57 protein-coding genes (2 of these 57 running past the window's edge) are annotated in these 55,507 nt (G+C 61.8%); 30 read left to right on the top strand and 27 right to left on the bottom strand.

From position 1 onward, the window contains the following. The 3 genes from BB029_RS04580 to BB029_RS04570 all read left to right on the top strand — a co-directional run. Window positions 1-170 carry the end of an LrgB family protein gene (locus BB029_RS04580; RefSeq protein ID WP_027605228.1) on the top strand. It extends 547 nt beyond the left edge of the window, so only the last 170 of its 717 coding nucleotides appear in the window; its start codon lies off the left edge, out of view; the stop codon is at window positions 168-170. Window positions 171-191: 21 nt separating this feature from the next. Beyond that, the gene (locus tag BB029_RS04575; RefSeq protein ID WP_065938371.1) at window positions 192-782 is read left to right on the top strand and encodes an LON peptidase substrate-binding domain-containing protein; all 591 of its coding nucleotides are present in this window, start codon (window positions 192-194) and stop codon (window positions 780-782) included. Window positions 783-882: 100 nt separating this feature from the next. Continuing rightward, on the top strand, window positions 883-1,098 hold the full coding sequence (locus tag BB029_RS04570) for a hypothetical protein (RefSeq protein ID WP_065938395.1): 216 nt from the start codon (window positions 883-885) through the stop codon (window positions 1,096-1,098). Here the strand turns inward: BB029_RS04570 and BB029_RS04565 are convergent. Then, entirely contained in the window at window positions 1,092-2,408 is a 1,317-nt protein-coding gene (locus BB029_RS04565; protein WP_065938370.1) for a bifunctional DedA family/phosphatase PAP2 family protein, read from the bottom strand. The two genes, BB029_RS04570 and BB029_RS04565, sit on opposite strands and share 7 nt — an antisense overlap. Window positions 2,409-2,433: 25 nt before the next feature. Continuing rightward, entirely contained in the window at window positions 2,434-3,117 is a 684-nt protein-coding gene (locus BB029_RS04560; RefSeq protein WP_065938369.1) for a DNA-3-methyladenine glycosylase, read from the bottom strand. A gap of 175 nt (window positions 3,118-3,292) precedes the next feature. Between BB029_RS04560 and BB029_RS04555 the strand changes: the two genes are divergently transcribed. From BB029_RS04555 to BB029_RS04495, 13 genes are all read left to right on the top strand, one after another. Next, window positions 3,293-4,558 (top strand): glutamate-5-semialdehyde dehydrogenase, encoded by a 1,266-nt coding sequence (locus BB029_RS04555; RefSeq protein ID WP_065938368.1) that lies wholly within the window; start codon window positions 3,293-3,295, stop codon window positions 4,556-4,558. Further along, window positions 4,558-5,202: a nicotinate-nucleotide adenylyltransferase gene (gene nadD, locus BB029_RS04550; RefSeq protein WP_065938367.1), complete on the top strand. Its 645-nt coding sequence runs from the start codon at window positions 4,558-4,560 to the stop codon at window positions 5,200-5,202. Before BB029_RS04555 ends, nadD begins: the two co-directional genes overlap by 1 nt. Before the next feature lie 69 nt (window positions 5,203-5,271). Next, window positions 5,272-5,766, top strand: coding sequence for a ribosome silencing factor (gene rsfS / locus BB029_RS04545; RefSeq protein WP_065924878.1), 495 nt, complete (start codon window positions 5,272-5,274; stop codon window positions 5,764-5,766). A 9-nt stretch (window positions 5,767-5,775) separates the two neighbouring features. Further along, a complete protein-coding gene (rlmH, locus tag BB029_RS04540) occupies window positions 5,776-6,243 on the top strand; it encodes a 23S rRNA (pseudouridine(1915)-N(3))-methyltransferase RlmH (RefSeq protein ID WP_003176297.1) in 468 nt (155 codons plus the stop codon). A 15-nt stretch (window positions 6,244-6,258) separates the two neighbouring features. Beyond that, the gene (mrdA, locus tag BB029_RS04535) at window positions 6,259-8,157 is read left to right on the top strand and encodes a penicillin-binding protein 2 (RefSeq protein ID WP_065938366.1); all 1,899 of its coding nucleotides are present in this window, start codon (window positions 6,259-6,261) and stop codon (window positions 8,155-8,157) included. A gap of 31 nt (window positions 8,158-8,188) precedes the next feature. Next, the gene (gene rodA, locus BB029_RS04530; protein ID WP_065938394.1) at window positions 8,189-9,292 is read left to right on the top strand and encodes a rod shape-determining protein RodA; all 1,104 of its coding nucleotides are present in this window, start codon (window positions 8,189-8,191) and stop codon (window positions 9,290-9,292) included. 17 nt (window positions 9,293-9,309) lie between these two features. After that, on the top strand, window positions 9,310-10,320 hold the full coding sequence (gene mltB / locus BB029_RS04525) for a lytic murein transglycosylase B (protein ID WP_065938365.1): 1,011 nt from the start codon (window positions 9,310-9,312) through the stop codon (window positions 10,318-10,320). Continuing rightward, window positions 10,320-11,318, top strand: coding sequence for a septal ring lytic transglycosylase RlpA family protein (locus tag BB029_RS04520; protein ID WP_027605238.1), 999 nt, complete (start codon window positions 10,320-10,322; stop codon window positions 11,316-11,318). Before mltB ends, BB029_RS04520 begins: the two co-directional genes overlap by 1 nt. A 176-nt stretch (window positions 11,319-11,494) precedes the next feature. Next, window positions 11,495-12,652: a D-alanyl-D-alanine carboxypeptidase family protein gene (locus BB029_RS04515; RefSeq protein ID WP_027605239.1), complete on the top strand. Its 1,158-nt coding sequence runs from the start codon at window positions 11,495-11,497 to the stop codon at window positions 12,650-12,652. An 84-nt stretch (window positions 12,653-12,736) separates the two neighbouring features. Then, entirely contained in the window at window positions 12,737-13,012 is a 276-nt protein-coding gene (locus BB029_RS04510; protein ID WP_027605240.1) for a DUF493 domain-containing protein, read from the top strand. Then, entirely contained in the window at window positions 13,012-13,659 is a 648-nt protein-coding gene (gene lipB, locus BB029_RS04505; protein WP_027605241.1) for a lipoyl(octanoyl) transferase LipB, read from the top strand. The genes BB029_RS04510 and lipB overlap by 1 nt, the downstream gene beginning before the upstream one ends. Before the next feature lie 26 nt (window positions 13,660-13,685). Then, window positions 13,686-14,687 carry a lipoyl synthase gene (gene lipA / locus BB029_RS04500; protein WP_057444888.1) on the top strand — a complete coding sequence of 334 codons (1,002 nt, stop codon included), beginning with the start codon at window positions 13,686-13,688 and terminating at the stop codon, window positions 14,685-14,687. Between the two features lie 155 nt (window positions 14,688-14,842). Further along, the gene (locus tag BB029_RS04495) at window positions 14,843-15,763 is read left to right on the top strand and encodes an LD-carboxypeptidase (protein WP_065938364.1); all 921 of its coding nucleotides are present in this window, start codon (window positions 14,843-14,845) and stop codon (window positions 15,761-15,763) included. Between the two features lie 66 nt (window positions 15,764-15,829). On the opposite strand, the gene BB029_RS04490 is transcribed toward BB029_RS04495, so the two are convergent. The 5 genes from BB029_RS04490 to leuS form a co-directional block, all read right to left on the bottom strand. Then, window positions 15,830-17,155 carry a lytic murein transglycosylase gene (locus tag BB029_RS04490; RefSeq protein ID WP_065938363.1) on the bottom strand — a complete coding sequence of 442 codons (1,326 nt, stop codon included), beginning with the start codon at window positions 17,153-17,155 and terminating at the stop codon, window positions 15,830-15,832. Window positions 17,156-17,216: 61 nt separating this feature from the next. After that, window positions 17,217-17,381: an alternative ribosome rescue factor ArfA gene (arfA, locus tag BB029_RS04485; RefSeq protein WP_003176285.1), complete on the bottom strand. Its 165-nt coding sequence runs from the start codon at window positions 17,379-17,381 to the stop codon at window positions 17,217-17,219. A gap of 209 nt (window positions 17,382-17,590) precedes the next feature. Next, window positions 17,591-18,628 (bottom strand): DNA polymerase III subunit delta, encoded by a 1,038-nt coding sequence (gene holA, locus BB029_RS04480; RefSeq protein ID WP_065938362.1) that lies wholly within the window; start codon window positions 18,626-18,628, stop codon window positions 17,591-17,593. Window positions 18,629-18,667: 39 nt separating this feature from the next. Then, window positions 18,668-19,273 carry an LPS assembly lipoprotein LptE gene (gene lptE / locus BB029_RS04475; RefSeq protein WP_065938361.1) on the bottom strand — a complete coding sequence of 202 codons (606 nt, stop codon included), beginning with the start codon at window positions 19,271-19,273 and terminating at the stop codon, window positions 18,668-18,670. 88 nt (window positions 19,274-19,361) lie between these two features. Continuing rightward, window positions 19,362-21,968, bottom strand: a complete 2,607-nt coding sequence (leuS, locus tag BB029_RS04470; RefSeq protein ID WP_065938360.1) for a leucine--tRNA ligase — start codon at window positions 21,966-21,968, stop codon at window positions 19,362-19,364. Between the two features lie 261 nt (window positions 21,969-22,229). Here leuS and BB029_RS04465 point away from each other — a divergent pair, with 261 nt between their 5' ends. Next, window positions 22,230-22,547, top strand: coding sequence for a hypothetical protein (locus tag BB029_RS04465; RefSeq protein WP_065924874.1), 318 nt, complete (start codon window positions 22,230-22,232; stop codon window positions 22,545-22,547). A gap of 97 nt (window positions 22,548-22,644) precedes the next feature. After that, window positions 22,645-23,406 (top strand): YdcF family protein, encoded by a 762-nt coding sequence (locus BB029_RS04460; RefSeq protein ID WP_065938359.1) that lies wholly within the window; start codon window positions 22,645-22,647, stop codon window positions 23,404-23,406. 74 nt (window positions 23,407-23,480) lie between these two features. On the opposite strand, the gene lnt is transcribed toward BB029_RS04460, so the two are convergent. The 5 genes from lnt to miaB form a co-directional block, all read right to left on the bottom strand. Then, window positions 23,481-25,004, bottom strand: coding sequence for an apolipoprotein N-acyltransferase (gene lnt, locus BB029_RS04455; protein WP_065938358.1), 1,524 nt, complete (start codon window positions 25,002-25,004; stop codon window positions 23,481-23,483). An 8-nt stretch (window positions 25,005-25,012) separates the two neighbouring features. After that, a complete protein-coding gene (locus BB029_RS04450) occupies window positions 25,013-25,852 on the bottom strand; it encodes an HlyC/CorC family transporter (protein ID WP_005791724.1) in 840 nt (279 codons plus the stop codon). A gap of 42 nt (window positions 25,853-25,894) precedes the next feature. Further along, window positions 25,895-26,353 (bottom strand): rRNA maturation RNase YbeY, encoded by a 459-nt coding sequence (ybeY, locus tag BB029_RS04445; RefSeq protein ID WP_065938357.1) that lies wholly within the window; start codon window positions 26,351-26,353, stop codon window positions 25,895-25,897. Further along, window positions 26,346-27,350 carry a PhoH family protein gene (locus BB029_RS04440; protein WP_053138073.1) on the bottom strand — a complete coding sequence of 335 codons (1,005 nt, stop codon included), beginning with the start codon at window positions 27,348-27,350 and terminating at the stop codon, window positions 26,346-26,348. Before BB029_RS04440 ends, ybeY begins: the two co-directional genes overlap by 8 nt. Before the next feature lie 214 nt (window positions 27,351-27,564). Then, window positions 27,565-28,893 (bottom strand): tRNA (N6-isopentenyl adenosine(37)-C2)-methylthiotransferase MiaB, encoded by a 1,329-nt coding sequence (miaB, locus tag BB029_RS04435; RefSeq protein ID WP_065938356.1) that lies wholly within the window; start codon window positions 28,891-28,893, stop codon window positions 27,565-27,567. Window positions 28,894-29,024: 131 nt separating this feature from the next. On the opposite strand from miaB, the gene BB029_RS04430 reads away from it, so the two are divergent. Beyond that, window positions 29,025-29,351 (top strand): DUF1820 family protein, encoded by a 327-nt coding sequence (locus BB029_RS04430; protein ID WP_003215457.1) that lies wholly within the window; start codon window positions 29,025-29,027, stop codon window positions 29,349-29,351. 8 nt (window positions 29,352-29,359) lie between these two features. Here the strand turns inward: BB029_RS04430 and BB029_RS04425 are convergent, their stop codons facing one another. The 4 genes from BB029_RS04425 to BB029_RS04410 form a co-directional block, all read right to left on the bottom strand. Beyond that, window positions 29,360-29,914, bottom strand: coding sequence for a tetratricopeptide repeat protein (locus BB029_RS04425; protein ID WP_065924979.1), 555 nt, complete (start codon window positions 29,912-29,914; stop codon window positions 29,360-29,362). 226 nt (window positions 29,915-30,140) lie between these two features. Next, window positions 30,141-31,424, bottom strand: coding sequence for a glutamate-1-semialdehyde 2,1-aminomutase (gene hemL / locus BB029_RS04420; RefSeq protein ID WP_027605259.1), 1,284 nt, complete (start codon window positions 31,422-31,424; stop codon window positions 30,141-30,143). Between the two features lie 18 nt (window positions 31,425-31,442). Then, window positions 31,443-32,066 carry a thiamine phosphate synthase gene (thiE, locus tag BB029_RS04415; protein ID WP_065938355.1) on the bottom strand — a complete coding sequence of 208 codons (624 nt, stop codon included), beginning with the start codon at window positions 32,064-32,066 and terminating at the stop codon, window positions 31,443-31,445. Between the two features lie 32 nt (window positions 32,067-32,098). After that, window positions 32,099-32,896: a hydroxymethylpyrimidine/phosphomethylpyrimidine kinase gene (locus BB029_RS04410; RefSeq protein ID WP_065938354.1), complete on the bottom strand. Its 798-nt coding sequence runs from the start codon at window positions 32,894-32,896 to the stop codon at window positions 32,099-32,101. 277 nt (window positions 32,897-33,173) lie between these two features. Here BB029_RS04410 and BB029_RS04405 point away from each other — a divergent pair, with 277 nt between their 5' ends. From BB029_RS04405 to BB029_RS04390, 4 genes are all read left to right on the top strand, one after another. Next, entirely contained in the window at window positions 33,174-35,564 is a 2,391-nt protein-coding gene (locus tag BB029_RS04405; RefSeq protein ID WP_065938353.1) for a hybrid sensor histidine kinase/response regulator, read from the top strand. 103 nt (window positions 35,565-35,667) lie between these two features. Next, window positions 35,668-37,323 (top strand): acyl-CoA dehydrogenase family protein, encoded by a 1,656-nt coding sequence (locus BB029_RS04400; protein ID WP_065938352.1) that lies wholly within the window; start codon window positions 35,668-35,670, stop codon window positions 37,321-37,323. Window positions 37,324-37,518: 195 nt separating this feature from the next. Then, complete coding sequence (amn, locus tag BB029_RS04395) at window positions 37,519-38,991, top strand: AMP nucleosidase (RefSeq protein WP_024077553.1); 1,473 nt, start codon at window positions 37,519-37,521, stop codon at window positions 38,989-38,991. A gap of 71 nt (window positions 38,992-39,062) precedes the next feature. After that, complete coding sequence (locus tag BB029_RS04390) at window positions 39,063-39,698, top strand: pseudouridine synthase (RefSeq protein ID WP_027605265.1); 636 nt, start codon at window positions 39,063-39,065, stop codon at window positions 39,696-39,698. Here the strand turns inward: BB029_RS04390 and BB029_RS04385 are convergent. Beyond that, window positions 39,693-39,902: a DUF2788 domain-containing protein gene (locus BB029_RS04385; RefSeq protein ID WP_025999909.1), complete on the bottom strand. Its 210-nt coding sequence runs from the start codon at window positions 39,900-39,902 to the stop codon at window positions 39,693-39,695. The two genes, BB029_RS04390 and BB029_RS04385, sit on opposite strands and share 6 nt — an antisense overlap. A 227-nt stretch (window positions 39,903-40,129) precedes the next feature. Continuing rightward, a complete protein-coding gene (locus BB029_RS04380) occupies window positions 40,130-40,609 on the bottom strand; it encodes an Lrp/AsnC family transcriptional regulator (protein WP_003194418.1) in 480 nt (159 codons plus the stop codon). A 431-nt stretch (window positions 40,610-41,040) separates the two neighbouring features. Between BB029_RS04380 and BB029_RS04375 the strand changes: the two genes are divergently transcribed. Continuing rightward, on the top strand, window positions 41,041-42,102 hold the full coding sequence (locus tag BB029_RS04375; RefSeq protein WP_065938351.1) for a DUF6515 family protein: 1,062 nt from the start codon (window positions 41,041-41,043) through the stop codon (window positions 42,100-42,102). Here BB029_RS04375 and BB029_RS04370 read toward each other — a convergent pair. Together BB029_RS04370 and BB029_RS04365 are read right to left on the bottom strand one after the other, a co-directional pair. Continuing rightward, window positions 42,099-42,992 (bottom strand): cation diffusion facilitator family transporter, encoded by an 894-nt coding sequence (locus BB029_RS04370; RefSeq protein WP_065938350.1) that lies wholly within the window; start codon window positions 42,990-42,992, stop codon window positions 42,099-42,101. The genes BB029_RS04375 and BB029_RS04370 overlap by 4 nt on opposite strands. A 9-nt stretch (window positions 42,993-43,001) precedes the next feature. Beyond that, the gene (locus BB029_RS04365; RefSeq protein WP_065938349.1) at window positions 43,002-43,421 is read right to left on the bottom strand and encodes a polyribonucleotide nucleotidyltransferase; all 420 of its coding nucleotides are present in this window, start codon (window positions 43,419-43,421) and stop codon (window positions 43,002-43,004) included. A 110-nt stretch (window positions 43,422-43,531) separates the two neighbouring features. On the opposite strand from BB029_RS04365, the gene hrpB reads away from it, so the two are divergent. Then, window positions 43,532-46,042, top strand: a complete 2,511-nt coding sequence (gene hrpB, locus BB029_RS04360) for an ATP-dependent helicase HrpB (RefSeq protein ID WP_065938348.1) — start codon at window positions 43,532-43,534, stop codon at window positions 46,040-46,042. 137 nt (window positions 46,043-46,179) lie between these two features. On the opposite strand, the gene BB029_RS04355 is transcribed toward hrpB, so the two are convergent. Continuing rightward, window positions 46,180-47,268: an endonuclease/exonuclease/phosphatase family protein gene (locus BB029_RS04355; protein WP_065938347.1), complete on the bottom strand. Its 1,089-nt coding sequence runs from the start codon at window positions 47,266-47,268 to the stop codon at window positions 46,180-46,182. A 40-nt stretch (window positions 47,269-47,308) separates the two neighbouring features. Then, a complete protein-coding gene (locus BB029_RS04350; protein ID WP_065925008.1) occupies window positions 47,309-47,968 on the bottom strand; it encodes a YciC family protein in 660 nt (219 codons plus the stop codon). A 180-nt stretch (window positions 47,969-48,148) separates the two neighbouring features. Here BB029_RS04350 and BB029_RS04345 point away from each other — a divergent pair, with 180 nt between their 5' ends. From BB029_RS04345 to BB029_RS04335, 3 genes are all read left to right on the top strand, one after another. Then, the gene (locus tag BB029_RS04345) at window positions 48,149-48,892 is read left to right on the top strand and encodes a DUF2076 domain-containing protein (protein ID WP_065938346.1); all 744 of its coding nucleotides are present in this window, start codon (window positions 48,149-48,151) and stop codon (window positions 48,890-48,892) included. 117 nt (window positions 48,893-49,009) lie between these two features. Continuing rightward, window positions 49,010-49,486 (top strand): NYN domain-containing protein, encoded by a 477-nt coding sequence (locus BB029_RS04340; RefSeq protein ID WP_065938345.1) that lies wholly within the window; start codon window positions 49,010-49,012, stop codon window positions 49,484-49,486. A 46-nt stretch (window positions 49,487-49,532) separates the two neighbouring features. After that, a complete protein-coding gene (locus BB029_RS04335; protein ID WP_065924992.1) occupies window positions 49,533-50,144 on the top strand; it encodes a PolC-type DNA polymerase III in 612 nt (203 codons plus the stop codon). A gap of 143 nt (window positions 50,145-50,287) precedes the next feature. On the opposite strand, the gene BB029_RS04330 is transcribed toward BB029_RS04335, so the two are convergent. The 3 genes from BB029_RS04330 to BB029_RS04320 form a co-directional block, all read right to left on the bottom strand. After that, window positions 50,288-50,587 carry a DUF3077 domain-containing protein gene (locus tag BB029_RS04330; protein ID WP_065938344.1) on the bottom strand — a complete coding sequence of 100 codons (300 nt, stop codon included), beginning with the start codon at window positions 50,585-50,587 and terminating at the stop codon, window positions 50,288-50,290. A gap of 427 nt (window positions 50,588-51,014) precedes the next feature. Further along, the gene (gene ptuB, locus BB029_RS04325) at window positions 51,015-51,659 is read right to left on the bottom strand and encodes a retron Ec78 anti-phage system effector HNH endonuclease PtuB (protein ID WP_065938343.1); all 645 of its coding nucleotides are present in this window, start codon (window positions 51,657-51,659) and stop codon (window positions 51,015-51,017) included. A gap of 1 nt (window position 51,660) precedes the next feature. Then, window positions 51,661-53,115 carry an AAA family ATPase gene (locus tag BB029_RS04320; protein WP_065938342.1) on the bottom strand — a complete coding sequence of 485 codons (1,455 nt, stop codon included), beginning with the start codon at window positions 53,113-53,115 and terminating at the stop codon, window positions 51,661-51,663. 476 nt (window positions 53,116-53,591) lie between these two features. Between BB029_RS04320 and BB029_RS04315 the strand changes: the two genes are divergently transcribed. Together BB029_RS04315 and BB029_RS04310 are read left to right on the top strand one after the other, a co-directional pair. Further along, on the top strand, window positions 53,592-54,158 hold the full coding sequence (locus tag BB029_RS04315) for a hypothetical protein (protein ID WP_065938341.1): 567 nt from the start codon (window positions 53,592-53,594) through the stop codon (window positions 54,156-54,158). Then, entirely contained in the window at window positions 54,148-54,411 is a 264-nt protein-coding gene (locus BB029_RS04310) for an acyl carrier protein (RefSeq protein WP_065938340.1), read from the top strand. Before BB029_RS04315 ends, BB029_RS04310 begins: the two co-directional genes overlap by 11 nt. Before the next feature lie 120 nt (window positions 54,412-54,531). Here BB029_RS04310 and BB029_RS04305 read toward each other — a convergent pair whose 3' ends face one another. Together BB029_RS04305 and BB029_RS04300 are read right to left on the bottom strand one after the other, a co-directional pair. Further along, on the bottom strand, window positions 54,532-55,230 hold the full coding sequence (locus tag BB029_RS04305; RefSeq protein ID WP_218188793.1) for a cyclase family protein: 699 nt from the start codon (window positions 55,228-55,230) through the stop codon (window positions 54,532-54,534). Next, window positions 55,220-55,507, bottom strand: partial view of an Lrp/AsnC family transcriptional regulator gene (locus BB029_RS04300; RefSeq protein WP_065938339.1) — the 3' portion only. Its footprint extends 168 nt past the window's final position; the window shows 288 of its 456 coding nt (coding positions 169-456); its start codon lies off the right edge, out of view; it ends in the stop codon at window positions 55,220-55,222. Before BB029_RS04300 ends, BB029_RS04305 begins: the two co-directional genes overlap by 11 nt.

Here is a 55,507-nt window from a genome sequence, read left to right as displayed (position 1 = left end):
ACAGTCCCGAGGCGCGCGGTATGGCGCTGGGCATGACCGCCCACGCCGTCGGCACCTCGGTGGCCCTGCAGGAAAGCGAAGAGTGTGGCGCTTTTGCGGCGCTGGCCATGAGTCTGATGGGCGTAGCCACAGCGGTATTCCTGCCGCTGGCCGTGTCAGTGATTGTTTAAACCGGGTTTAAGGAAGCCTTTATGAGTCTGGCGCTGTTTCCCCTCAATACCGTGCTGTTCCCTGGCTGCATCCTCGACCTGCAACTGTTCGAGGCGCGCTACCTGGACATGATCAGCCGCTGCATGAAAAAGGGCGAAAGCTTCGGCGTGGTGTGCATCCTCGATGGCAAGGAGGTGGGCATGGCCCCGGATGGCTATGCGTTGATCGGCTGCGAAGCGTTGATTCGCGACTTCAAGCAGCAGGACAACGGCCTGCTGGGGATTCGCGTCGAAGGCGGGCGGCGCTTCCGCGTGCGAGACGCCGGCGTGCAGAAGGACCAGCTGCTGGTGGCCGAGGTGCAATGGCTGGAAGAACTGCCGGACCAGGCGCTGGAAGAAGAGGATGCCGACCTGCTGGCCTTGCTCCAGGCCCTGGCCGAACACCCGATGGTCGCGTCGCTGGACATGGACACTCACGCCGATGGCCAGCAAGCCTTGGGCAATCAACTGGCTTATCTCTTGCCGTTCACTGAGGCCGACAAGATCGACCTGCTGCAACTCGACGACCCGCAGCAGCGGCTGGATGCGATCCAGATGCTGCTCGATGAGCTTCAGGGGGAGTTGTTCACCTGAGTTTCGGATCAGTCCTGCACCTCGTTCAGACGTTTCTTCGTTGCTCCCGGTGCGAGGGCTGAAATAGTCGCCGATCACTCAACAATGATCGGGGATGAGCATGATTCGGCTAGCGCAATCGGAGCAGGCAGCCTGGGACGCTTTTTTTGGCAATATTGCCGCGCAATTGCTGCGGTTGGACGCCAAGCGCGGTCCGGAATACATCGCTGAACGCGCCGCGGAAATAGCGGATGAGATGTTGCTGGAACGACGCGAGCGGTGTATTGAACGCCGCGCCGCACCCGTTGACTGGCTCGGTCCGGCCCAGGGTCAATAGGCATACCTGAGCAGCGCGTGGGGGGTGCCGGTAAAGGCAATGAAACCGAGCACCGCCACCACCGCGGGTAATACCAGCCACCAGGCCTTCTGCGGCATCGGCGGCAGTGGGCTGCGGTACTGGCAGACGGTAAGGCTGAATGCGCACACAGTCATTGCCAGCAGCGTGCCAGCCAGGATGTCGGTGGGCCAATGGGCGCCGAGGTAGACCCGTGACAGTGCGATGAAGGCCGCAGGAATACAGCCCAGCAACATCCAGGTCAGACGCAGGCGCGTGGGTTGTCCACGACCGGCCAGCACCGCCAACGCCAGAAAAAACGCAAACGCACCGGAGGCGTGGCCGCTGGGCATGCTGAAGCTGGTCAATGGGTCGGTGAGGATTTCCGGGCGGCCACGGGCGAAAAACAGTTTGGTCCCGGTATTGATCACCGCCGCCCCGGCCAGTGTTGCGCCGACAAACACGGCATGACGCCATTGCCGCGCCAGTAGCAGCAGCGCGGTGAATACGGCGCTGGCGAAGAACATTTTCTTGAACTCACCCAGTTGGGTCACCATCACCATGGTGTGGTCCAGCCAGGGGCTGCGATGTTCCTGTACCAGCGCGCTCAGGCCCTGGTCAAAGTCATCCAGGTGGGTATAGCCGATAAACAGAGCGATCAATAATGTCAGGCTGGCGCACCCTATCCACAAGGTCGCGCGACGATGGCCGCGCACGCTGGTGTGCAGGCTCAGTCCCAGCATGGCTGCCAGGCAGGCTGTAACAACCCCCGCCTCAGGCCAGAACCCTTCCGGCAATGGCAGGCGGAACGCAGCGCCGGTTGCCCAGCCTGGTAGCAGGTAGGCGACCGACCAACCGGCTGCCGCCAGAAGGCTGACCAGGGCGAAACGCGGGAACGGCATGTCGCACATCCCGGCCACCATCGGCAGCATTGGCCGCAATGGTCCGATGAAACGTCCCACCAGCAGGCTGGCGATGCCGTATTTGTGGAAGTAGGTTTCCGCGCCGCTCATCCATTCCGGGTGGTGGCGCAGGCCGGGCAGGCGGCGGATGTTCTGATGGAAGTGTCGGCCCAGGAAGTAGGAAACCCCGTCGCCCAACAAGCCTCCCAGGAACCCCAGCAGCAGGGTTTCACTCAGGGACAAGGCGCCGCTGCCAGCCATCGCCGCAATGGCAAACAGCAGCACCGTGCCCGGCACGATCAGCCCGGCAATGGCCAGGCATTCCACGCACGCGACGATAAACACCGCCGCCGCCAGCCATTGCGGGTTGAGGGTCAGCCAGCCGGTAATGCTATCGAGCCATTGGCCCATAAATCGTTACTCCATCGCCACAGATTCAAATCAGGAAATAGTCGCGGCCTTCGACCTGGCCCCGGCGCAGCGGGTTCCGCGTGCAGTAGGGCGCATAGCCAGCATCGACGAAGCGGTACATCAAGTGCTCGTCACGGCCGCTGGGGATGCCCAGGCGGGTGGTCTGGATGATCTGTATCGGTGTCTGGCCGACGTCTTCGACATAGAGCCCTTCTTGATCAAAGCGCTTGGCATCCCACATCGGCACCTTCAGGCCCAGCGCCTTGCACAGCAACGTCTGGCCGGCACACAGCTTCTGCGACGCGCGCGGGCTGCCATCGGCATTCGGGTTGTTCAGCAGCATCTGCGCCAGGCTGGCGGGCCCGGAGGTCTCATCGACCCAGGGATAGGCCGATTTGATCAGCACGGCATTGCCCGGCCCCTGCGCGCTGAAGTTCAGCGAATCGCCGCCACGGGCGTAGTACATATAGATATGCCCGCCATCCAGAAACAAAGCCTTACGCTTTTCTGTGTAGCCGAGTGAGGCGTGGCTGCCTTTTTCGGCCACGTAATAGGCTTCGGTTTCAATAATTCGCGCCGAAAGCCAGCTATCGCCGACGCGATGGCGGATGACTTTTCCAAGCAAATCTCGCGCGAGTATTTGCGCGTCACGGTCGAAGAAGCTGTCGGGCAGGGCGCTGGCGGGGAGTTGGGGCGAAGAACTGGGCATGGTGGCCTGGGGTTAATACGGCTAAATGTGACGGAATAATAACAACTCCCACCTTAATTACGGCTGAACCCCAGGTTTTTACAGTTCATTTCGACCATCCGCCCCTCACCGCTGTCAGTCGGGCGGCGTCACAGCTATAATCTGCCGCTTTCCTCTTTGCCAAGACTCCCTGACCATGACTGAGTCCGTTCTTGACTACATGACCCGCCTGGGTCGCGCTGCCCGTCAGGCCTCGCGGTTGATCGCCCGTGCGAGCACCGCGCAGAAGAACCGTGCCCTGCTGGCCGCCGCCGATGCTCTGGACGCTTCGCGCTCCGAGCTGACTGCCGCCAACGAACTGGACCTGGCCAACGGCCGCGCCAATGGCCTCGAGCCCGCCTTGCTGGACCGCCTGGCGCTGACGCCGGCACGTATCGACGACATGATCGAAGGGTTGCGTCAGGTGGCCAAGCTGCCTGACCCCATCGGTGAAATTCGCGATATGCGTTACCTGCCGTCCGGCATCCAGGTGGGCAAGATGCGCGTACCCCTGGGCGTGATCGGCATCATCTATGAGTCGCGCCCGAACGTGACCATCGACGCCGCGAGCCTGTGCCTCAAGTCGGGCAACGCCACCATCCTGCGTGGCGGTTCCGAGGCGATCAATTCCAACCGCGCCATCGCCGCCTGCATCCAGCAGGGCCTGGCCGTGGCCGAGTTGCCGGCCGAAGTGGTGCAGGTGGTGGAAACCACCGACCGTGCCGCTGTCGGCGCGCTGATCACCATGCCGGAATTCGTCGACGTGATCGTGCCGCGCGGTGGCAAGAGCCTGATCGAGCGCGTCAGCCGCGATGCCAAGGTGCCAGTGATCAAGCACCTGGACGGCGTGTGCCACGTGTACATCGACATCGCCGCCGACATCGACAAGGCGATCCGCATCGCCGACAACGCCAAGACCCATCGCTACGCGCCGTGCAACACCATGGAAACCCTGCTGGTGCACGTCGGCATTGCCGAGCGCGTGCTGCCGCCGCTGGCTGCCATCTACCGTGACAAGGGCGTGGAGCTGCGCGGTTGCGAACGCACCCGTGCGCTGTTGGGCGCGGACGTGATCGAAGCCACCGAGCAGGACTGGTACACCGAGTACACGGCGCCGATCCTGTCGATCCGCATCGTCGACGACCTGGACCAGGCCATCGAACACATCAACACGTACGGCTCCAAGCACACCGACGCCATTGTCTCCGAGCATTTCAGCGATGCCCGGCGTTTCCTCACCGAAGTGGATTCCGCTTCGGTGATGATCAACGCCTCGACGCGCTTTGCCGACGGCTTCGAGTATGGCCTGGGGGCGGAGATCGGCATCTCCACCGACAAGCTCCACGCACGCGGCCCGGTTGGCCTGGAAGGCCTGACCAGCGAGAAGTACGTGGTGTTCGGCGACGGTCATGTGCGCACTTGATGGCTAAACGCATCGGGCTGCTCGGCGGTACCTTCGACCCCGTGCACATCGGCCATTTGCGCAGTGCCCTGGAAGTCGCGGATGCCTTGGCGCTGGATGAGCTGCGCCTGATCCCTAACTTCCGGCCGCCCCATCGCGATACCCCGCAGGTGTCGCCGCAGCAGCGCCTGAAAATGGTACGCCTGGCCGTAGAGGGCATACCGCCGCTGGTGGTGGACGATCGTGAGCTCAAGCGCGATAAACCGTCCTACACTGTCGACACCCTGGAGCTGATGCGCGCCGAGTTGGCCGCGGATGACCAGTTGTTTCTGCTTTTGGGCTGGGACGCATTTTGCGGCCTGCCCTCTTGGCATCGCTGGGAGGAACTCCTCCAGCACTGCCACATCCTGGTTTTGCAACGCCCGGATGCCGACAGCGAACCGCCGGATGCCTTGCGCAACCTGCTGGCCGCGCGGTCGGTAAGTGACCCCTTGGCCCTGACCGGGCCGAACGGGAATATTGCATTCGTCTGGCAGACCCCGCTTGCGGTGTCCGCCACCCAGATCCGTCAACTGCTGGCCAGCGGGAAGTCGGTACGTTTCCTGGTGCCTGACGCGGTCCTGGCCTACATCGATGCGCACGGGCTTTACCGTGCGTCGAACTGAAAAGGCGCGCTTGAACGCACGAACACTCGTGCAGCGAGCGCCCGAACATATGAGCAAAACGAGTTTTTTATGACGAACAAAGACGTAAGCAAAGTAAAACGCAAAGGCACGTTCAAAAGCGCCCCGCTGCCGGTTGAAGCCCACGTTGGCCCGGAACTGGCTGGCGAAGCGCTGGTGAAAGTCGCCGTTGCCGCCCTGGAAGACGTGAAGGCCCAGGACATCCAGGTCCTGGACGTGCGCGACAAGCAGAGCATCACCGACTTCATGATCATCGCCACCGGTACCTCCAACCGCCAGATCGGCGCGATGCTGGACAAGGTTCGCGAAGCCGTCAAAGCCCAGGGCGTGAAGCCGCTGGGTGAAGAAGGCAAGGGCGACAGCGACTGGGTGCTGCTGGACATGGACGACGTGATCGTTCACATGATGACCAGCAATGCCCGTCAGTTCTACGACCTGGAGCGTCTGTGGAAAGGCGCCGAGCAGAGCCGTGCCGCCGATGGCAAGCACCACAGCCCGGAAGTGGGCCACGCGCACTTCGACAAGCTCAACAAAGACCAGGAATAAGGAACGGCTGTGCGCCTGCGTCTGATTGCTGTCGGTTCACGCATGCCCAAGTGGGTGGAAGAAGGCTGGCACGAGTATGCCAAGCGTCTGCCTGCCGAGCTGTCGCTGGAACTGGTGGAGATACCGCTCAACACCCGGGGCAAGAATGCCGACGTGGCGCGCTTTATCCGTCAGGAAGGCGAAGCGATGCTGGCCAAGGTCGGCCCCAACGAGCGCATCGTCACCCTGGAAGTGCACGGCAAACCCTGGAGCACCGAGCAACTGGCGGTGGAACTGGATCGCTGGCGCCTGGACTCGCGCACCGTCAACTTCATGGTCGGCGGCCCCGAAGGGCTGGCGCCGGAAGTCTGCGCGCGGGCGGACCAGCGCTGGTCGCTGTCGGCGCTGACGCTGCCGCACCCGTTGGTAAGGATTCTGATCGGTGAACAGCTGTATCGCGCCTGGACAGTTCTGTCCGGGCACCCTTACCACAAATAATCTGCGCCCCTCCCGATGACCCAGCCGATCCGCATCAAGGACCACGAGAAAGACGCACGTCTGGTACGCGCGCGGGTGGTGTTTGGCGCGATCATGGTGGTGGCGCTGATCGGGGTGTTGATTGCGCGCCTGTATTTCCTGCAGGTGATCCAGTACGACTACCACTCCACGTTGTCGGAAAACAACCGCGTGCATGTGCAGCCGATTCCGCCGACCCGTGGGCTGATCTTCGACCGCAATGGCGTGGTGGTGGCGGATAACCGGCCCAGCTTCAGCCTGAGCATGACTCGCGAGCGTTCCGGCGACTGGCAGCAGGTCCTCGATGTCATCGTCGAGGTGCTGCAGTTGACCCCGGAAGATCGGGCGATCTTCGAAAAACGCATGAAGCAGGGGCGCCGGCCATTCGAGCCGGTGCCGATCCTGTTCGAGCTGACCGAAGAGCAGATTGCGCGGATCGCGGTGAACCAGTTCCGCCTGCCGGGTGTGGAAGTGGTGGCGCAGCTGGTGCGCCACTATCCCCAAGGGCCGCACTTTGCTCACTCCGTCGGCTATATGGGGCGGATCAACGAGAAAGAGCTGAAAAGCCTCGATCCCGTCAATTACAGCGGCACCCACCATATCGGCAAGACCGGCATCGAGCGTTTCTACGAGCCCGAGCTGCACGGCCAGGTGGGTTACGAAGAAGTCGAGACCAACGCTCGCGGCCGTGTGCTGCGGGTGCTCAAGCGGACCGACCCGGTGCCGGGCAAGGACATTGTGCTGAGCCTGGACATCAAGCTGCAGGAAGCGGCCGAGATGGCCCTGGGTGGCCGGCGTGGCGCAGTGGTGGCGCTGGACCCGAAGACCGGCGAAGTCTTGGCCATGGTCAGCCAGCCGAGTTTCGACCCCAACCTGTTTGTGACCGGGATCAGCTTCAAGGCCTACGCCGAGCTGCGTGACTCCATCGATCGGCCGCTGTTCAACCGCGTGCTGCGCGGCCTGTACCCGCCCGGTTCGACGATCAAGCCGGCGGTGGCGATTGCCGGTTTGGACGCGGGCGTGGTCACGGCTTCCAGCCGGGTATTCGACCCGGGCTACTACATGCTGCCCAACTACGATCACAAATACCGCAACTGGAACCGTACCGGTGACGGCTATGTCGACCTGGATACCGCGATCATGCGTTCCAACGACACCTATTTTTACGACCTGGCCCACAAGCTGGGGATCGACCGCTTGTCCGCCTACATGGGCAAGTTCGGCCTCGGTCAGAAAGTCTCCCTGGATATGTTCGAAGAATCCCCTGGCCTGATGCCATCGCGGGAGTGGAAGCGTGCGACCCGCCGCCAGGCATGGTTCCCGGGCGAAACCCTGATCCTCGGCATCGGCCAAGGCTATATGCAGGCCACGCCTTTGCAACTGGCCCAGGCCACGGCGCTGGTGGCCAACAAAGGCATCTGGAACCGTCCGCACCTGGCCCGGACCATCGAAGGCGAAAAGCCTGTGGATGAAAACCCGATCCCCGACATCGTACTGCGCGACCCGTCCGACTGGACCAAGGTCAACCACGGCATGCAACAGGTGATGCACGGTGCACGCGGGACCGCGCGCAAGGCGGCGATCGGTGCGCAATACCGTATCGCCGGCAAGAGTGGTACCGCCCAGGTGGTGGCGATCAAGCAGGGCGAGAAATACGACCGTTCCAAGGTCCAGGAACGCCACCGCGACCACGCCTTGTTTGTGGGCTTTGCCCCGGCCGACGACCCGAAAATCGTGGTGGCGGTGATGGTCGAGAACGGCGAGTCCGGCTCCGGTGTGGCGGCGCCTGTGGTGCGCCAGGTGATGGACGCCTGGTTGCTGGCCGACGACGGCAGGCTCAAGCCCGAATATGGCGGCCCCCCTTCAACCCCAGAGGTTACGGCCAGTGAAGAGTAATTTTGACCGCATCCTCTCCAGCGAGGATGTGATGCGTCGCCGCGCGACTTTGTTGCAGCGCATGCACATTGATGGCCCGTTGCTGATCCTGCTGCTGACCCTGGCGGCTGGCAGCCTGTTCGTGCTGTATTCGGCCAGCGGCAAGAACTGGGACTTGCTGATCAAGCAGGCTTCGTCGTTTGGCCTGGGCCTGCTGTCCATGGTGGTGATTGCCCAGCTGGAACCGCGTTTCATGGCGCGCTGGGTGCCGCTCGGGTATGTGGCCGGGGTGTTGCTGCTGGTGGTGGTGGACGTCATGGGCCACAACGCCATGGGCGCGACCCGCTGGATCAACATTCCGGGGGTGATTCGCTTCCAGCCGTCGGAATTCATGAAGATCCTGATGCCGGCGACGATCGCCTGGTACCTGTCCAAGCGCACCTTGCCGCCGCAGCTCAAGCATGTGGGGAACAGCCTGATCCTGATCGGCATCCCCTTTGTGCTGATCGTGCGCCAGCCGGACCTCGGCACCTCGCTGCTGATCCTGGCCGGCGGTGCGTTCGTGCTGTTCATGGGCGGGTTGCGCTGGCGCTGGATCCTCAGCGTGCTGGCGGCGGCAGTGCCGGTGGCCGTGGCCATGTGGTTCTTCTTTATGCACGACTACCAGAAGCAGCGGATCCTGACGTTCCTCGATCCCGAGAGCGACCCGCTCGGCACCGGCTGGAACATTATCCAGTCGAAGGCGGCCATCGGTTCCGGCGGTGTATTTGGCAAGGGCTGGCTGCTCGGCACCCAGTCGCATTTGGACTTTCTGCCCGAGAGCCACACCGACTTCATCATTGCGGTGATGGGCGAAGAGTTCGGCCTGGTGGGCATTTGCGCGCTGTTGCTGATCTATTTGCTATTGATTGGTCGTGGCCTGGTGATTACCGCACAAGCGCAGACGCTGTTCGGCAAATTGCTCGCCGGCAGCCTGACCATGACTTTTTTTGTTTACGTTTTCGTCAACATCGGTATGGTCAGTGGCCTGCTGCCGGTGGTTGGGGTGCCGTTGCCGTTCATTAGCTACGGCGGAACTTCGCTGGTGACATTGCTGTCAGCGTTTGGGGTTTTGATGTCGATTCATACGCATCGCAAGTGGATCGCACAGGTTTGAATAAGGTGAAGATGTCAATGCAAGTAATGCGCGGCTGGGCGACTCGGCATGCGTCCTGGATGGGCCTGATCGGGCTGCTGGGGGCAACGCACGAGGCGCAGGCCGGTGACTACGATGGCTCACCCCAGGTCGCCGAATTCGTCGGTGAAATGACCCGCGACTACGGCTTCGCCGGTGAACAGCTGATGGGCGTGTTCCGCGAAGCCCAGCGCAAGCAGGCGATCCTTGACGCTATCTCACGCCCCGCCGAGCGCGTGAAGCAGTGGAAGGAATACCGTCCGATGTTCCTCACCGACGCCCGGGTGGCCCGGGGGGTGGACTTCTGGCGCCAGCACGAGGCCGTGTTGGCCCGGGCCGAGCAGGAATACGGCGTGCCGGCCCAGGTCATCGTTGCGATCATTGGCATTGAAACCTTCTACGGGCGCAATACCGGCAGTTACCGGGTGATCGACGCCCTGTCGACGCTGGGCTTCGATTACCCGCCGCGCGCCGACTTCTTCCGCAAGGAACTGCGTGAGTTCCTGCTGTTGGCCCGTGAAGAGCAGGTCGACCCGCTGACCCTCAAGGGTTCTTACGCCGGTGCGATGGGCTTGCCGCAGTTCATGCCGAGCAGTTTTCGCGCCTACGCGGTGGATTTCGACGGCGACGGGCACATCAATATCTGGAGCAACCCGGACGATGCCATCGGCAGTGTGGCCAGCTACTTCAAGCGCCATGGCTGGGTCGGTGGCGAGCCGGTGGTGATCCGCGCCGACGTCACCGGGGAGCGTGCCGATGAAGGCCTGACCCAGGGTATCGAGCCGGCCAAGACCGTCGGGGAGTTGCGGGCGCTGGGCTGGTCGAGTCAGAATGCGCCACGCGACGATATGCCGGTGACGGCATTCCGCCTCGAAGGTGAAAACGGCCCTGAATACTGGATGGGCCTGAAAAATTTCTACGCAATCACGCGTTATAACCGCAGTGTGATGTACGCCATGGCCGTGCATCAGCTGTCAGACATGCTGGTCCAAGCACGGGGCAACAAGTAATGCGGGCATCGCCGTTCAATCAACCGCTCAAGCTGGTGGCGTTCGCCGCGTTGTCCCTGCTCGTCGTCAGTTGTTCCACCAGCCGTGGCCCGGTACCGAAGTCCGGCGGCACTGCGGTGCGTTCCCAGCCAGGACTGGACATCAACCGCGCGCACAAAGACGGCGCGCCGTGGTGGGATGTCGACGTGTCGAAGATCCCGGATGCCACGCCGACCCTTCACACCGGCCCATACAAAGCCAACCCCTATACGGTGCTGGGCAAGTCCTACTTCCCGTTGCAGGACTCCAAGACCTACGTGCAATCGGGTACGGCGTCCTGGTATGGCACCAAGTTCCACGGCCAGAACACCGCCAACGGCGAAGTCTATGACCTGTACGGCATGAGCGCGGCCCACAAGACCCTGCCGCTGCCCAGCTATGTTCGTGTGACCAACCTGGACAACAATCGCACGGTGATCCTGCGGGTCAACGACCGTGGGCCGTTCTATTCGGATCGCATTATCGACTTGTCCTACGCCGCCGCGAAAAAACTCGGCTATGCCGAAACCGGTACCGCGCGGGTCAAGGTCGAAGGCATCGATCCGGCGCAGTACTGGGCCCAGCGTGGCAAGCCCGCGCCGTTGATGCTCAACGAGCCGCAGAGTGCGCAGCCGCAAGTGACGGCATCCACCGGCAAGATCGAACAATGGACACCGCCACCGCAGCAGCACGCACCGGATACGGTGGTCGTGCCCCATGCAGCACCGGGCGCCGCGGTCGCGGGCGGGCAATACCTGCAAGTGGGTGCTTTCGCCAACCCGGATGCGGCAGAACTGTTAAGGTCCAAGCTCAGCAGCATGGTCAGCGCGCCGGTATTCATCAGCTCCATCGTGCGTAACCAGCAAACCCTGCACCGTGTGCGCATGGGCCCGATCGGTTCGCCGAGCGAGGTAGCGCAAGTGCAGAACAGCGTGCGCCTGGCCAACCTGGGGCAACCCAGCGTGGTCACTGCCGAATAATAAATTGATGGTTGAGGCTCGCATGCGGGCCTGGACCCTGGTTGTTGGCTCGTTGAACAATAAAACCCAGGGGCAAGGGGTGAGCGGGCAACCGAACACGCGACAGTCTGGTAGCGGGCTGTCTGAATAAGTTTTGCCCGCGAGGGCAAGTTTCCATAAGCAATTTCGAGAGACGGATGAACATCACCACCTTAGCCAAACGCACGTGCCTGCTTCTTTCGCTGATCATCACCCCGGCCGCCTGGGCGGTTGAAATGGTACCGGCTTCACCGCAACTGGCCGCCAAGTCCTGGGTCCTCATGGATGCCGCCAGTGGCAACGTGCTGGTCGAGAGCAACGGTGACCAGCGCCTGCCACCGGCCAGCCTGACCAAGCTGATGACCGCCTACATCGCGACCCTGGAAATCCGTCGCGGCCAGATCGGCGAAAACGACCCGGTGACCGTCAGTGAAAACGCCTGGCGTACCGGCGGTTCGCGGATGTTCATCAAGGTCGGCTCGCAAGTCACTGTGAGCGACCTGCTGCACGGCATCATCATCCAGTCCGGTAACGACGCCAGCGTCGCCCTGGCCGAGCACATCGCCGGCAGCGAAGACGCGTTCGCCGACATGATGAACAAAACCGTGGCCGACCTGGGCATGACCAACAGCCACTTCATGAACCCGACCGGCCTGCCAAACCCTGAGCACTACTCGTCGGCTCACGACATGGCGATCCTGGCGCGCGCGATCATTCGTGTCGACCCGGTGCACTACGCGATCTACTCCCAGAAGGAATTCTTCTGGAACAACATCAAGCAGCCTAACCGCAACCTGTTGCTGTGGCGCGACAAGACCGTCGATGGCCTGAAAACCGGCCACACCGACGAAGCCGGCTACTGCATGGTGTCGTCCGCGGTACGTGATGGCCAGCGCCTGATCGCCGTGGTCTTCGGTACCAACAGCGAGCAGGCCCGTGCGGCCGAGACGCAAAAACTGCTGACCTACGGTTTCCGCTTCTTCGAAACCCAGACCTTCTACCAGAAGGGTGCTGAATTGGCGACCGCGCCGGTGTGGAAAGGCGCGACCTCTCAAGTCAAGGCCGGCCTGGCTGAAGACCTGACCCTGACCATGCCTAAAGGCCAGCTGAAAAAGCTCGCCGCCAGCATGACCATGAACCCGCAATTGGTTGCGCCAATCGCCAAGGGCGACGTGATCGGTAAAGTCGAAGTCAAGCTGGACGACAAGGTGGTGCACAGCGCCGACCTGATCGCGCTGGACGCCGTCGACGAAGGTGGTATCTTCCGCCGCGTGTGGGATAGCATCCGTCTATTCTTCTACGGCTTGTTCAACTGATTGTGTGCACCTGCAAAGCCCCGCGTTGATCCGACGCGGGGCTTTGCCGTCGCCACGGCTTACCGCTTACGAGGCCGTTCTGCCATGACCGATAAAGAAGTAAAGGCGCCAAAGATCGAATTCCCGGTGACGGATTATCCCGTCAAGGTGATCAGCGATACCGGTGTAGGCAACAAAGACAGAATCCTGGATATCGTGCGTAAACACGCGACGATCAATGACAACCGGGTGGACGAGCGTTCGAGCACCAACGGTAAGTACACCACGATCCAGTTGCACATCGTTGCGACCGGTCAAGACCAGCTCTACGACATCAATAGCGAACTGCGGGCCACCGGCTTCGTGCACATGGTGCTGTGATGTCACAGGTCCTGGGCTTTCGCGAGCTCGGCCGGATGGACTACGAGCCCGTCTGGCACGCCATGCAGCGGTTCACGAACGAACGCGGTACTTCGGCGCCCGACGAAATCTGGTTGGTGGAACATCCACCGGTGTTCACCCAGGGCCAGGCCGGCAAGGCCGAACATCTGCTGCTGCCGGGGGATATTCCGGTGGTGCAGGTCGACCGAGGTGGCCAAGTGACTTACCATGGGCCCGGTCAACTGGTGGCGTACCTGCTACTGGACGTGCGCAAGCTGGGTTTTGGCGTGCGCGACCTGGTGAGCCGCATGGAGGCTTGCCTGATCGAGCTGTTGGCCAGTTACGGCGTGAGCGCCGCGGCCAAGCCCGATGCACCCGGTGTGTATGTGGACGGCGCGAAAATCGCCTCCCTCGGTTTGCGCATTCGCCACGGTTGTTCCTTTCATGGCCTGGCCCTGAACGTGGACATGGACCTGGCACCGTTCCGGCGCATCAACCCTTGCGGTTATGCCGGGCTGGCAATGACCCAACTGAGCGACCACGCCACACCGATTAAATTTGCCGAGGTAAGTGCCCGGCTGCGTGCGCAGCTCGTCAAACACCTCGACTATGCTGAGCAGACGACCCTCACGGGCGGAATCGACTGATTATGACTACTGATGCAGTGCAAACCATGATCCCGACGCTGGACATCACCGAGCGTCCGGCCCCGGCCCCGCGTGCCAAGGTGGAAGCCGGCGTCAAGCTGCGCGGCGCCGAGAAGGTTGCACGCATCCCGGTCAAGATCATCCCGACCACCGAGTTGCCGAAGAAGCCCGACTGGATCCGCGTGCGCATCCCGGTTTCGCCGGAAGTCGACCGTATCAAGGCCTTGCTGCGCAAACACAAGCTGCATAGCGTGTGCGAAGAAGCCTCCTGCCCGAACCTGGGTGAATGCTTCTCCGGCGGCACCGCCACCTTCATGATCATGGGTGACATCTGTACCCGTCGTTGCCCGTTCTGCGACGTCGGCCATGGCCGGCCGAAGCCACTGGACGTCAACGAACCGGAAAGCCTGGCCATCGCCATTGCCGACCTGAAACTCAAATACGTTGTGATCACCTCGGTTGACCGTGATGACCTGCGCGACGGCGGTGCCCAGCACTTTGCCGACTGCATCCGCGAAATCCGCAAACTGTCGCCGAACGTGATGCTCGAGACCCTGGTGCCTGACTACCGTGGCCGCATGGACGTTGCGCTGGAAATCACCGCTGCCGAGCCGCCGGATGTGTTCAACCACAACCTGGAAACCGTGCCTCGCCTGTACAAGGCTGCGCGTCCAGGTTCGGACTACCAGTGGTCGCTGACCCTGCTGCAGAAATTCAAGCAGATGATGCCGCACATCCCGACCAAGTCCGGCTTGATGCTCGGCCTGGGCGAGACCGACGAAGAAGTGATCGAAGTCATGAAGCGCATGCGCGAACACGACATCGACATGCTGACCCTGGGCCAATACCTGCAACCGTCGCGCAGCCACTTGCCGGTGCAGCGTTTCGTGCACCCGGACACCTTCGCCTGGTTCGCCGAGGAAGGCTACAAGATGGGCTTCAAGAACGTCGCCTCGGGCCCGCTGGTACGTTCTTCGTACCACGCCGATGAGCAGGCCAAGCTGGTCAAGGCTAGCCTGGTTTCCTGATCGGGGTTCAGACCCAGTGTGGGAGGGGGCTTATGTGGGAGGGGGCTTGCCCCCGATTGCGGTATGTCAGTCGCTACATGTGCTGGCTGATCCACCGCTATCGGGGGCAAGCCCCCTCCCACATTTCGCTCCGCGTTAGTTAGGGAGAGTTGTGTATGACCGCCGCCGTTCCAGCCCTTCGTTCAGAAGGCACCATCGCCCTGATCGCCCCCGCCGGCCCCGCCGTGCTGGACGTTGAAAAGGCCGGCCAATGGATGCGCACGCGCGGCTACGATCTGCGAATTTTTCCCGGTGTCTATGAGCGCGACGGCTACCTCGCCGGCAGCGATGCCGTGCGCCTGCGTGACCTGCACGCGGCTTTTGCCGATCCGCATATCGACGCTATCTTGTGTCTGCGCGGTGGTTACGGCACGCCACGGCTGCTTGACGCGCTGGATTTCGACCTGCTGCGTGCCAATCCCAAGCCGTTCGTCGGCTATAGCGACATCACCGCCCTGCACCTGGCAATCAACCGTTACGCCGGTTTTGTGACCTTCCACGGCCCGATGCTCAACGCCGACCTGCTCGGCGGCAAGCAACCCCCTACCGAGTCGTCATTGTTCAGCCTTCTGCGCGGCCAGTTGGGCGCCGGCAGCGTGCTGGCGCACCCGGTGGCCTACCCGCTGACCACGATCGAGCCTGGCATTGCCTGTGGGCGCTTGCTGGGGGGGAATCTGTCGATGATTGCGGCGGTCATGGGCACACCATACGAAATCGACGCAGAAGGCATCATCCTGTTTATCGAAGACGTCAACGAGCCGATCTACCGCATCGACCGTCTGCTGACCCACCTGCGCCTGGCGGGCAAGTTGGCCCAGGTCGCCGGGGTACTGGTCGGGGATGTGGCGGGTGTGGATAACGTTGCGCTGGAGCGCTTGCTGAAGCAGACGTTCGAGCCGTTGCGCATACCGGTGCTGGCCGGCTGGCGCAGCGGGCATTGCGATCCGAACCTGACGCTGCCGATGGGTGCGTTGGTACGGCTGGATGCGGGGGAGCAGCAGGTGGTGTTGGAGCAGGATGTGGTCTTCAGGTCCTGAATCTGCTGGCGTTTGCTAAACCGCAATCGGGGCTTGCCCCGATTGCGGCAGTCGCCATACGCGGATCTATCGGTTTTGCAGCGACTCCAGCAACTTCACCGTCGGATACCCGTCCGCCGGCCAGCCCAACGCCTGCTGCGCCGCCCGAATCGCCTTGCGGGTGTTGGCGCCGATAATCCCATCCGGGTTGCCTGCGTCATAACCGTTGGCACTCAACGCCGTCTGCAGATCAATGCGCTGGGAGCGACTCAGCGGCAGCTCATCCTTGGGCCAGTCACCACGGATCACACCGCCGCCGCCAAAGCGCTCCGACAACAGGCCCACCGCCAGTGCGTAGGACGACGAGTTGTTGTACTTGAGGATCGCACGGAAGTTATCCAGCACTAGGAACGCCGGGCCACGGTAGCCTGCCGGCAGCAGCAGGGCAGCGGACAGTTGGTCGACGTTCGGCGGCATGCTCGCGCCCGGTGGCAGCTGAATGCCCAGTTTCATCCAATCGGCAATGCTCTTGCGCACGCCGCCGTCAGCCAGGGCGTAGTCGAAGTTCGCCGGCAATTGCTTGACTTCAAAGCCCCACGGCTGGCCTTTCTGCCAGCCGGAGCTTTGCAGGTAGTGCGCGGTCGATGCGAGGGCGTCGGCCGGGCTGTTCCAGATGTCGCGACGACCGTCGCCATCGAAGTCTACCGCGTGGGTGTTGTAAGTGGTCGGAATGAACTGGGTCTGGCCCATGGCCCCGGCCCAGGAGCCTTTCATCTGGTCAGCGGCGATGTCGCCGTGCTGGATGATCTGCAACGCCGCCAGCAATTGCGCCTGGGCAAAGGCCGGGCGACGGCCTTCATAGGCCAGGGTCGCCAGGGAGCGGATCACCGAATTATTGCCCTGGAACTGGCCGAAGTTACTTTCCATGCCCCATACCGAGACCAGCGCCTGGCGGTCGACGCCATAACGCTGCTCGATGCTTTGCAGGATGTCAGCGTACTTGACCAGCAGTGCCTGGCCATTGCGTACGCGCACGGGCGACAGGGCACCGTCGAGGTATTCCCACACAGGGCGGGAAAACTCCGGCTGGCTGCGGTCGGCGCGGATCACCGCCATATCGGGGGTGACATTGGCGAAGGCGGTGTCGAATACGTCGGCCGTGATGCCGGCTTGCAGGGCTTGCGCGCGAAAACCGGCCTGCCATTCAGCAAAGGTCTGGGTCGGTTGGATGTCGAGATTGTCCACGGCCAGTGGGGCCACCACGGCAGGGGCTGCCACGGGGGCGGTCTGGAGCTTCGGCAAGGGTTGGGCATCGGCGGCGGTGGGTTTTTCCGCGCAGGCGACAAGCAGAATGAGGCTGGAGGCAGCGATCAATTGGCGAAGGTGCCAACGACGGGAAAGACAAGAGGGCATGCACAGGTCCAGGAATTACAAATCAGGCACAGACCTTATCATGCCAGAGGGGCGCTTGCCTTCAGGCAGCCAGAAAGTAAGAAGCCTCCCAGCTATTAGACTGGAAGGCTTCGCGGCGGTAGCTGCCTTTGCCCTTGCCGGCGCGTTCCTGACGGCTGCGGAACAGTGGCTGGGCGATGATGGATTTGGCCTTGTTGGGGCCATGCTTGGATGGCTTTTTGCTCATGGTCGATGCTCTTGATAGGGGGAGGTGCGGCGCAAATAATCTGCCGAAGTCAGGTCGCTGTAAAGCCCATGAATTGTAAACCCAGTCAAAATGTGGGAGGGGGCTTGCTCCCGATAGCTGTGGCTCAGTCAACAATGCAGTGGCTGACACGCCGCTATCGGGGGCAAGCCCCCTCCCACATTGGTTTTGCAGTGTTTTTAAGAGAGGGGTTATTCGGCAGGAAGTGCCAGGCGTTGTCCGGCCATCAACAGCGATAAACGGCTCAAGCTCATCCACGGTGAACCCGCGGCCTGGCCCTTGATCTGTGCATCAATGCGCTGCGCTTCCAGCAACAGCTGCGCCCAGCGTTGCGCCGAGTGCCGTTGCAGGGCTTTGCTCATCAGGGGTTTGCGCTTGTCCCACACCGGTGGTCGCGCCTGGCTGAAGCACTTGTCCAGCGGCGTGCCCTGGCTGTATTGCAGGGCAATATTGGCCAATACCCGTAGTTCCCGGGCCAGGGCCCAGAGAATCACCGGTGGCTCCACACCTTCGCCACGCAGGCCTTCGAGCATGCGCAGGGCATGGGCGGGCTCGCCATTGAGAATCGCATCCACCAGCCCGAACACGTCAAAACGTGCACTGTCTGCCACGGCGCCCTGGACGGTCTCGACGGTAATCTGCCCGTCTTCGGCCATCAGCTTGAGCTTTTCGATCTCCTGGGCGGCGGCAAGCAAGTTGCCTTCGACCCGCGCCGCGATCAGCTCCACTGCATCCTGTGTTGCGGACAGTCCCGCCTGTGACAGGCGTTGGCGAATCCATTGCGGCAGCTGATTGCTGTCCACTGGCCAGATCTGGATGAACTGGGTCTGCGCCCCTTCCACCAGGGCCTTGCCCCACTTGGTCTTCTGCGCGCTGCCGTCGAGCTTGGGCAGGCTGATCAGCAACACCGTGTCTTCGGCGGGCCGCGAGCAGTATTCCATCAGTGCAGCCGCGCCCTTATCACCGGGCTTGCCCGACGGCAGGCGCAGCTCCAGCAGGCGTTTTTCGGCGAACAGCGACATGCTTGCACCGGCTTGCAGCAGCGTGCCCCAGTCGAAACTGGCGTCGGCGCTGAATACCTGGCGTTCATCGAAGCCCTGCTGGCGTGCGGCGGTACGGATGGCGTCGGCGGCCTCCTGGCACAGCAGCGGGTCATCACCGCTGACGATGTAGACAGGCGCGAGGCCACCTTGCAGGTGTTTGGCGAGCTGGGCGGGGGCGAGTTTCATAGGCAGGGTGAACGGGGCGCCTGGGGCGCCCCGTCTGGCTTACTCGACAGGGACTTCAACAGGCGATTGCTTCGGCGTGTTGTCTTCGTACTCTTTCGCTGCTTTCAGCGCGTCGGCATCGGCCTTGGCCTTGTCGTCAGCACGTTGCTGCAAGGTTTCGAGTTGTTGCGGAGTCAGCATCGACAGGCGCAGCATCATGCGTTGCACCAGTTCGCGACGCATTTCCTGGCGTACCTGGATGATTTCGGAGTCCGAACCCACCAGGTTGTTACCGTCGTGGCTGACGATCTTCTGCACCTGGATGTTGTCATTCATCAACGGCAGGTGGTCGCGGCCCTGGATTTCAAAACTGAGCACGGTGCTCAGTTCGACATCGGACGCACGCCCGGCGCTGGCGTAGCTCAGGCTGCGCTGGGTTTCTTTCTCGTTAGCCAGGAACAGCTTGTAGGTCGCGCCGGTATAGACGTGCACGCCGCTGTTTTCCAGGACCTGCCGCAGTTGGGTCACTGTTTCGCTGTAGGCGTCGCGAGCGCTGAGGTCCAGTTCCTTGATCGTCAGGTTATTGGTGCCGGTGCCGCGCAGCTGGAAGCCGCAAGCGCTCAGCAGTACGGCGAGACCCATAACCAGCAGATTGCGTTTGATCATTTTGTTGCTCCCCTTGAAACCATGTGGGCCTTATCGAGGCCCTGAAGGCTTTGTTCGGCGCAGGGCTTGAGCCCCACGCCCGATCCGATTAGCTAGCGACGATATTGACCAGTTTGCCAGGCACCACGATCACCTTGCGGATCGTCAGGCCTTCGGTAAAGCGCAGTACGTTCTCGTTGACCCGTGCGGCCGCTTCGACTTCTTCACGGCTGGCACTGGCCGGCATGTCGATCTGGCCGCGCAGTTTACCGTTGACCTGAATCACCAGTTGCAGCGTGTCCTGTACCAGGGCGCTGTCATCCTGTACTGGCCAGCGCGCATCAATCACAGCATCTGTGTGGCCCAGACGACTCCACAGTTCGTGGCTGATGTGCGGCGTGATCGGCGCCAGCAGCAGGGTGACCGTCTCCAGGCCTTCCTGTAGCAGTGCGCGATCCTGTGCGGTGGCTTGCGGGGCTTTTTCCAGCACGTTCATCAGCGTCATCACCTGGGCGATGGCGGTGTTGAACTTGTGGTTCTGGCCCACGTCCTGGCTGGCTTGCTTGATGGCCAGGTGGGTGCTGCGGCGAATGAGTTTCTGCTCGTCGCTCAACGACGCCACGTCCAGCTTGGCCGGCAGGCCCTGGCTGACATGGGCGTGCGCCAGGCGCCAGACGCGCTTGAGGAACCGGTGCGAGCCTTCGACGCCGGAATCGGACCATTCGGCGCTCATGTCAGGCGGCGAGGCGAACATCATGAACAGGCGGCAGGTGTCGGCGCCGAACTGGTCGATCATCGACTGAGGGTCGACGCCGTTGTTCTTCGACTTGGCCATCTTCTCGGTGCCGCCGATTTCCACCGGCAGGCCGTCGGCGATCAGTCTGGCGCTGATGACCTTGGCTTTGCTGTCGCGCTCAAGCTCGACGTCCGCCGGGTTGAACCAGGTGTAGGCGCCATTGGCTTCGCGACGATAGTAGGTCTCGGCGATCACCATGCCCTGGGTCAGCAGGTTCTTGAACGGTTCGTTGGAACTCACCAGGCCTTCGTCGCGCATCAGCTTGTGGAAGAAGCGCGCATACAGCAGGTGAAGGATGGCGTGTTCGATACCGCCGATGTACTGATCCACCGGCAACCAGTGGTCGGCTGCGGATTTCTCTACCAGGCCGCCCTCGTAGTGGGGCGAGGCATAGCGGGCGTAGTACCACGAGGACTCGACGAAGGTGTCCATGGTGTCGGTTTCACGCTTGGCAGGCTGGCCGCATTTCGGGCAACTGCATTCGTAGAACTCGGGCATGCGCGCCAATGGCGAACCGGCGCCGTCCGGCACCACGTCTTCCGGCAGGACGACCGGCAACTGGTCTTCCGGCACCGGTACGTCACCGCAGGTCTGGCAGTGGATGATCGGGATCGGGCAGCCCCAGTAGCGCTGGCGGCTGATGCCCCAGTCGCGCAGGCGGAACTGGGTGCGCGAGGCACCGAGGTTCTTCTTGATCAGTGCGACTTCGATGGCGTCGAAGGCACCGGCGAAGTCCAGGCCGTCGAACTCACCGGAGTTGATCAGCGTGCCGTGCTCGTTGTAAGCGTCCTGCCATGGGGCCGGGTTGGTGTCGCCCGAACTGGTCCGGACCACGGACTTGATCGGCAGGTTGTATTTGACCGCAAATTCAAAATCGCGCTCGTCGTGGGCCGGCACAGCCATTACTGCGCCATCGCCGTAGTGCATCAGCACGTAGTTGGCGACCCATACCGGCAACTTCTCGCCGGTGAGCGGGTGCTCGACGAACAGGCCGGTCGGCAGGCCTTTTTTCTCCTGGGTGGCGACATCGGCTTCGGCCACGCTGCCACCTTTGCATTCGGCGATGAACGCCTGCAGCTCAGGATTGTTCTGTGCGGCCTGGGTGGCCAACGGGTGCTCGGCAGCCACGGCGACGTAGGTCGCGCCCATCAGGGTGTCCGGACGGGTGGTGAAGACTTTGAGTGCGCCCGCTTCGCCGATGGAGTCGACGTTGTACGGGAACTGCACTTCCATGCCCTTTGACTTGCCGATCCAGTTGCGCTGCATGGTCTTGACCTGTTCAGGCCAGCCCGGCAAATCGTCGAGGCTCGACAACAGTTCATCCGCGTAGGCGGTGATCTTGAAGTAGTACATCGGGATTTCGCGCTTTTCGATCAGCGCGCCGGAGCGCCAGCCGCGACCGTCGATCACCTGTTCGTTGGCGAGGACGGTCTGGTCGACAGGGTCCCAGTTCACGGTGCCGCTTTTTTTGTAGATCACCCCTTTTTCGAACAGGCGGGTGAACAGCCATTGTTCCCAACGGTAGTAATCCGGCTTGCAGGTGGTGACTTCGCGGGACCAGTCCACCGCCAGGCCCAGGCTGCGCAGCTGGGTCTTCATGTAGGCGATGTTTTCGTAGGTCCACTTGGCAGGGGCCACGTTGTTTTTCATCGCGGCGTTTTCCGCCGGCATGCCGAAGGCGTCCCAACCCATGGGTTGCAGGACGTTCTTGCCTTGCATGCGCTGGTAGCGGGAGATGACGTCGCCGATGGTGTAGTTACGCACATGCCCCATGTGTAGCTTGCCGCTGGGGTAAGGGAACATCGACAGGCAATAGAACGTCTCCTTGCCTGGCTGTTCACTGACTTCAAAGGACTTTTGCTCGTCCCAGAAGGTTTGGGCGGCATTTTCTATTTCACGGGGCTGATATTGTTCGTGCATGGCTACTTTTGAACTGAATAGGGGTGGCCTAATCCTCTTCGGTGCAACGTTCAGGTTGTTCGACACCAAAAAGTGGCGCGTCCGTGCCCAAACCCTGCGGGAAGTGGAGTTACAGGAAGCGCCGTAGCATACATGACCCCACTCTATCGAGGGAAACCCTGATTGCGCGGCAAGGGCCGTCTGTCGCGGCGCCGGGCAGGCGCACCCACGGGGACTACGCTGTTTATTGGGGAGCAAGTCTTTCTTCAATGAGGTGAGGGGATGGTTGAATCGCAGCGAATCGCAACGAAACCGGAAATCTACGAAGGACTGATCGACCGATTGGGTCGTGCATTGGATGCAGCGAGGACCGCGGGCCGATTGCGTGATGAACGGCCCGTCGAGTTGGAACTGCGCGGCTTGAGCCGTGCGGAGCTGGAACTGATCAAAGCTTACCTGGAACGTAATAAGCGCAGTGCGCCTTCTTGGGTGGCAACCCCGCCAGCCAAAGAGCCTACGCACTCAGCCAAGGTGGTGTGGCTCAAGGACTTGTCGGCCGGTCGTGGCCCGGAAAGGCTCCGGTCCGCCCGCTTCAAGTAGTTCACTCCCCAGGAACACATCATCGTGCCATGTCACTGTAAAGATTGTCGCTAAACCCCGTTACACCTTAGGCTTCGGGCATCTATGGAGATGCCCGATGCCTATTCGTTATTTCATCAAACAACTGCTCTTGCCACCCGGCATTCTTTTGCTGCTGCTGGCCCTTGCCTGGTGGTTTCGTCGCAGCCGCCCCCGTTTGGCCGGCTGCTGCTTTGCCCTCGGGTTTGGCGGCATGTGGTTGATCAGCCTGCCGGTGGCGGTGGAGTGGGGCGCACGTGCCCTGGAGACCGAACCACCGTTGGCCCGTGAAGACTGGTCGACCCTGGCCCAGCGCGCCGATGCCATTGTGGTGCTGGGCTCGGGACGCGAGCGCGGCGACTCGGCATGGGGTTCTGATCAGCCGACCGGTATCGGCCTGGAGCGCCAGCGGTATGCCGCGCGGCTGGCCAAGGTCTCCGGGCTGCCGGTGTTGACCACCGGTGGCCTGCATTACGGCACGCCGCCCAGCGAGGCGCAGTTGATGGCGGTGTCGATGCAGGATGACTTCGGCGTTGCTGTGCGCTGGAAGGAAGAACGTAGCCGCACCACCTGGGAAAACGCGCAGATGAGTGCCGGGATTCTATTGCCTGAGGGCATCAAGCGTGTGGTGGTCGTGACCCAGGCCTGGCACATGCCGCGGTCGGTGTGGAGTTTTGAAAAGGCAGGCTTCACCGTGGTGCCGGCGCCGGTGGGGTTCCTGGGTGTGGACAACGCCCGGCCGCTGGGCGGCTGGATGCCGGAGTTCAAGTCGGTGTGGCAGAGCGGGCAGTTGATCAATGAAGCGGTGGGGCAACTGGGCTACCGGTTGTTCTATCGATAACCCTGTTGATTAAAATGCAGATCAAAGTGTGGGAGGGGGCTTGCCCTCTCCCACATCTTGTTTTGCGTTGGCTGTTAAACGGTTTTGGACATCCGACCTGCCAGCAGTGCCCAGCCAAACAGCGCCAGGCTCACGATGATCAGCGGCCACGAGCGCCATTGCAGGTACGGCGTCAGGTTGTGCATCGGCACCACTTCGCCGTAGAGGATGCCGCGTTCGAACTGCGGGATCTGCACGGTGATTTGCCCAAACGGGTTGATCAACCCGGTCACGCCATTGTTGGTGGCGCGGATCATCCAGCGGCCAGCCTCCAGCGCACGCATCTGCGCCATTTGCAGGTGCTGCAAGGGGCCGATGGAGCGGCCGAACCAGGTGTCATTGCTGATGGTCAACAGCAGGTCGCTCTGGGCTGACAGGCCGGCGGCGAATTCCGGGTACACCACTTCATAGCAAATGAACGGCGCAATCTGATAGCCCTTGGCTTGCAGCATCGGCTGGTCGGCAGGGCCGCGGGCGAAGTCCGACATGGGCAGGTCGAAGAAGGCAATCAGGCCGCGAAGCATATCCTGCAGCGGTACGTACTCGCCAAACGGCACCAGTTTCTGCTTGAGGTAGGTGCCGTCACCTTCACCCACCACGGTGATGCCGTTGAAGTAGCGCTTCTGGTGATGCACTTCCTGGCGTATCGGCACGCCAGTGATCAACGCGGTGTGCCGGTCGGCCGCAAACTTGCCCATCATCCCCAGGTAGCCCTCGACGGACTCCTTGAGCACCGGCACGGCCGTTTCCGGCCACACCAGCAGGTCGACCGGCTTGGAGCTGAAGCTCATGTCGCGGTACAGCGCGAGCTGCGCATTCAGCTGCTCGGGGTCCCACTTCATGCTTTGTTCGACGTTGCCCTGGATCGCGGCGACGCTCAGCGGCGCGCCGGAGGGTGTGGTCCAGGCATGATGCTTGAGCGCCAGGCCGATGGCCCAGGGCGCTACCAGCAACACCAGGCCGGCGCCGATAAACCCGTTGCGTTTGCCGGCCAGCAGGCGTGGCAGGTTGCACAGCAGGGCCGCCGTCAGCGCCAGGGCAAAGGAAATCAGCCACATCCCGCCCACTGGCGCCAGGCCGTTTAGCGGGCCGTCGAGCTGGCTGTAACCGGAATACAACCACGGGAATCCGGTGAGGAACCAGCCGCGAAAGGCTTCCTGGCCGACCCACAACGCGGCAAACGTGAGCGCATCCGCCAACGGCGCTTCATTGCGACGCAGCCAGCGCGCCCACAGCCACGCGGGCAGGGCGAAGAACCAGGCAATGGCGGCGGTGAACAACAGCATCAGGAACCCCGCCAGCAGCACCGAAGCGCCGCCGAAGTGGTGGATGCTGTAGTAGATCCAGCTGGTGCCGGCGCCAAACAGGCCGAACCCGAAGCACCAGCCACGGCCCAGGGCCTGGCGCGGCGTCAGCTCCCGCAGCCCGACATAGAACAATCCGACCGCAACCAATGCAAACGGCCACAGGTCGAACGGCGCCAGCGCCAGGGTGGTGATGGCGCCGGCCACCACGGCCAGCAGATTACCGGGCCAGCCGGGGCGGGTCAGACGGCGCATATCAATCCTTAGCGGGCAATAGGTGTCAGGCGAATCAAGTGGATGCGGCGGCTGTCGGCATTCAGGATGCGGAAGCGATAGGCGCCGATCTCGGTGGTTTCGTTACGCTTTGGCAGGTGCCCGAACGCACTCATCACCAGGCCACCGACGGTGTCGAACTCGTCGTCGGAGAATTCGCTGTCGAAGAACTCGTTGAAGTTCTCGATCGGCGTCAGCGCCTTGACCAGGAAGTCACCGCTGGGCAGCGGCTTGATGTAGCTGTCTTCTTCGACGTCGTGCTCATCCTCGATGTCGCCGACGATCTGTTCCAGCACGTCTTCGATGGTCACCAGGCCCGCCACGCCGCCGTATTCGTCGATCACAATGGCCATGTGATTGTGGTTGGCGCGAAACTCGCGCAGCAGCACATTCAGGCGCTTGGATTCGGGCACGAAGGTAGCCGGGCGCAGCAGGTCCTTGATGTTGAAGCTGTCACCATTCTCCTTGAGGATCAGCGGCAGCAGGTCCTTGGCCAGGAGGACGCCCATGACGTCGTCATGGCTTTCACCGATCACCGGGTAGCGCGAGTGCGCCGAGTCGATCACGGCCGGGAGGAATTCCCGCGGGGTCTGGGTCGCCTTGATGCTGATCATCTGCGAGCGTGGGACCATGATGTCCCGAACCTGCAGGTCAGCCACCTGGATGGCGCCCTCGACGATGGCCAGCGCTTCGCTGTCCAGCAACTTGTTCTGGTGGGCCTCGCGCAGCAGCTCCAGCAGCTCCTGGCGGTTTTTCGGCTCGTGGGCAAAAGCCTGGGTCAGTTTACCCAGCCATGACTTTTGCCCGTTGCTCGATCGGTCTTCGCTCATAGCGATTACTCTAAATCCTTTGATGTGACAGTTGAGTGTTGATCAGTTTTCGTCGTCTGCATATGGATCCGGGTGACCCAATTCTGCAAGCAACGTTCGTTCCAGTGCTTCCATTTCCTCGGCTTCTTCATCGTCTATATGGTCGTAACCCAAGAGATGCAAGCAGCCGTGGATGACTAGATGGGCCCAGTGAGCCTCAAGTTCCTTGCCTTGTTCCTTCGCTTCACGCTCGACCACCTCGACGCAGATCACCAGGTCGCCCAGCAGGGGGATATCCAGTAACTCATCGGGTACGTCGGCGGGAAACGACAGCACGTTGGTCGCGTAGTCCTTCTGGCGCCAGGTGTGGTTCAGCTCGCGGCCCTCGGGCTCGTCCACCAGGCGGATGGTCAGTTCCGAGTCGGCGCTGCGCTGGCGCAGGGCCAGGGCGCACCACTCGCGGAATTGGGCTTCGCTGGGGGCGGGCGCTTCGGTGGCCAGCTGCAGGTCAAGCTCAAGCATCGCGGCGAACGTCCTTGGCCGGTGCGTCATCGCGGTGGTCGAAGCGCTCGTAGGCTTCGACAATGCGCTGCACCAACGGGTGGCGGACCACGTCCTTGGGCATGAAGTGCGTGAAGCTGATACCCGGCACGTCCTTGAGCACCTCGATCACCTGGGCGAGGCCGGACTTGGTGCCCTTGGGCAGGTCGACCTGGGTGACGTCACCGGTGATCACGGCGGTGGAGCCGAAACCGATCCGAGTGAGGAACATCTTCATCTGCTCGACGGTGGTGTTCTGGCTTTCGTCGAGGATGATGAAACTGTTGTTCAAGGTGCGGCCGCGCATGTAGGCCAGCGGAGCGATCTCGATCACCTGGCGCTCGATCAGCTTGGCCACGTATTCAAAGCCGAGCATCTCGTACAGCGCGTCGTAGAGCGGGCGCAGGTACGGGTCGATCTTCTGGGCCAGGTCGCCGGGCAGGAAGCCGAGTTTTTCACCGGCCTCGACCGCTGGGCGCACCAGCAGGATACGGCGTACTTGCTCACGCTCCAGGGCGTCGACCGCACAGGCCACGGCCAGGTAGGTCTTGCCGGTACCGGCGGGGCCGATGCCGAAGTTGATGTCGTTGCCGAGGATTTCCTTGACGTAGCGTTGCTGATTCAAGCCGCGCGGGCGAATCATGCCTTTTTTGGTGCGCAGGGCCACGCTGGCTTCGGCCACCGGGTTGTTGGCCAGGTCTTCCACGGCGGATTCCTGCAGGTACAGGTGCACCGTTTCCGGCGACAGCTCGCTACCCTTGGTTTCACGGTAGAGGCGGCGCAGCAGGTTTTCTGCAGACGTGGTGTGTTGGGGTTCACCAATGAGCTCGAACTGATTGCCGCGATTGCGGATCTCGATACTCAGGCGTTGTTCGATCAGGCGCAGGTGCTCGTCGAACTGTCCGCACAGGTTGGCGAAACGGCGAGCCTCAAAGGGCTCGAGGAGAAAACGATGGGGTTCTGCTATGGGTGCGTTCAAGGTTGCTTTTAGCCGCCCTTTGGCTGTTTAGGTGAAAGAGAGGATAACGCCAGCACGCCGGGTGCGAAAGCACTTAAACGGAGCATATTGGCTGACGGCGATTCTGTAGGAGCGAGCTTGCTCGCGAAAAACGTCAACGATAACGCGTGCAGCCTGAATATACGCGGTGCCCTCAGGTTTTTCGCGAGCAAGCTCGCTCCTACAGGAACTTGGTTTATTGGATCAGAGACCCGCGCAACGAGTGCGGTTGCGCCGCATCGATATGCACGTCGGCAAACTGACCGATCAATGTCGGATTATCGCAACGGAAGTTGACGATCCGGTTGTTCTCGGTACGGCCCTGCAATTCGCCAGGGTCTTTTTTCGAGTAGTCGGTGACCAGGATGCGCTGGATCGAACCGACCATTTGTCGGCTGATCTCGAAACCCTGCTGGTTAAGGCGATGTTGCAGCGCGTTCAAGCGCTCTTTTTTCAGTGCTTCCGGGGTTTCGTCCAGCAGGTCCGCCGCCGGGGTGCCGGGGCGCTGGCTGTAGACGAACGAGTAGGAAAAGTCGAAACCGACGTCTTCGATCAGCTTCATGGTCTGCTGGAAGTCTTTCTCGGTTTCGCCGGGGAAGCCGACGATAAAGTCCGAACTGATGCAGATGCCTGGCACTGCGGCGCGCAATTTACGCAGTTTGGATTTGTATTCCAGGGCGGTGTGGTTGCGTTTCATCGCCGAGAGGATGCGGTCCGAGCCTGATTGCACCGGCAAATGCAGGTGCTTGACCAGTTCCGGCACGTCGGCATGGGCCTGGATCAGGCTGTCGGAGAACTCCAGTGGGTGCGAGGTGGTGTAGCGAATGCGTTCGATACCATCCACCGCAGCGACCACGCGGATCAACTCCGCCAGGTCAGCCAGGCGCCCATCGTGGGTCAGGCCGCGATAACCGTTGACGTTCTGGCCCAGCAGGGTCACCTCGCGCACGCCGTTTTCGGCCAGGTGGATGATTTCTGCGAGCACGTCGTCAAACGGCCGGCTGACTTCTTCGCCACGGGTGTAGGGCACCACACAGAAGGTGCAGTACTTGCTGCAGCCTTCCATCACCGACACGTAGGCGCTCGGCCCATCGATGCGCGGTTCGGGCAAGTGGTCGAATTTTTCGATTTCCGGGAACGAGACGTCGACCTGGGGCAGCTTGGTGATGCGCGCGGCGTCGATCATTTCCGGCAGGCGGTGCAGGGTCTGCGGGCCGAAGACCACGTCGACATACGGCGCACGGTCGCGGATCGCGGCGCCTTCCTGGCTGGCCACGCAACCGCCGACGGCGATCACCATGTCCGGGTTGGCCAGTTTCAATTCGCGCCAGCGGCCCAGCTGCGAGTACACACGGTCCTGGGCCCGCTCACGGATCGAGCAGGTATTGAGCAGGATCACGTCGGCATCTTCGGCGCGGGCGGTGACTTCCAGGGCCTGGTGTTCACCCAGCAGGTCGACCATGCGCGAGCTGTCGTACTCGTTCATCTGGCAACCGTGGGTTTCGATATAAAGCTTCTTGGCCATGGGAATCGTCAACTGGTGGTAAAGAACCGCGCATTATAGGGGTCATGCCCATCGGTTCCTAGCACTGTGCATCGGGTGCCATGCTATAGTTCGCGCCCTCTTTTATATCCCCCATGTGTTCCTCACCCACCATGACCAAACGTGAAGCTCCAATCTATAAGGTGATTTTCCTCAACCAGGGCCAGGTGTTCGAAATGTACGCCAAGCAGATCTATCAAAGTGATCTGTGGGGTTTCCTGGAAGTGGAAGAGTTCGTCTTTGGCGAGCGCACACAGCTGGTCGTCGACCCGGGCGAGGAAAAGCTCAAGGCCCAGTTCGAAGGCGTGGTGCGTAGTTTTGTGCCGATGCATTCGATCGTGCGCATCGACGAAGTCGAGCGCCTGGGCACGCCGAAAATCAGCGAAGCCCGGGGCATGAGCAATGTCATGCCGTTTCCGATGCCGATGCCTGAAAAGTAGGCGGGGTGTCAGGGCAGGGGTGAGAAGGGCGAGCGCCCATCGGCACTCTGCAGCTCCAGCAGGTAGTTGCGGAAAATCTGCCCCAGGACCTGGGTGGCCACTTCCAATTCATCGCGTTGCATGTGCTCGGCGACTTCGTCGGCAGTGTCCAGCGCGTCTTCGGCGCCGTTGACCGCGGCCATTTTCAGCACGATATAGGCCTGGACGTTATTGGCCGGCACGCCTTCGCCTTTGAAGAACATGGTGCCCAACTGGAATTGCGCCTGGGCGTGGCCCTGCAACGAGGCTTTCTCGAAGTAGCTCAAGGCTTTGTTGAGGTCACGGGCCGGGTTCTTGCTGTCGTGGTAGTACTCGCCCAACTCGTATTGCGCCTGCGCATCCCCGCCGTCGGCCTGTTTCTGACACGCGCTCAGGGCTTCGGCCTGGCTGTCCGGCTGGGTATTGAGGGTGCAACGACCCATCGCTGGGATTAACAACGAGTTGCCGCCTGCCTGGGCATGTGCCAGCAGCGGCTGAAGGAGCAACAGGCAGCCCAGTACCAGGGTGCGGCCGGTGCGTTTCATGGGAATCGACTTACCTCTGACGGGGCGCGCGGATCCTCGGGGGATCCAATAAGCGCGCATTATGAAATAAGCAGGCCTCTGCTTACAAAGTCTTTACTCGTTTTTCTGCTGCTTAGGCAAGTTATCTGCCGGATTGCAGGTAAATTCTCGGAAAAATAAGGAAATCCCTGTAGGCAAAGTAGCAAATCTGACGCCGCCCACCGCGACGTCAGGTTTTTGCTCCGGCTTATTTCAGTGCGGCGAAGGCGCGTTCGGCGGCATCCAGGGTCAGTTTCAGCTCGGCGTCGCCATGGGCGATCGAGGTGAAGCCGGCTTCGAAGGCACTCGGCGCCAGGTACACGCCGCCTTCCAGCATCAGGTGGAAGAAGCGCTTGAACAGGTCGGCATCGCTGCCCATCACATCATCAAAGGTGACGATGTCATCGGCGCCGCTGAAGTACAGGCCAAACATGCCGCCCGCTTGCGTGGTCACGAACGGGATACCGGCGGCGTCGGCGCGCTGTTGCAGGCCGTCCAGCAGGCGGGTGGTGTAGTCGGTCAGCTCGGCGTGGAAGCCCGGGCGGCTGATCAGGCGCAGGGTGGTCAGGCCGGCCGCCATGGCCAGCGGGTTACCCGAGAGTGTGCCGGCCTGGTACACCGGGCCCAGCGGCGCGATGTGCTGCATGATCTCGCGCTTGCCGCCGAAGCAGCCCACGGGCATGCCGCCCCCGATGATCTTGCCGAATGTGCTCAGGTCCGGCGTGACGCCGTAGTGCGCCTGGGCACCGCCGAGGGCAACGCGGAAGCCGGTCATCACTTCGTCGAAAATCAGCACCACGCCGTGCTTGTCGCACTGTTCGCGCAGGCCTTCCAGAAAGCCCGGGGCGGGCGGCACGCAGTTCATGTTGCCGGCCACCGGCTCGACGATGATGCACGCCACGTCCTGGCCGACTTCGCTGAGCATCTGCTCGACGGCGCCGATGTCGTTGAACGGCAGGGTCAGGGTGTGTTTGGCGAACGCTGCCGGTACGCCGGCCGAGCTGGGTACGCCTTGGGTCAGCGCGCCGGAACCGGCTTTGACCAGCAGGCTGTCGGAATGGCCGTGGTAGCAGCCTTCGAACTTGATGATGCTGTCGCGGCCGGTGAAACCACGGGCCAGGCGAATCGCACTCATGGTGGCTTCGGTGCCGGAGCTGACCATGCGCACCATCTCCATCGAAGGCACGATGCTGCAGACCAGATCGGCCATCTCGGTTTCCATGGCGGTCGGCGCGCCGTAGGACAGGCCGTGTTCCAGCTGCCTGCGCACGGCGTCCAGCACGTCGGGGTGGCTGTGGCCGAGGATCATCGGGCCCCAGGAGCCGACGTAATCCACGTAGCGCTTGTCATCTTCGTCGGTGACGTAGGCGCCTTCGGCATGCTTGAAGAACAACGGCGTGCCGCCCACGCTTTTGAACGCACGCACGGGGGAGTTCACACCGCCGGGGATGTGTTTCTGGGCATCGGCAAACAGGGTTTCGGAACGAGACATGGTGAGGGCTCTCTGAATTCAGGATTTGATGAGTTCGTTGAAGGCGCGGGCGCGGCGCGTGACTTCCTGGGTACTGTCGGCACCGAACAGGCCGTGGACCACGGCCAGCAGGTCGGCACCCTGGGCCACCAGCGGTGCGGCGTTTTCCAGGGTGATGCCGCCGATCACGCAGATCGGCACATGCAGGCGCTTGCGGGCCTCGGCGAGCATTTCAACGGTGGCGGCCGGAGCGCCCGGCTTGGTGTTGGAATTGAAGAAGCGGCCGAAGGCGACATAGCTGGCGCCTTCTTTTGCCGCCTGTTCGGCCAGTTCGATCTGGCCGTGGCAGGTGGCGCCGATGATCGCCTTGGAACCGAGCAACGCACGGGCCGGTGTCAGTGGGCCGTCGGTCTGGCCCAGGTGCACGCCGACGCCCAGGCGTGCGGCCAGGTCGAAGTCATCATTGATAATAAGCTGGGTCTTGTAGCGCGAGCACAGCTCCCGCAGTTTTTCGGCTTCGCGCAGGCGCCGGGCTTCATCGCTGCTTTTGTCGCGGTACTGCAGCAGGGTCACGCCACCGTCCAATGCCGCTTCGACGTAGGCGAGGAACTTGCCGGCCAACAGTTGGCTGTCGGTAATGGCGTAAAGGCCACGTAGTTTCATCGGGCAGGCCTCTTGCTGTTAAGAGCAGATAGTTACGAGCAGAAATCCAGTGGCAGACGGCGCGGTACGAACTGGCCCTGGCCGAGTTGTTCGGCGTCACGCAGGGTGCGCCAAGTGTAGTTAAGTGCCGACTGCACCGCACTCACCAGCCCTTCGCCTTGGGCGATCCGTCCGGCCAGGGCGCTGGCCAGGGTGCAGCCCGACCCGTGATAGCTGCCGGGCAGGCGCTGGCAGGTAAAGGTCTGGCGCGTGCCATCACGGCTGTAGAGACGGTTGTGCACTTCGTGCTCATCGCCATGGCCGCCGGTGATCAACAGATGCTTGATAAACGGCAACAGCTTCTCGGCGCATTCGTCGGCGGTGCCCTCGGGCAGTTCGGCGAGGATACGGGCTTCAGGCAGGTTCGGCGTGGCGATCAGCGACAACGGCAACAGCCGCTCGCGCATGGCATAGCCGACTTCGTCCTTGCCCAGGCTGCCGCCGCCGCCGGCGCGCAGCACCGGGTCGCACACCACCGGCAGGTGCGGGTGCGCCTGCAGCAGTTCGACCACGGTGTCGACCATCGCGGTGGAGCCGAGCATGCCCAGCTTGACCGCCGCCACGTCGGAGTCACCGAGGACGGCATTGGCCTGGGCCATTACCCACTCACGGTCCAGTACGCGGAAATCGCTGACATTGACGGTGTTCTGCACGGTCAGGGCAGTGACGGCCGGGGCCGCATGGCAGCCTTGGGCGAGGAGGGCTTCGATATCTGCCTGCAAGCCGGCGCCACCACTGGGATCATGGCCGGAGAGACAGAGGACAACGGGGCGAGAGCTGTAGATATTCATGGTGCGCGAGCTTACCACCAAACGCTTTTGGCGGGGCCTTCGGGCGATGGTTGAATGTTGTCGCGCAAACGCCGCTTTTTTGGCGTGTGCTCGGCTGCGAAAACGCTCTGAAAGCCTTGTTCTAGAGCCTTTCAAAAAATTATTTCAATGGTGTCCAATGGCCTTTAGCGGCTATGCTAAAGTGGATTCAAACAACTTAACTGTACCGCCGGTGTACGTCTTCTCAAAAGGAATGGGGGGCTTTTGACATAACCGGACAGGCCACGCTGGGGCTCGCATGCGCTATTTGCTGATCTTATTGTTGTGCGGGCTACCGATGCTCGCCAGCGCCATCGAGTTCAACCAGGACACCCGAAGCCTGCCGCTGGGCCGAGCCATGCAAGTGCTCGAAGACCCCACCGATGCCCTCACCATCGCCGAAGTAAGCTCCCCCGCCTACGCCGCTCAATTCAAGCACCATGACAAAGCCACCCTCAACGCCGGCTATTCGCGCTCCGTGTTCTGGCTCAAGGTCGACCTGCATTACGTGGCCAGGGACCCCCGTGCCCCCCGCACCTGGTTCCTGGAGTTGGCTTACCCGCCGCTGAATCATCTGGACCTGTACCAGAACGATGGCACCGGTAACTATCGGCTGGCCAGCCGCACCGGCAGTGCGCTGCCTTTTTCCAGCCGTGAAGTCAGCCAGAGCAACTACCTGTTCAAGCTCAATTTCGTGCCCGACCAGCAGCAAACGCTCTACCTGCGCCTGCAAAGCGAGGGCTCGATCCAGGCGCCGTTGACGCTCTGGGCCGGCACCGCTTACCTGGAGCAACAACCGCTGCGCCTGTCTGTGCTGGGGGTGATCTATGGCGTCCTGCTGGGGATGCTGGTCTACAACCTGTTCATCTACCTGAGCGTGCGCGACACCAGCTACCTGTATTACATCCTCTATATCGCCTCGTTTGGCCTGTACCAACTGTCGGTCAATGGCGTGGCGGTGCAGTACTTCTGGCCGAACAGCCCGTGGTGGGCGAATGCGGCGGTGCCGTTGCTGATCGGTTCGGCGGCGCTGTTCGGCAGCCTGTTCGCCCGCAGCTTCCTGCATACCGCGCAGCACAGCCGCTGGCTCAACCGGCTCTTGCTGGCACTGGCGATGTGCGGCGGCGTAGTGATGGCGCTGGCGCTGCTGACCAGCTACGCCCTGGCCTTGCGCCTGGCGACCGGCCTGGCGCTGGTATTCACCGTGACCATCTTCGTCGCCGCCATCAAGGCCTGGTACTGCGGCCAGCGAGTGGCGCGGTATTTCATCATCGCCTGGTCGGCGTTCCTGCTGGGCGGGGTGGTGAACACGCTGATGGTGCTGGGCTACTTGCCCAATGTGTTCCTCACCATGTACGCCAGCCAGATCGGCTCGGCAATTGAAGTGGCGCTGTTATCCCTGGCCCTCGCCGACCGCATCAATGCCATGCGTGAACAACAGGCACAGATCCTGTTCGATGCCAGCCAGAAGCTCGAAGTGCTCAACCAGCAACTGGCCCGCAGCAACCGTCTCAAGGATGAATTCCTCGCGACGCTGACCCACGAACTGCGCACGCCCATGAACGGTGTGATCGGCTCCCTTGAGCTGATGCAAACGGTGCCGCTGGACGACGACCTGGCGCAGTACCAGCAAACGGCCGCCGGTTCGGCACGGGACATGATGCGCATGGTCAATGGCATCCTCACCCTCACCGAATTGCAGGCCGGGCGCCTGAGTGCCCAGCCTCGGGTATTCAGCCTGCGGGGCGTGCTCGACACCCTGCGCCAGCAATTCACCACCAGTGCCCAAGGCAAAGGCCTGGCGTTTTCCATCGATGTGGCCGATGAGCTGCCGGACCGCATGGTGGGCGACGCCGACAAACTGCTCCAGTGCCTGGATTGCCTGTTGGACAATGCGTTCAAGTTCACCCGCGAAGGTTCCGTGCGCCTGCGGGTGGTGGGTGTGACTCACAGTGACGGCGATGTGCGCCTGAGCTTCATTGTGACCGACACCGGTATTGGCTTCGCCTTCCTTGACGAGGCGACCTTGTACCAGCGCTTTTTCCAACTCGATGGCTCCATGACCCGCGAATACGGCGGCCTGGGCATCGGCCTGGCCATCTGCCGGCAATTGATCGAGCTGTTGGGCGGGCGCCTTACCCATCATTCCGAGCCGCACAAGGGCAGCCGCTTCCAGCTGGACGTGAACGTCAGCCCGGTGCCGATCGAGGCAAAACCGGCGCCCGGCCGGCAACGCGCGCCCCAGGATTGCGCGGTATTGCTGGTGGATGACAACAGCGTCGGCCAGTTGGCGGTGCGCGGCATGTTGCTCAAGCTGGGTTACCGGGTGAAAACCGTTGACAGTGGCCCGGCGGCGTTGGCGGCCTTGCAGGGGCAAAGCTTCGACGCGGTCTTGCTGGATGTGCCCGAAGGCGGCTTCTCGTTGTGTTGTCAGATCCGTGCACTGCCGGGCTGCGGTGAATTGCCGGTGATCGCCTTGAGTACGTCGCTGAATACGTCCGAGCGCGAGCGCGGTCATGGCATCGGCATCACCGACCGCCTGGCCAAGCCGGTGCGCTTCGAGGCGCTGCAGTCGGTACTGGAGCGCCGCTTGTTGAGCGCGCTCGAGGGCGAAAGCGCCGGGCATTCGGCGGGTATGCCACTTTTTTAACCCGGATGACGGTGCTTAACTGAAAAAACCGGCCTCAATCGATCTGCGCCTTTCTTTATGGGTAGGTGCGCATTCGACAGGGCCTTTTTCCAGGAGGCCCGTCATGAACCTGCATCAGTTCGCCGAAACCCACGACGTCACCAACCAGCCGCCCTCCCTGGACGGCACCAACCTGTACCGCATCGACGTGCCCCTGCAAGACTGGTCGCGGCGCTTTGGCGCCGGCTGGGCGCAGGCGCGCATCGATGCGTACGGGGCGTTGGCCGGCGGGCCGCTGATGGCGGCCGGGTTCCTGGCCAACCAGAACAAACCGGTGTTCAGCAGCCATGACCGGTATGGGCATCGCATCGACCTGGTGGAGTTTCACCCGGCCTACCACGAGCTGATGCGCGCCGCGGTCGAGCATGGCCTGCCGTCGTTGCCGTGGGCCCATCCACAGTCCGGTGCCCATGTGGCGCGTGCGGCCATGACCTACCTGCACAGTCAGGCTGAGGCCGGCACCGGCTGCCCGCTGACCATGACTTTTGCCTGCGTCCCGGCCCTGCGCCTGCAACCCGACCTGGCGCAGACCTGGCTGCCGAAAATCCTCAGCACCCACTATGAACCGCGCAATGTCGGCATTGCCCACAAGGCCGGTGCAACCATCGGCATGGCGATGACGGAGAAGCAGGGCGGCACCGACGTGCGCGCCAACACCACCCGCGCCTATCCGGTGGGCGCCGGCGGGCCAGGGCAAGCCTATGAGCTGGTCGGTCACAAGTGGTTCTGCTCGGCGCCGATGTGCGATGCCTTTCTGACCCTGGCCCAGACCGACAAAGGCCTGACCTGTTTCCTGCTGCCCCGGCACCGCCCGGATGACACCCGCAACGAGTTCTATATCCAGCGCCTGAAAAACAAATTGGGCAACTGCTCCAATGCGTCCAGTGAAGTGGAGTTTCGTGGGGCCCTGGCCTGGATGATCGGCGAAGAGGGGCGTGGCGTGCCCACCATCATCGAGATGGTCGCCATGACCCGCTTCGATTGCATGGTCGGTTCCAGTGCCTTGATGCGCCAGGCGCTGACCCAGGCCAGCCATCACTGTGCTCATCGCCGGGTCGGTGGCCGTGTGCTCAGCGAGCAGCCGCTGATGCAAAACGTGCTGGCCGACCTCGCCCTGGAAAGCGAAGCCTCGCTGGCCTTGAGCATGCGCATGGGCTGCGCCCTGGACAACCTGGGCGATGAGCGCGAAGCCAAGTTCGCTCGGCTGGTAACGGCGGTGGGCAAGTATTGGATCTGCAAGCGCGCCCCGGCGATGATCAACGAAGCCGCCGAGTGCATGGGCGGCGCGGGCTATGTGGAGGACAGCATTCTGCCGCGCCTGTACCGTGAAGCGCCGGTGAATTCGACGTGGGAAGGTTCCGGCAATGTGCAATGCCTGGACGTGCTGCGCGTACTGTCCAAGGAGCCCGGCGTGCTGGAAGCGCTGTTTGTCGAACTCGGTGACGGGCATGGCGATAAGCAACTGGCACGGCATATCGAACACCTGAAGTCGGCGTTCATGGACACCCAGGACATCCAGTACCGCGCGCGGCAGTTGACCGAGGATATTGCCGTGGCTTTGCAGGCCAAGCTGTTGCTGGAGGCCGGTCATGCGGCGGTCAGCGATGGTTTTATCGCCAGCCGTTTGGGCCAGTCGTCTGGCCGCGTCTACGGCACTTTGCCGCGTGGCGTCGATGTCGGGGCCATCGTCGCGCGCTCAAGCCCCAATGTATCTGAATAAACACGGTCCAAATGTGGGAGGGGGCTTGCTCCCGATGGCTGAGTGTCAGTCAGCCTATCTGTAAACTGACCCACCGCTATCGGGAGCAAGCCCCCTCCCACAGGGATTGCAGCCCTCTTGAGAGGGCACTCCAATTCAAGGTTTGCGTCTGACAGGGATACAGGCAAGATAAAGGCCTGCAAGTCAGAACACAGGATGCTTACCGTGACCGAAGCTTTTGTTGTCGTTCAAACCGCCGAAGAAGCCGTGGATCGGCTGGCGGCCCTGCATGAGCGGGCTACCGGCGCGCTCAATCAAGCCCTCAAGCAATACCTCAAGGACCGCGTCGAACCCGACGCCGAACAACGCGCGCTGTTTCGCTACCCGGAACTGCGCCTGACTTACCACTGCCACGGCGAAGTCCCACAGACTACCCGGGCGTATGCCAAGGTCCAGTTACCCGGGACCTACAGCGTAACCGTCACGCATCCGGCAGCGTTCCGTAAGTATTTGCTGGAACAACTGGTGCCGCTGATGCACGACTTCACCGTGACCGTGGAAGTGGGCGTCAGCCAGCAGAACATTCCTTATCCGTACGTGGTGGAGCAGGGCGACGAACTGGCCGGCTCCGGAGTGACCGCCGCGACCTTGGCGCGCGTGTTCCCCAGCACCGACCTGTCGGCCGCCACCGATGGCATCGCCGATGGCCTCTACGACTGGGAAAACACCGACCCGCTGCCCCTGGCCCTGTTCGATGCGGCGCGCGTGGACTTTTCCCTGCGTCGGCTGGTGCATTACACCGGCAGCGACTGGCGCCATGTGCAGCCGTGGATCCTGCTGACCAACTACCACCGTTATGTCGACCAGTTCATCCTGCATGGCCTGGAACAACTGCGCAGCGACCCGCGTTTTATCCGCATGGTGCTGCCGGGCAACGTCATCATCGACAAGAGCATGGACCACGGCGAAGCCTCGGCGATTGCCGCCGGCGTAGTGTGGCACCGCTACCAGATGCCGGCCTATCACCTGCAGGCCAGCGATGGCCACGGCGTGACCCTGGTGAACATCGGTGTTGGCCCGTCCAACGCCAAGAACATCACCGACCACCTGGCGGTGCTGCGTCCGCATTGCTGGCTGATGATTGGCCACTGTGGCGGCCTGCGCCAATCCCAGACCATCGGCGACTACGTACTGGCCCACGCCTATATGCGCCGCGATGGGATTCTCGACCGGGTGGTACCGCCGAACATCCCGATCCCGGCCCTGGCCGAAGTGCAGATGGCCTTGCAGCAGGCGGCGGCGAATGTTACCGGTGAGAAAGGCGAAGAACTGAAAAAACGCCTGCGTACCGGCACCGTGCTGACCTACGACGACCGCAACTGGGAACTGCGCTGGGCTCAGGAACGGCCGTTGATCAACCTGTCCCGCGCCGTGGCGGTGGACATGGAAAGCGGCACCATCGCCGCCCAGGGCTACCGCTTGCGCGTACCGTACGGCACGTTGTTGTGTGTGTCGGACAAGCCACTGCACAGCGAGATCAAGCTGCCGGGCTCGGCCAACGCGTTCTACGAACGTGCGGTCAGCCAGCACTTGAAGATCGGTATCGAGGCGGTGGACCTGTTGCGCACCGAACTCAACTCGCTGCACTCGCGCAAACTGCGCAGCTTCGACGAACCGCCGTTCCGCTAAGCGGTTGGGATGGTCATTTAGCGGTCAGGCCACTAGCATTGTCGGTCCTGACCGTTAGATGTTCCTTTACCATGTCCCGTCCCACCCGTCCCGATTCGCGCCGCCCTGGCGTGAAACCTCCGTATTCTGCCGCGCGCCGTGTTGCCAAGGCGCCACCGGCCGAGCCGAAGTTGGTCTTGTTCAATAAACCCTTCGATGTGCTGACCCAGTTCAGCGACGAAGGCGGGCGCGCGACGCTCAAGGACTTTATCGACATCCCCGGCATCTACCCGGCAGGTCGCCTGGACCGTGACAGCGAAGGTCTGTTGTTGCTGACCAACGACGGCCAGCTGCAGGCGCGTATTGCCGACCCCAAGCACAAGCTGGCGAAAACCTACTGGGTGCAGGTGGAGGGCGAACCCACCGAAGCATTGCTGCAACGCCTGCGCGACGGCGTAGAGCTCAACGACGGCAAAACCTTGCCCGCCGAGGCCCGGCGTTTGGATGAGCCGGCGTTATGGCCGCGCAACCCGCCGGTGCGCTTTCGCAAAAACCTACCGACGTACTGGCTTGAACTGGTGATTCGAGAGGGGCGTAACCGCCAGGTTCGGCGCATGACCGCCGCCGTGGGCCTGCCGACCTTGCGCCTGGTGCGGGTGCGTATTGGCGATTGGACAATCGACGGCCTGGACCAAGGCCAATGGAAGGAAGTGCCGGCGCGTTTATAAAGCGCCGGATTCGATGAGGCCGATCACTACGCTCTTGATGATGAACGCGGCCACGCCCAGGCCCAGTACGAAAAACAGGATGAACGAACCAAAGCGCCCGGCCTTGGATTTCTTCGCCAGGTCCCAGACGATAAAGCCCATGAAAATGATCAGGATAGTGACCAGGCCGGTCATCATCCATTCTTCGAACAGGGCGGGGTCGATGTTGTTCATGGGCTCTTCCAACGGGGCAGGCGGCAAGTATACGGCAGTGGCACAGGCGCAACATTGACCTGCGTCGGTGCGTCGCACGCAGACTTCACTGTTGAAACACGGGCCAAATGTGGGAGGGGGCTTGCCCCCGATAGCGGTGTGTCAGGCTGTGTATCTGGTGACTGATACTCCATCGGGGGCAAGCCCCCTCCCACATTTGATCTTCATTGTTCATGGGATCAGGTGCGCAGGTGGGTCAGCGGCAGCTCGGTGCTGTTGAGCACCTGGTTCAGCACAAAGCTCGAGCGCACGCTGGTCACGCCTTCGATCCGGGTGAGGTGGCCCAGCAGCAGTTTCTGATAGTGGTCCATGTCCGGCACCACCACTTTCAACTGATAGTCCGCATCCATCCCGGTGACCAGGCTGCATTCCAGCACCTGGGGCAGGGTGCGGATGGCCGCTTCGAAGTTCTCGAAACGCTCGGGGGTGTGGCGGTCCATGCCGATCAGCACATAGGCGGTGAGGCTCAGGCCGAGCATCTTGCGGTCGAGCAGGGCGACCTGGCGCGCGATGTAGCCGTCGTCCTCTAACTGCTTGACGCGGCGTGAGCAGGGCGAAGGCGACAGGCCGATACGCTCGGCCAACTCCTGGTTGGAGATCCTCGCGTCGCGCTGCAATTCCGCCAAAATACTCAGGTCGTATCGGTCAAGCTTGCTCATTGGGTTGGCCTTTGTCGTAACTATTGCGGTGAATTATCCATGAAGGGTTAAAAATTGCGCAAGCACTGTTTATTGACGCAATCTTCGCAATCATCTGTCCGGCGCTGGCCTGTATCGTTATCAACAGAATCACCGCCTGGACAACAGTCCACAGCAGCTCGCCCAATCAGGCTTGCTGCGGCCGCCACCCCAGCAGGGTCGAGCCGGCCTCCAGGCTGCACACTGTCCACAAGACGGCGTGAGGTGAGCCAACGTCAAAAGCGTTGAGCATGGACGAAGTTCTCAAGGGGTGGCCGACGGGTCACCCCTTTTCTTTTGCCTTAAGAAAATTGTTCCTGTGACTGATAACCTGTCTCAGAACCGGGCGGGGCTTTTCCAGTCTCATCTATGAGGCCGGACCTTCCAGGCCCTTATCCGCAGTGAGGAATAGCATGAAGCGCATCTGGCGTATGGCAGGTGTAGGTTTGCTGATGGTCACCTTCGGCACGCAAGTGATGGCCGACGAGCCGCGCCCTGAGGGTGGCGGCCAGCATGAAAGAGGGCCGGAGGGCGGTCGGCAAGGGCAAGGTAACGAACAGCCGCGCCCGCAGAATAACCAACCGCGCCCGCAGCCCCAGAACAATCAACCCCGGCCGGAAAATAATCAGCCACGTCCACAGAACCCGCATTTTGATCGCGCCGAGCAATCGCCCCACGGTGGCGGGCAGTGGCAAGGTCGCCCGCAAGGTGCCGAACAGCCTCGGCCAGCCCCGCAGCCTGCGAACAACCTGCCGATCCAGAGTCGCCCCGATACCGTGCGCCAGACCCAGGAACCGCGTCAGGGTTACTACCGTGACATTCCTCGACGCAACGACGACAACCGCAATTGGGAGGCCGGCGGCCCAGGTTCGCGGCCTGGCTACAACGGGCATCCCAACGATAACCGCTGGCCAGGTCGCCCCGACGGCCATGGCAACGGCTGGGGCCCCGGCCCCCAGTATCGGCCTGGCTATGTTGTCGACCGCTTCCCCGACCGCAACTACCGGGTGCCGTACCGTGGCCAGGATTACTTCTTCTCCGGCGGCTACTGGTACCGCCCCCAAGGCCCACGCTATGTGGTCGTGGCGCCGCCGTATGGCATCCGCGTGCATTACCTGCCGGACTATGCGCGTGAAGTGTGGGTAGGTGGCTCGCTGCTGTTCCTGGCCGCTGGCGCCTACTACGCCTACGAACAAAGCACCCAGCAATACGTGGTGGTGCAACCGCCGACGCAAGTGCCGGCACCGCAGCCAGCACCCCAAGGCAATGGCTATGACGTGGTGGCCTATCCCGCCAACGGGCAGTCACCGGCGCAAGTGCAGCAGGACGGCTACGACTGTTATCGCTGGGCAGTGCAACAAAGCGGCTTCGACCCGCAGGCGGTCACCTACGCCCCTGACCCGGCGGTGGTGCAAACCTACCGCCAGGCCCAGGGCAACTGCCTGAGCAGTCGCGGGTATCAGGTGCAGTACTAGGCCTTGGCGCCCGTGACCACTTCCCGTGGGTCGGCGTGCACCAGCACTTCGGCCCGCGGGTAGGCTGCGTGAATGGCATCGGCGGCCTGGTCGCTGATGCCGTGGGCCACTGACAGCGTCAACTCCCCCGGCAGTTCCAGGTGCAACTGCACGAACCAATGGTTGCCGGAGATGCGCGTGCGCAGGTCATGGGCACCCAACACCCCCGGTACGCCTCGCGCCAGTTCCAGCATGTGCTGGCTGACGTCCGGCGGCAGTTCCTCGTCCATCAACACCGCAAAGCTTTCCCTGGCGATCTGGATCGCGCTCCACAAAATGTAGGCAGCGATGCCCAGGCCGAACCAGGCGTCGACTTGATGAAAGCCCATGCCCGCCAGCACCAGCGCCACCAGGATGCTGCCGTTGAGCAGCAGGTCCGAGCGGTAGTGCAACGAGTCTGCCCGCACGGCATTGGAACCGGTTTCGCGCACAACCCGGTGTTGCAGCATCAGCAGCGCCACGGTCAGTACCAGGGAAAATACAATCACCCCGATGCTCAGCCACGGCGCGCCGACCGGTTCCGGATGCTGCAGGCGCTCGTAGGCCTGCAAGGCGATCAACACCGCACTGCCACCAATGAACAACGCCTGGGCCATGCCCGCCAGCGACTCCGCCTTGCCATGGCCGTAACGGTGATCGTCATCGGCCGGGCGCAGGGCGTAATGCACGGCCAGCAGGTTCAGCAGCGAGGTCACGCCATCGAGCAGTGAGTCGGTCAACCCGGCGAGCATGCTCACCGAGCCGCTGAGCCACCAGGCAATCGCCTTGGTGACGATCAACGCACAGGCCACGCCCACCGAGGCGCGGGTGGCCAGGCGCAACAGCCGGGCGTGTTCGGGACTGCTGGTCATAAACGTTCCTTAGGCGGCGGGTTTCAGGCCCAGGAGCGCAAGTTGTTGCACGCTGCCCTTGAACTGGATCATGCGTGGGTCGTCCAGCGGCAGGGTGCGGCCGGTTTCCTTCTGGATGATGCTTTGCAGCTTGGCGTTGTCGACCTTGCCGTCGGCGCCGATGGCTTCGTGGAGTTTTTCCGGGTCGACCTGGGCAGTCTTGCCGGGTTCGAAATAGATCGCGCCCGTGGCGAAGTCGACGCCGAACGCGATCAGGCCAGGGATCACGTAGAACAACAGGCCCACGGCATCGAGCACGGCAATGGTCGGGTCGATCTTGCCATCGATCTGGCCACGGCGGTCGGGGTAGAAAATCGACCCGCAGGCGGTGAGTTGGCTCAGCAGGGTGACGGCGAGGACACCGCCGATGACACGGGAAGCGATACGCATGGAGACTCTCCTGAACACGGTTGATACGGGACTATATAGCACTGCCATTGAGACCAGCGTCGGCATCCGGCAGTTCGCCGTTATACTCGCCGCTCTGCTTTGGAGCCAGTATGAATTCGTTGCCGATCGATGATGTTTTACCCGCCCTGCGTGACGCCTTGGCGAATCGCCATGAAGCCGTGCTGGAAGCGCCGCCCGGCGCCGGTAAAACCACCCGCGTGCCCTTGGCCTTGTTGAATGAGCCCTGGCTGGCCGGGCAGACCATCCTGATGCTCGAACCCCGGCGCCTGGCCGCCCGCGCCGCCGCGGAACGCCTGGCCAGCGAACTGGGGGAGAAAGTCGGTGAAACCGTCGGCTATCGCATCCGTCTCGACAGCAAGGTCGGACCCAACACGCGCATCGAAGTGGTCACCGAAGGCATCCTCACCCGTCGTTTGCAGGACGATCCGGCACTGGACGGTGTCGGCCTGCTGATCTTCGACGAATTCCACGAGCGCAGCCTCGACGCCGACCTGGCACTGGCCCTGAGCCTGAACGGCCGCGACCTGTTTCGCGACGAGCAACCGCTGAAAATCCTGCTGATGTCCGCCACCCTCGAAGGCGAGCGCCTGGCCAGCCTGATGGACGACGCGCCGATCCTGCGCAGCGAGGGGCGCATGTTCCCGGTGCAGATGCGTTGGGGGCGGCCGTACCAGGCCGGTGAATTTATCGAGCCGCGTGTGGTGCAAACCATCCTCGAAGCCCTGCACGATGAAACTGGCAGCGTGCTGGTGTTCCTGCCGGGCCAGGCGGAAATTCGCCGGGTCAATCAGCAACTGGCCGACGCCCTGGGGAACAGCCCTGACGTGTTGCTCTGCCCGCTGCATGGCGAGCTGGACCTCAACGCCCAGCGCGCGGCCATCGATCCGGCACCGGCCGGTAAACGCAAAGTGGTGCTCGCCACCAACATCGCCGAGACCAGCCTGACCATCAACGGCGTGCGTGTGGTGATCGATGCCGGGTTGGCGCGGGTGCCGCGTTTCGACCCCGGCAGCGGCATGACCCGCCTCGACACTCAGCGCATCTCCCGCGCCAGCGCCACCCAGCGCGCGGGCCGGGCCGGGCGCTTGGAGCCAGGGGTGTGTTATCGGTTGTGGTCCGAAGACCAGCATGAAGGGCTGGCCGCATACGGCAGTGCGGAAATCCTCGCCGCAGACCTCGCCGGTTTGGCCTTGCAACTGGCGCGCTGGGGCGTCACGCCCCCACAGCTCGTCTGGCTCGATGTGCCACCCACCGCCGCCTATGCCCAGGCCCAGGATTTGCTGGTACGCCTCGGGGCCTTGAATGACGAAAAACTCACGGCACATGGCCAGAAGATGGCCGAGCTTCCGGCCCATCCACGCATCGCCCATTTGTTGCTGCGCGGGCAAGACCTTGGGCTGGCGGCCACGGCCTGTGATGTCGCGGCACTGTTGGGTGAGCGCGATATTTTGCGTGGTGGCGGCGCGGATTTGCACAGCCGCCTGGCGCTGATGTCCGGTGAAGAGCGTGCACGCGGTACTCAAGGCGGCGTGCAACGCGCCAAGCAACTGGCGCGGCAATACCGTGGCTATTTGAGAGGCCAGGCGACCCGGCCGGTGGCCGACCCCGACCACCCGCGCTGGCTCGGTGCGTTGCTGGCGCTGGCCTACCCGGACCGTGTCGCCCAGCAACGCCGCCCCGGTGGTGCCGAATACCGTTTGGCCAACGGCCGCGCCGCGCTGTTCGCCGAGGCCGACAGCCTGATGAAACAACCTTGGCTGGTGATCGCCGACCTCGGCAGCCGCCAGGGCCAGCGCGAAGAACGCATCTACCTCGCGGCAGATTTTGACCCGACGCTGTTCGACACGGTCCTCGCCGAGCAAGTGCGCAACGTCGATCAACTGGACTGGGACGAACGCGAAGGCGTGCTGCGCGCCGAACGCCAGCGCAAAGTCGGCGAGCTGGTGCTCAGCCGCGAACCGCTCACCGGTCTCGACGAATCCGCACGCAGCCAGGCGCTGGTCAACCTGGTGCGGCGCAAAGGTCTGGAGTTGCTGCCCTGGACCCCTGAACTGCGCCAATGGCAATCCCGCGTCCTGCTGCTGCGCCAGTTGGACGCCGGCAAAAGCAGCGAATGGCCCGATGTCAGCGACAGCGCCTTGCTCGCCGGCCTGGAGCACTGGCTGATGCCCTACCTGGGCAAAGTCTCGCGCCTGAGTCACTTCGCCAACCTGGATATTTCCAGCTACCTGCACAACCTGTTGCCCTGGCCGCTGCCCCAGCGCCTGGACGAACTGGCGCCGCAGCATGTGAAGGTGCCATCGGGTTCATCGGTGCGGTTGGACTACAGCGAACAGCCACCGATCCTGGCGGTGCGCTTGCAGGAACTGTTCGGCCTGGCCGACACCCCGCGCATTGCCGGCGGGCGCCAGGTGGTGAAGTTACACCTGTTGTCCCCGGCACGGCGGCCGGTGCAGGTGACCCAGGATTTGGCGAACTTCTGGCGCAGTACCTACGCCGAAGTGAAGAAGGATCTGAAGGGCAGGTATCCCAAGCATTACTGGCCGGATGATCCGCTGATAGCCGAGCCGACCGCGCGGATCAAACCCCGGAAGTCGTAACGCCAAAGATCCAAATGTGGGAGGGGGCTTGCTCCCGATGGCGGTGGATCCATTACAGATGAGCTGACTGACACACCGCCATCGGGAGCAAGTCGAATCGTCGCACCGCCCCTCCCACATTAATCCTGTTGTGTGGGTTATTGCGCCGCGGGCAGCAGGAACCGTGCAATCACCGGCAGATGGTTGGAAATACGCAACGTATCCTCCTGCCTCACCTTCGCCTCCACCCGCTTGATTCGCGGGCTGTAGAACAGGTAGTCGACGGTGCGATCCGGACCATCGAGGCTCGGGTCATTGGGGAAATACGTCAGCCATTTCTCACGATCAATCCCGCTGGATTGGCTGTTGCTCGGGATCATCGGGTACTTGTCCCACAGTAAATGCAGCTCACTGTCCGGCGAATACTGCCCGCGCTTGCCCGCCTCCAAACGCAGGAATTGCCCCAGGGGCAGCAGGTTGAAATCCCCGCCGATCAGCCAGGGCGTGCCACGGCCTTCGAATTTATCCAACAGCTTGACCGTGCTGATGACCTGCTCCTGCACCGCACTGCGCCCCGGCGCGTCGCCATCCAGGCGGGTGTTGAGCACCGCCAGTTGGCCGCCATCGCTCAGGGGCAGGTAGGTCAGCAGCAAGGCCGGCTTGGGTTGGAACTGGCGGCTGAGGATGTTGGCGTCCGGCGCCGGCAATTGCAGGCGCTCGGCGTGTTCGATCTGGTAGCGGCTCAGGGTCGCCAGCTTGCGGCCGACGCTGCCGAAGATATGCCGGTCGGGCACGAAGTCGGCTTTCCAGTCGAAGGCCTGGGCGCTGCACGGGTAGAGGTCGACCAGGCGCTCCTGCAAAAGCGCCAGCTGGTCCTGATAGTGGGAAGGCTTGGCGTTTTCGTCGAGTTCCTGCAACAGCAGGATGTCGGGTTGTTCGTCGCGAACCACCCGCGCCACTTCGTCGAGGCTGGCGGCCATGTCCTCTACGGTAGGGCGGTCGTCCGGGCCGCTGCCGTCGGCGGTGTCGTACCAGAACACGTAGTTCTTGCCGGCCAGGTATTGCACGTTCCAGGTCATGACCTTGAGCGCCTGCCCGGGCAACAGGGTTGGCGCTCGGGGCGCGACGCAGCTGACGGGCAGGGTTTCCTTGGCGGCGGGGCGCCAGGTCAGGCTGTAGATCAGGGCCGTCAGCAGGCCTGCGACGATCAGCAGGCCCAGCAGGGTGATGCGCAATAAACGGGTCATCGGCTCGGCTTATGGCGTTTCAGGAGTGGCGTGGAGCATATCACCGCGCGTCGGCATCGCCACCGATCAGCATGAATAAACGGAACAGCACCACGCTGGTGAACAGTTGCAGGAAGCTGTGGGCGCTGTCCATCAACAGCCCCAGCAACGGCGCTGGGTTGGGATAGGCCGCGACGCTGGCGCCCTTGAGCAGCCACAGGGGCGTCATGACACACAGCAGGCACACCAGGATTCGCCAGAAATGCCCACGGGTCAGGCGCAAACTCTCCTTCATCGCCTCCAGCGCCGGCATGCCGCGCAATACCAGCAGGTACTCGGCGAACGCCAACACCACCATCAGCCACAGGCCCGGCAGGAAATACAGCGACAGGCCCAGCAGAATCAGGAGGGTACTCATGGCGGTCAGCAGGGCGAAGCGGGGCCACAGGGTCAGGGCCATGGCCCAGATGTCCTTGGTGCGCGGCGACTCGCCACGGGTGCGCGCGTCGAGAAACAGGATCAAGGCACCGGTGTACAGCGGGTACACCAGCAAACCCACCACCACGCTGTAGCCGGGGAACGCATCCGCGCCGAGCGTGTGGTCGAGCAACTGTTGCAGCAGGGCTTCGAGGATCACCAATGGCAGGCACAGTTGGACGATTGCGCCCAGGTTGCCTCGGGTAAAACGGAAGGAGTCGCGCAATACGTCTAACGGATTCATCGGGTTCATCGCAGGCCTGAAAGCAAGGGCAACACTTTAACCGATCATGGCCAGCGGTAAGCAAATGTAAACCTTGAGTAAAGACCATTGAAACAACTCGTAACACCCCCATAACGGTGAAGCACCTGGCCTGATCACAGGCAAGGCCACGATTTCTACCGGCAATCTAACGAGGTCGCCATGAACAGCGAAGAGCAAACCCTGATCGATGGACTGTTTTCACGGTTGCAGCAAGCCGAAACGGACTCAGCCCCCCGCGACGCCCAGGCCGAAGCGCGGATCAAGGAGCATATGACTCGCCAACCGGCCGCCGGGTACTACATGACCCAGTCGATCCTTGTTCAGGAACACGCGCTCAAGAGTCTCGACGCGCAGAACAAGCAACAGGCGCAGCAGATCCAGCAATTGCAGGATGAGTTGCAGCGGGCCAAGTCGGCGCAACCGGCCCCGGCGAGCAGCGGTGGTTTCCTGTCGAGCATCTTTGGCGGCGGTTCCCGTGACCCGCAACCGGCCCAGAGCGCTCCGGCATCGTCGGGCGGTGGCTGGCGTGAACCGGCGCGGCCGTCCTTTGGCCAGCCAGCGCCGCAACAGAACTATCAACAGCCGCAGCAACCGGCCGCCGCCCCCATTGGCAGCGGGTTCTTGGGTGGAGCGATGAAAACCGCCGCCGGCGTGGCCGGCGGTGTGTTGCTGGCCGAAGGCATCAGCAGCCTGTTCAACCACAACTCGCAACAGCCGCAGGTGGTGGAAGAGATCATCCGTGAAGAGCCGGCGCCCGCCAGTGACAACGGCAACTGGGGCAACGACGACCAGAAGTTCGCCGGCAATGACAGCTGGGGCAGCGACAATGCCTCGGACAGCTTTGCCGACAGCGACTATTCCGACGATTCCTCTTCCTTCGGCGACGACGATTCCTTCGTCTGACCCTCCCGGCCCGGGGCGCTGAGCCGCCCCGGTCTGATTTTTCCCGGCAACCTTCTCGCGGCTGGCATACTGGCACCCTTTCCGGGCCCTGGCGCCTGGCTGTCATGGGGAAGTGCGGTGAAGAAAATTGCAGTGTTCGCCGATGTACAAAACCTCTACTACACCGTCCGCCAGGCCTATGGCTGCCATTTCAACTACGCCGCCCTGTGGGCTGATATCAGCTCGCGTGGGCAGATCGTCGAGGCCTATGCGTATGCCATCGACCGCGGTGACAGCAAGCAGCAGCAGTTCCAGCAGATCCTGCGCAACCTGGGGTTCACGGTAAAACTCAAGCCGTATATCCAGCGCAGCGACGGCTCGGCCAAGGGCGACTGGGATGTGGGCATCACCATCGACATCATGGACGCCGCCGACCACGTCGACGAAATTGTGCTGGCCTCGGGTGACGGCGATTTCGACATGCTGCTCGACCGCATCATCCACAAGCACGGCGTCGACGCCGTGGCCTACGGTGTACCGGGGCTGACGGCCAACTCATTGATACGTGCCGCCAGCCGCTACGTGCCGATCGAAGGCGCGTTGCTGCTCAAATAAGCACGGCGGCTTAATAAATAAAGGGTTAGACGGAGTTGGAACAGGTTTGGAACGTATAGCGGTCATCGACTTTGAAACCACCGGCATCACCCCGAGCAGCCACTGCCGGGCCACGGAAATCGCGGTGGTTATCCTCGAACGCGGCCAGATCGTGGACCGCTACCAGAGCCTGATGAACGCCGGTGTGCGCGTGCCCGGTTTTATCGAGCAACTCACCGGCATCAGCAACGCCATGCTGCGCAGCGCCCCGCCGGCCGAGCGGGTGATGAACGAAGTCAACGAATTCGTCGGCACCACGCCGCTGATGGCGCACAACGCCGCGTTCGACCAGAAGTTCTGGGATTTCGAACTGGGCTTGATCCGCCGCACCCGCCTGCAAAAATTCGCCTGCTCCCTGCTGCTGGCCCGCCGCCTGATGCCGGCTGCGCCCAACCACAAGCTCGGCACCCTCAACGCCTACGCGAAACTGCCCCACACCGGCCAGGCCCACCGCGCGCTGGCGGATGCAGAAATGGCCGCCAACCTCACGGCGCACCTGGCCCAGGAACTGCGGCGTACCCATGGCTTGCGCGAACTGTCCCACGACCTGCTGTGCACCCTGCAGAAAGTGCCGGCGGCGAAGATCAATGAGCATCTGAAGAAACATCGCGGGTTCTGATAGAACAACGCCGTTCAAAAAAATGTGGGAGGGGGCTTGCTCCCGATAGCAGTGTGTCAGCCAGTACATCTGGTGACTGACACTCAGCTATCGGGGGCAAGTCGAATCGTCGCACCGCCCCTCCCACATTGGTTATCTGTCGTTCATCGAGGCTGCACACACTCCAAAGCCCGATCCACCCCCCCCCCCTTCGCCATCTCCACCAAATGCATCGCCGCCCGCTGCTGCACATCCATCCCCTCACCCGACGCGTGCGCAGTGCCCACCGCGCAATGCAGCAAATCCGCCGCATGGGCGAGGGCGTCTTCGAGGCTCAGGTTGTCATTCAGGATGAAGGTGGGTGCATCCGGGGCGCAGGCTTTGAGGTAGTAGTCGATGGCTCGGCGATTGAGCAGGGCGTCTTCGCTGAGGAAACTGGGTGGATCGGGGGTGACTTTGACCATGTTGTAAATCCTTCCGCTAGGTTTGAAGCTGCAACCGTTCGCTTGCACACGAATTAGGGTGGCAGCAGTACGCGGGTGTGCAAGACCGGGGCGGAAAACCCAGCAGGCCGAATGGCCTCCCGCGCACAACTGCCATAGCATGCCAATGCCTGAAAAGCTGGCATAGGACGGTAAGGCTTTTGCGCATTTTCCACTGATCGGACTTGCACGTCCGGTCATCGAACATTCGATGACTGGGCGAGACTAGCTACCTGATCCGACGGAAACAAGGCCGTGGGATTCTCTCGGAAACGTCCCGCAAATGAAAGGGACCGGTCTTGCTGGCCACTTAAAAGTCAGACCTTTGAGAGGGGTTTTACAAATTCTCGGAGTAGTCAGTAGGTTGAGTCTTATCGCTCCGTCAGACCCTTCGGCACAGTCTTTTCCATTATTCACTCTGTCGAGTAAGAACATGTCTGATCGCCGTCGCGTACGGTAAGTGTGCAGCGTTACTCACCTCCTGCTGTAACTCCTGTATCCATTCCTCGTCTTCGGGAAATGCTTCGGCGATTTCAACAAAATAATCCATGGTCTGGAGGTAGCCGCTAAGTTCCGCGCGCCGAATTTCATTCAGCGCGCCGTCCAGACCGAGAATACGGATTGTCTCGCGTGCACGAAGATGATCGCGTGCGCTCAAGCCTGCCCGTGGTTCCACCGTTCCACCGGGTGTGAATACTAGAAAAGCATCGGGGTCTTCTATATCCGGTTTAATCAGAACGTCCGGTGGGTAGATTCCACATCGGTCTTTGGCCTTCCCGCAGGTGCCGGCGCGCTCGCATGAGCCGAACAGATTGTTCCAGTCATAAGTACCTTGCGGATACCGATCCCGTTGGCGGAAGTGCTCAATATGACGGTTTCCTGGGCTGATCGGTCCTTCACAGTAGGCGCACCGTGGACCTTGCATGAGCTCTAAAGATGCCCAAATACCGTCGCGTTCCTCTTGCGTTGGGCATGTGCGAGTCCATCTGTCTCGGCCGTGTCGGTAACGCTTCAGCTCCGAGGGAGGTTCATCCTGCCGACGTAGACGACGCATCTCAATACTCCCGGTTGCCGAGGTCGCGCGGAAGACGCTGCTTAATGACCTGCAATCGAATTTGCCGCTCACATTCGCGAATAACTGGATGGTCAGCGCCGAAATGAGACTCCAGCTTTGTTCTCAACGCGAGTCCGGCAGTCTGCTCGTGGAGATTTTGCTGAATCAGTGCCTGATAGTCAGAAACCCATGATGCCTCAGGCACATCAGGAACGGGGTCCACACCCATGATACGAGCGAGCAGGTCGGAACTGGCAACCCCTCGGGTCTGCCACTGTGGCTCGCTGACGCTGGTAATTCGACTAGAGGTCTCAGGATCGATTTCGGTACGCAAGATTCGGACGCTGTCCGAGGATACGGTGCTCAACACCTGAGGACTGTGGGTAGTAACGATAAGCTGCATGGCCGGAAATGCTTCGGTCAGGTTGAGCAGCACCACTTGCTGCCATTCCGGATGCAGATGCATGTCGACTTCGTCTATCAGCAACACGCCGGGAGTCTCTTGAGCTGCCTGTGCACCAAGGTGCCCGTTGAGCTTGGTCGCACGGAACGCGATATCGGCAACCATGCCAATCATGTTGCGAATGCCGTCGCTAAGCCACTCGACCGGCAACTCTCCAAATTGCTCATGGCGAGCGACCAATGCGTCACGAGTGAACGAATATTGAATGCCGCTCCAACCTGCTGGTTGGATACACGCATTCACCGCGCGACTAACTGACTGGATGTAGTCGTCGAATTCAGTTTTGGCAATGCTGGTCCCAGCTTCAAGAGCTTTGAGTTGGGCCTCCTTGGCATTCAGGCTCCAGTAGCGAAACCACTGCACAAACGATTTATAGCTAGAGGCCGGATCCAGGCAATCGGTATAGCCCACGGTTCTGGAGGTGCGTTGAATGTTCTTTGCGTCTGTCAGTTTCTTCTGCTGCCACAGTCGCCCCGTACCGTAGTACGCGATGAGTGGCAGAACAACTTCGGTGCCCGGAGTGCGCGCCGCTTCCTGCATGCGCTTGCCGTAGCTCACCAGCTCCTTGGCATCCTTGATCGAGGTCTTGGTCTTGGTCGTGCTTGATAAATGACGGCGCCAAATGGTCGATAGATCATCGGACAACTGATCCATCAAGCTTCCAGGAATGACCCCTGTCGCCTCGATCCGAGCCCCTTGGGGCGCGTATTCCATTTCGTTGGTTGTGGTTCGCCTGGCACGAAACTGGCGGATATCGCTGGGTTCAAGGTGTTTGCCTACCGCCTCATCGAACGCTCCCACGTAGGGGCCGAAGGCGACAGCGATGGCGTCCAGGATGGACGTCTTACCCGTACCGTTGGCCGCAACCAGCACGGTCAACTGCGGATGGAAGTCTATATCCATTGTTTCGAAGCAGCGGAAATCACGTAGCCGCAACCGCGAAAGCCGAAGCGAATTTATTCCGGCACTCGCCATATTTTTCTGCGTGCCCATGAGATCTCCAGACCGGCGCCTAAAGCCCTAGTCTACCTGTTGACCAACCCCCCAGCGTAGTTACTGGAGGAAATCCTGAATAGACTTTTTGATTCGGTAAAGTGCCAGTCTTCCCCTGAACATTCCAAATCCCAAGGGAGAGAACAAGCGGGTCCCTCGGCAGTGCGGCAACTGGCATCATCGGGGGCAAGCCCCCTCAGGTCACCGAACATTCGATGGCGGAGCGAGACTGGCTACCTGAGCCGACGGAAACAAGGCCGTTGGATTCTCTAGGAAACGTCCTGCAACTGAAAAGGATCGGTTTTGCTGGCCATGAAACAACAGCTCTTTTTGGGGAGCTTTTAGCTGCTTTCTGAATAGCCAGTAGGCTTAGCCCTACTGGCTCGTCGGACCTTTCTGGATTTTCCCTTCTGCCGCCTATCGCCTTGCGCGGCCACCTAACATCCCGCCTGTCATTTACGTAAAAGGATTACGTCATGCAGGAAATCGATCTTCACACAGCAATCATGCACAGCCAGTTTGAGCTCCAACGCAATGGAATTGATTTCGGCTCAACTTCAAGCATGGCGTTTCATTTAGGAAACACGATGACAAGTTGCCCGGCAGTCATGGTTTTACCTAATTCGCCAGGCTGGACCCATGGCGCCAGTTACCAGTTACTCAAGCCCGTTCATGCTGACTCCTCGGTGCCGAACACCACGTTTGACGAACTCTGGAAATGTACACAGCAACACTATGGCTTGACGGCCGCAACGGTTCTCACTGGCGCCGCGGGCATACCTATAAGCAAAATTGCCGTGGGCACTTGGGTTCATGTTGGCTCCAGCAAAACGACGAACCTGGCGAGTCTCATTGGAATGCGCTTTTTCCCTCGTACATTGATCAGGCAACCCACGGTGGCCAGAATGGCGAAAGCAACGTTTGGCACCGTCCGGGTATTTGGCATTATTGGACGAGGCATTCCTTTCGTTGCTGCGGGGTTGGCTGTCTTTGATCTAATCAGTATTGGTAAGTGTGCCTATGAGGCAAGAAATGGAAGGTAGCCCGACTAGAGCCGAGATCAGCGAAAAGGTGATTCAGCTATTCGTCGATATCATCGGTTTCATCGACCGAAGTCAGGTCACGGAGCAAACGGACTTCATCCATGACTTCAAGATTATTGATGATGATTTGACCTGCTTTGTCATGCAGATCAAGTGGCAATTCAACTTGCAAGCGACCCAGGAAGATTGGGATCACATCACCACCATTGAGCAAGTGGTCGATTTGATTGTTCAACGCTCACAGCTGTGTTGAAGCAACCGACGTCGTCGCGGGGAAGCCCGCTCGCCACAGGTGACGAGTTGCCCGGACTGTATGCGGTCTAGTGTGGGAGCTGGCTTGCCTGCGATGGCGTCGGTAGGGCCTACCTGCAAGTCAGGGAATAAACGCCATCACCGAGGCTGGTGATCCCGAACCGCCTTCCAGTCCCAGTACACCTATCACTAACGTGGCGCCCTTGGCCGGAAGCCGGTCGAGGTGGGTCAGGCATTCCAGCACAATCCCGTTTCCCGCCAACACGGCATGGTTTGTCGCGAAGGCGGTGCTTTGCCCTGGATCGACCCCGTGGGTATCAATGCCAACCCCGGCAATCTGGCGCTGTTCGAGTAAAAACCGAATCGCCGCTTCACCAATCCCAGGGAAGTGTGAGCCTTGCGCGTCCTGCCCAAAAAACGCTATCGGGTCGTTCCAGAGGTGTTGCCAGCCGGTGTACATCAGCACCACCGAGCCAGGTTCGATAAGCCCGTGCTGACGTTCCCACGCTTCAATATCCAGTGGGCTGATTTCGTAATCTGGATTGCTCTGGGTTTTACCGTGCACATCGATCACTACAGCGGGTCGCACCAAGTCTTCGGGTTGATAACCATCAATCCCCATCCCGTCGGCATAAAAACTGTTCGGCGCATTCATGTGCGTGGCGCTGTGTTCGCCCATGCTGAAACGCCTTAGGAAATAGCCGTCCTTATCCCGTGACGCGACGTCTTCAAACGTCACCGGCGGGTCCCCCGGCCACAGCGGAATACGCGGGGTGATCGGGTGGCTGAGGCTGAAGACCTTGCTGTGCTTATCCATCATTTTTGCCCTCCAACTGCCCCAACGGCACCCGTCGCTCGATCGCGCTCGACAAAATAATCGAGGTCTTGCTGAACCCGAACTTCGCCAGCCGATTGATCAAGTTCTCCAACTCCGGCATCGAGCCCACCGCTGCTTGCATGATCACGCACGGATCGCCCGTCACCCGGTGGCATTCGGTCAGTTCCGGGATTTCGGCCAATGCGTCATACACCTTCTGGTTGCCGTGGTTGGTCAACCGCAGTTCGATCACGCACTGAATCGGCAGGCCCACTTTCGA

Origin of the sequence: Pseudomonas sp. S3E12, from assembly GCF_001702295.1 — a bacterium.
GTDB classification, from domain to species: Bacteria; Pseudomonadota; Gammaproteobacteria; order Pseudomonadales; family Pseudomonadaceae; genus Aquipseudomonas; species Aquipseudomonas marginalis.
The sequence above is the reverse complement of the archived record's forward strand: the minus strand, read 5'-3'. Positions and strand labels throughout refer to the sequence as shown.

Coding starts and splice junctions, on each gene's coding strand:
- BB029_RS04575 (WP_065938371.1), top strand. CDS start 192: ATGAGTCTGGCGCTGTTTCCCCTCAATACCGTGCTGTTCCCTGGCTGC.
- BB029_RS04570 (WP_065938395.1), top strand. CDS start 883: ATGATTCGGCTAGCGCAATCGGAGCAGGCAGCCTGGGACGCTTTTTTT.
- BB029_RS04565 (WP_065938370.1), bottom strand. CDS start 2,408: ATGGGCCAATGGCTCGATAGCATTACCGGCTGGCTGACCCTCAACCCG.
- BB029_RS04560 (WP_065938369.1), bottom strand. CDS start 3,117: ATGCCCAGTTCTTCGCCCCAACTCCCCGCCAGCGCCCTGCCCGACAGC.
- BB029_RS04555 (WP_065938368.1), top strand. CDS start 3,293: ATGACTGAGTCCGTTCTTGACTACATGACCCGCCTGGGTCGCGCTGCC.
- nadD (WP_065938367.1), top strand. CDS start 4,558: ATGGCTAAACGCATCGGGCTGCTCGGCGGTACCTTCGACCCCGTGCAC.
- rsfS (WP_065924878.1), top strand. CDS start 5,272: ATGACGAACAAAGACGTAAGCAAAGTAAAACGCAAAGGCACGTTCAAA.
- mrdA (WP_065938366.1), top strand. CDS start 6,259: ATGACCCAGCCGATCCGCATCAAGGACCACGAGAAAGACGCACGTCTG.
- rodA (WP_065938394.1), top strand. CDS start 8,189: ATGCGTCGCCGCGCGACTTTGTTGCAGCGCATGCACATTGATGGCCCG.
- mltB (WP_065938365.1), top strand. CDS start 9,310: ATGCAAGTAATGCGCGGCTGGGCGACTCGGCATGCGTCCTGGATGGGC.
- BB029_RS04520 (WP_027605238.1), top strand. CDS start 10,320: ATGCGGGCATCGCCGTTCAATCAACCGCTCAAGCTGGTGGCGTTCGCC.
- BB029_RS04515 (WP_027605239.1), top strand. CDS start 11,495: ATGAACATCACCACCTTAGCCAAACGCACGTGCCTGCTTCTTTCGCTG.
- BB029_RS04510 (WP_027605240.1), top strand. CDS start 12,737: ATGACCGATAAAGAAGTAAAGGCGCCAAAGATCGAATTCCCGGTGACG.
- lipB (WP_027605241.1), top strand. CDS start 13,012: ATGTCACAGGTCCTGGGCTTTCGCGAGCTCGGCCGGATGGACTACGAG.
- lipA (WP_057444888.1), top strand. CDS start 13,686: ATGATCCCGACGCTGGACATCACCGAGCGTCCGGCCCCGGCCCCGCGT.
- BB029_RS04495 (WP_065938364.1), top strand. CDS start 14,843: ATGACCGCCGCCGTTCCAGCCCTTCGTTCAGAAGGCACCATCGCCCTG.
- BB029_RS04490 (WP_065938363.1), bottom strand. CDS start 17,155: ATGCCCTCTTGTCTTTCCCGTCGTTGGCACCTTCGCCAATTGATCGCT.
- arfA (WP_003176285.1), bottom strand. CDS start 17,381: ATGAGCAAAAAGCCATCCAAGCATGGCCCCAACAAGGCCAAATCCATC.
- holA (WP_065938362.1), bottom strand. CDS start 18,628: ATGAAACTCGCCCCCGCCCAGCTCGCCAAACACCTGCAAGGTGGCCTC.
- lptE (WP_065938361.1), bottom strand. CDS start 19,273: ATGATCAAACGCAATCTGCTGGTTATGGGTCTCGCCGTACTGCTGAGC.
- leuS (WP_065938360.1), bottom strand. CDS start 21,968: ATGCACGAACAATATCAGCCCCGTGAAATAGAAAATGCCGCCCAAACC.
- BB029_RS04465 (WP_065924874.1), top strand. CDS start 22,230: ATGGTTGAATCGCAGCGAATCGCAACGAAACCGGAAATCTACGAAGGA.
- BB029_RS04460 (WP_065938359.1), top strand. CDS start 22,645: ATGCCTATTCGTTATTTCATCAAACAACTGCTCTTGCCACCCGGCATT.
- lnt (WP_065938358.1), bottom strand. CDS start 25,004: ATGCGCCGTCTGACCCGCCCCGGCTGGCCCGGTAATCTGCTGGCCGTG.
- BB029_RS04450 (WP_005791724.1), bottom strand. CDS start 25,852: ATGAGCGAAGACCGATCGAGCAACGGGCAAAAGTCATGGCTGGGTAAA.
- ybeY (WP_065938357.1), bottom strand. CDS start 26,353: ATGCTTGAGCTTGACCTGCAGCTGGCCACCGAAGCGCCCGCCCCCAGC.
- miaB (WP_065938356.1), bottom strand. CDS start 28,893: ATGGCCAAGAAGCTTTATATCGAAACCCACGGTTGCCAGATGAACGAG.
- BB029_RS04430 (WP_003215457.1), top strand. CDS start 29,025: ATGACCAAACGTGAAGCTCCAATCTATAAGGTGATTTTCCTCAACCAG.
- BB029_RS04425 (WP_065924979.1), bottom strand. CDS start 29,914: ATGAAACGCACCGGCCGCACCCTGGTACTGGGCTGCCTGTTGCTCCTT.
- hemL (WP_027605259.1), bottom strand. CDS start 31,424: ATGTCTCGTTCCGAAACCCTGTTTGCCGATGCCCAGAAACACATCCCC.
- thiE (WP_065938355.1), bottom strand. CDS start 32,066: ATGAAACTACGTGGCCTTTACGCCATTACCGACAGCCAACTGTTGGCC.
- BB029_RS04410 (WP_065938354.1), bottom strand. CDS start 32,896: ATGAATATCTACAGCTCTCGCCCCGTTGTCCTCTGTCTCTCCGGCCAT.
- BB029_RS04405 (WP_065938353.1), top strand. CDS start 33,174: ATGCGCTATTTGCTGATCTTATTGTTGTGCGGGCTACCGATGCTCGCC.
- BB029_RS04400 (WP_065938352.1), top strand. CDS start 35,668: ATGAACCTGCATCAGTTCGCCGAAACCCACGACGTCACCAACCAGCCG.
- amn (WP_024077553.1), top strand. CDS start 37,519: ATGCTTACCGTGACCGAAGCTTTTGTTGTCGTTCAAACCGCCGAAGAA.
- BB029_RS04390 (WP_027605265.1), top strand. CDS start 39,063: ATGTCCCGTCCCACCCGTCCCGATTCGCGCCGCCCTGGCGTGAAACCT.
- BB029_RS04380 (WP_003194418.1), bottom strand. CDS start 40,609: ATGAGCAAGCTTGACCGATACGACCTGAGTATTTTGGCGGAATTGCAG.
- BB029_RS04375 (WP_065938351.1), top strand. CDS start 41,041: ATGAAGCGCATCTGGCGTATGGCAGGTGTAGGTTTGCTGATGGTCACC.
- BB029_RS04370 (WP_065938350.1), bottom strand. CDS start 42,992: ATGACCAGCAGTCCCGAACACGCCCGGCTGTTGCGCCTGGCCACCCGC.
- BB029_RS04365 (WP_065938349.1), bottom strand. CDS start 43,421: ATGCGTATCGCTTCCCGTGTCATCGGCGGTGTCCTCGCCGTCACCCTG.
- hrpB (WP_065938348.1), top strand. CDS start 43,532: ATGAATTCGTTGCCGATCGATGATGTTTTACCCGCCCTGCGTGACGCC.
- BB029_RS04355 (WP_065938347.1), bottom strand. CDS start 47,268: ATGACCCGTTTATTGCGCATCACCCTGCTGGGCCTGCTGATCGTCGCA.
- BB029_RS04350 (WP_065925008.1), bottom strand. CDS start 47,968: ATGAATCCGTTAGACGTATTGCGCGACTCCTTCCGTTTTACCCGAGGC.
- BB029_RS04345 (WP_065938346.1), top strand. CDS start 48,149: ATGAACAGCGAAGAGCAAACCCTGATCGATGGACTGTTTTCACGGTTG.
- BB029_RS04330 (WP_065938344.1), bottom strand. CDS start 50,587: ATGGTCAAAGTCACCCCCGATCCACCCAGTTTCCTCAGCGAAGACGCC.
- ptuB (WP_065938343.1), bottom strand. CDS start 51,659: ATGCGTCGTCTACGTCGGCAGGATGAACCTCCCTCGGAGCTGAAGCGT.
- BB029_RS04320 (WP_065938342.1), bottom strand. CDS start 53,115: ATGGGCACGCAGAAAAATATGGCGAGTGCCGGAATAAATTCGCTTCGG.
- BB029_RS04315 (WP_065938341.1), top strand. CDS start 53,592: ATGCAGGAAATCGATCTTCACACAGCAATCATGCACAGCCAGTTTGAG.
- BB029_RS04310 (WP_065938340.1), top strand. CDS start 54,148: ATGGAAGGTAGCCCGACTAGAGCCGAGATCAGCGAAAAGGTGATTCAG.
- BB029_RS04305 (WP_218188793.1), bottom strand. CDS start 55,230: ATGATGGATAAGCACAGCAAGGTCTTCAGCCTCAGCCACCCGATCACC.